At 58.5% G+C, this 56,570-nt stretch carries 54 protein-coding genes and 1 tRNA gene (1 of these 55 running past the window's edge); 38 read left to right on the top strand and 17 right to left on the bottom strand.

Translation table 11 applies throughout. The features are described from left to right. Positions 1-41 precede the first annotated feature (41 nt). The gene (locus BM069_RS00005) at positions 42-1,568 is read right to left on the bottom strand and encodes an arylsulfatase (protein ID WP_244503536.1); all 1,527 of its coding nucleotides are present in this window, start codon (positions 1,566-1,568) and stop codon (positions 42-44) included. A 628-nt stretch (positions 1,569-2,196) separates the two neighbouring features. Continuing rightward, positions 2,197-3,054, bottom strand: coding sequence for a helix-turn-helix domain-containing protein (locus BM069_RS00015; RefSeq protein ID WP_093318707.1), 858 nt, complete (start codon positions 3,052-3,054; stop codon positions 2,197-2,199). Positions 3,055-3,169: 115 nt separating this feature from the next. Here BM069_RS00015 and BM069_RS00020 point away from each other — a divergent pair, with 115 nt between their 5' ends. Genes BM069_RS00020 through BM069_RS00030 form a run of 3 tightly spaced genes read left to right on the top strand, consistent with a single transcriptional unit; the run spans position 3,170 to position 5,255 of the window. Next, positions 3,170-3,376, top strand: a complete 207-nt coding sequence (locus BM069_RS00020; RefSeq protein WP_093318710.1) for a DUF2061 domain-containing protein — start codon at positions 3,170-3,172, stop codon at positions 3,374-3,376. Further along, positions 3,369-4,274, top strand: coding sequence for a fatty acid desaturase (locus BM069_RS00025; RefSeq protein ID WP_093318712.1), 906 nt, complete (start codon positions 3,369-3,371; stop codon positions 4,272-4,274). The genes BM069_RS00020 and BM069_RS00025 overlap by 8 nt, the downstream gene beginning before the upstream one ends. 42 nt (positions 4,275-4,316) lie before the next feature. Further along, positions 4,317-5,255 carry a DMT family transporter gene (locus BM069_RS00030; protein ID WP_342028827.1) on the top strand — a complete coding sequence of 313 codons (939 nt, stop codon included), beginning with the start codon at positions 4,317-4,319 and terminating at the stop codon, positions 5,253-5,255. Here BM069_RS00030 and BM069_RS00035 read toward each other — a convergent pair. Together BM069_RS00035 and BM069_RS00040 are read right to left on the bottom strand one after the other, a co-directional pair. Continuing rightward, positions 5,252-5,968, bottom strand: a complete 717-nt coding sequence (locus tag BM069_RS00035; protein WP_093318716.1) for an NUDIX hydrolase — start codon at positions 5,966-5,968, stop codon at positions 5,252-5,254. The two genes, BM069_RS00030 and BM069_RS00035, sit on opposite strands and share 4 nt — an antisense overlap. A 39-nt stretch (positions 5,969-6,007) precedes the next feature. Next, the gene (locus BM069_RS00040; RefSeq protein WP_093318717.1) at positions 6,008-6,403 is read right to left on the bottom strand and encodes a DUF983 domain-containing protein; all 396 of its coding nucleotides are present in this window, start codon (positions 6,401-6,403) and stop codon (positions 6,008-6,010) included. A gap of 223 nt (positions 6,404-6,626) precedes the next feature. Between BM069_RS00040 and BM069_RS00045 the strand changes: the two genes are divergently transcribed. The 4 genes from BM069_RS00045 (at position 6,627) to BM069_RS00060 (ending at position 8,822) form a co-directional block, all read left to right on the top strand. Then, positions 6,627-7,196, top strand: coding sequence for an EF-hand domain-containing protein (locus BM069_RS00045; protein WP_170846633.1), 570 nt, complete (start codon positions 6,627-6,629; stop codon positions 7,194-7,196). A gap of 99 nt (positions 7,197-7,295) precedes the next feature. Continuing rightward, positions 7,296-7,880 carry an RNA polymerase sigma factor gene (locus tag BM069_RS00050; protein WP_093318721.1) on the top strand — a complete coding sequence of 195 codons (585 nt, stop codon included), beginning with the start codon at positions 7,296-7,298 and terminating at the stop codon, positions 7,878-7,880. Next, entirely contained in the window at positions 7,873-8,271 is a 399-nt protein-coding gene (locus BM069_RS00055; RefSeq protein WP_093318725.1) for a hypothetical protein, read from the top strand. The genes BM069_RS00050 and BM069_RS00055 overlap by 8 nt, the downstream gene beginning before the upstream one ends. A gap of 35 nt (positions 8,272-8,306) precedes the next feature. Further along, complete coding sequence (locus tag BM069_RS00060) at positions 8,307-8,822, top strand: periplasmic heavy metal sensor (RefSeq protein WP_093318728.1); 516 nt, start codon at positions 8,307-8,309, stop codon at positions 8,820-8,822. Positions 8,823-8,849: 27 nt separating this feature from the next. Here BM069_RS00060 and BM069_RS00065 read toward each other — a convergent pair whose 3' ends face one another. Beyond that, positions 8,850-10,253 (bottom strand): diguanylate cyclase, encoded by a 1,404-nt coding sequence (locus BM069_RS00065; protein WP_093318731.1) that lies wholly within the window; start codon positions 10,251-10,253, stop codon positions 8,850-8,852. A gap of 82 nt (positions 10,254-10,335) precedes the next feature. On the opposite strand from BM069_RS00065, the gene BM069_RS00070 reads away from it, so the two are divergent. The 6 genes from BM069_RS00070 (at position 10,336) to BM069_RS00095 (ending at position 16,676) form a co-directional block, all read left to right on the top strand. Next, positions 10,336-10,620: a DUF3572 domain-containing protein gene (locus BM069_RS00070; RefSeq protein WP_093318738.1), complete on the top strand. Its 285-nt coding sequence runs from the start codon at positions 10,336-10,338 to the stop codon at positions 10,618-10,620. Between the two features lie 87 nt (positions 10,621-10,707). Further along, a complete protein-coding gene (locus tag BM069_RS00075) occupies positions 10,708-11,397 on the top strand; it encodes an HAD family hydrolase (RefSeq protein WP_170846634.1) in 690 nt (229 codons plus the stop codon). Between the two features lie 247 nt (positions 11,398-11,644). Further along, positions 11,645-13,207 carry a trimethylamine methyltransferase family protein gene (locus BM069_RS00080; RefSeq protein WP_093318743.1) on the top strand — a complete coding sequence of 521 codons (1,563 nt, stop codon included), beginning with the start codon at positions 11,645-11,647 and terminating at the stop codon, positions 13,205-13,207. Positions 13,208-13,279: 72 nt separating this feature from the next. Further along, a complete protein-coding gene (locus tag BM069_RS00085; protein WP_093318745.1) occupies positions 13,280-15,004 on the top strand; it encodes a DUF4153 domain-containing protein in 1,725 nt (574 codons plus the stop codon). A gap of 64 nt (positions 15,005-15,068) precedes the next feature. Further along, entirely contained in the window at positions 15,069-15,656 is a 588-nt protein-coding gene (locus BM069_RS00090; protein WP_093318747.1) for a heme NO-binding domain-containing protein, read from the top strand. A gap of 15 nt (positions 15,657-15,671) precedes the next feature. Beyond that, complete coding sequence (locus BM069_RS00095; protein ID WP_093318750.1) at positions 15,672-16,676, top strand: GGDEF domain-containing protein; 1,005 nt, start codon at positions 15,672-15,674, stop codon at positions 16,674-16,676. On the opposite strand, the gene BM069_RS00100 is transcribed toward BM069_RS00095, so the two are convergent. Then, positions 16,673-17,575, bottom strand: coding sequence for a LysR family transcriptional regulator (locus tag BM069_RS00100; protein WP_093318752.1), 903 nt, complete (start codon positions 17,573-17,575; stop codon positions 16,673-16,675). The genes BM069_RS00095 and BM069_RS00100 overlap by 4 nt on opposite strands. A 196-nt stretch (positions 17,576-17,771) precedes the next feature. Between BM069_RS00100 and xdhA the strand changes: the two genes are divergently transcribed. The 3 genes from xdhA to xdhC are packed head-to-tail and all read left to right on the top strand — an operon-like array spanning position 17,772 to position 22,368. Beyond that, positions 17,772-19,241 (top strand): xanthine dehydrogenase small subunit, encoded by a 1,470-nt coding sequence (xdhA, locus tag BM069_RS00105; RefSeq protein WP_093321119.1) that lies wholly within the window; start codon positions 17,772-17,774, stop codon positions 19,239-19,241. Beyond that, positions 19,241-21,553 (top strand): xanthine dehydrogenase molybdopterin binding subunit, encoded by a 2,313-nt coding sequence (gene xdhB / locus BM069_RS00110; RefSeq protein WP_093318755.1) that lies wholly within the window; start codon positions 19,241-19,243, stop codon positions 21,551-21,553. The genes xdhA and xdhB overlap by 1 nt, the downstream gene beginning before the upstream one ends. Continuing rightward, positions 21,550-22,368 (top strand): xanthine dehydrogenase accessory protein XdhC, encoded by an 819-nt coding sequence (gene xdhC, locus BM069_RS00115; RefSeq protein WP_093318757.1) that lies wholly within the window; start codon positions 21,550-21,552, stop codon positions 22,366-22,368. The genes xdhB and xdhC overlap by 4 nt, the downstream gene beginning before the upstream one ends. A 120-nt stretch (positions 22,369-22,488) precedes the next feature. Here the strand turns inward: xdhC and BM069_RS00120 are convergent, their stop codons facing one another. Further along, entirely contained in the window at positions 22,489-23,571 is a 1,083-nt protein-coding gene (locus BM069_RS00120; protein ID WP_244503484.1) for an alcohol dehydrogenase family protein, read from the bottom strand. 251 nt (positions 23,572-23,822) lie between these two features. On the opposite strand from BM069_RS00120, the gene BM069_RS00125 reads away from it, so the two are divergent. From BM069_RS00125 to selD, 3 genes are all read left to right on the top strand, one after another. Beyond that, positions 23,823-25,616, top strand: a complete 1,794-nt coding sequence (locus BM069_RS00125) for a DMT family transporter (protein ID WP_139216105.1) — start codon at positions 23,823-23,825, stop codon at positions 25,614-25,616. A gap of 174 nt (positions 25,617-25,790) precedes the next feature. Continuing rightward, positions 25,791-26,177 (top strand): carboxymuconolactone decarboxylase family protein, encoded by a 387-nt coding sequence (locus BM069_RS00130; RefSeq protein WP_093318761.1) that lies wholly within the window; start codon positions 25,791-25,793, stop codon positions 26,175-26,177. A 115-nt stretch (positions 26,178-26,292) separates the two neighbouring features. After that, a complete protein-coding gene (selD, locus tag BM069_RS00135) occupies positions 26,293-28,470 on the top strand; it encodes a selenide, water dikinase SelD (protein WP_093318763.1) in 2,178 nt (725 codons plus the stop codon). Here selD and mnmH read toward each other — a convergent pair. Continuing rightward, positions 28,451-29,494, bottom strand: a complete 1,044-nt coding sequence (mnmH, locus tag BM069_RS00140) for a tRNA 2-selenouridine(34) synthase MnmH (RefSeq protein ID WP_093318766.1) — start codon at positions 29,492-29,494, stop codon at positions 28,451-28,453. The genes selD and mnmH overlap by 20 nt on opposite strands. A gap of 140 nt (positions 29,495-29,634) precedes the next feature. Further along, positions 29,635-31,665: a phenylacetic acid degradation bifunctional protein PaaZ gene (paaZ, locus tag BM069_RS00145; protein ID WP_093318777.1), complete on the bottom strand. Its 2,031-nt coding sequence runs from the start codon at positions 31,663-31,665 to the stop codon at positions 29,635-29,637. Between the two features lie 106 nt (positions 31,666-31,771). Between paaZ and paaI the strand changes: the two genes are divergently transcribed. The 3 genes from paaI to BM069_RS00160 are packed head-to-tail and all read left to right on the top strand — an operon-like array spanning position 31,772 to position 34,151. After that, a complete protein-coding gene (gene paaI / locus BM069_RS00150) occupies positions 31,772-32,197 on the top strand; it encodes a hydroxyphenylacetyl-CoA thioesterase PaaI (RefSeq protein WP_093321124.1) in 426 nt (141 codons plus the stop codon). A gap of 28 nt (positions 32,198-32,225) precedes the next feature. Then, a complete protein-coding gene (paaK, locus tag BM069_RS00155) occupies positions 32,226-33,539 on the top strand; it encodes a phenylacetate--CoA ligase PaaK (RefSeq protein WP_093318779.1) in 1,314 nt (437 codons plus the stop codon). 15 nt (positions 33,540-33,554) lie between these two features. After that, the gene (locus tag BM069_RS00160) at positions 33,555-34,151 is read left to right on the top strand and encodes a TetR/AcrR family transcriptional regulator (protein WP_093318782.1); all 597 of its coding nucleotides are present in this window, start codon (positions 33,555-33,557) and stop codon (positions 34,149-34,151) included. 42 nt (positions 34,152-34,193) lie between these two features. On the opposite strand, the gene BM069_RS00165 is transcribed toward BM069_RS00160, so the two are convergent. Continuing rightward, positions 34,194-34,616, bottom strand: a complete 423-nt coding sequence (locus tag BM069_RS00165; RefSeq protein ID WP_093318785.1) for a PACE efflux transporter — start codon at positions 34,614-34,616, stop codon at positions 34,194-34,196. Between the two features lie 208 nt (positions 34,617-34,824). Here BM069_RS00165 and BM069_RS00170 point away from each other — a divergent pair, with 208 nt between their 5' ends. Continuing rightward, a complete protein-coding gene (locus tag BM069_RS00170) occupies positions 34,825-35,205 on the top strand; it encodes a hypothetical protein (RefSeq protein WP_139216106.1) in 381 nt (126 codons plus the stop codon). A gap of 7 nt (positions 35,206-35,212) precedes the next feature. Here the strand turns inward: BM069_RS00170 and BM069_RS00175 are convergent, their stop codons facing one another. From BM069_RS00175 to pcaF, 6 genes are all read right to left on the bottom strand, one after another. Then, positions 35,213-36,292: a 2Fe-2S iron-sulfur cluster-binding protein gene (locus tag BM069_RS00175; RefSeq protein WP_093318790.1), complete on the bottom strand. Its 1,080-nt coding sequence runs from the start codon at positions 36,290-36,292 to the stop codon at positions 35,213-35,215. Between the two features lie 12 nt (positions 36,293-36,304). Then, the gene (paaD, locus tag BM069_RS00180; protein WP_093318792.1) at positions 36,305-36,766 is read right to left on the bottom strand and encodes a 1,2-phenylacetyl-CoA epoxidase subunit PaaD; all 462 of its coding nucleotides are present in this window, start codon (positions 36,764-36,766) and stop codon (positions 36,305-36,307) included. 120 nt (positions 36,767-36,886) lie between these two features. Continuing rightward, a complete protein-coding gene (gene paaC, locus BM069_RS00185) occupies positions 36,887-37,651 on the bottom strand; it encodes a 1,2-phenylacetyl-CoA epoxidase subunit PaaC (RefSeq protein WP_093318796.1) in 765 nt (254 codons plus the stop codon). Further along, complete coding sequence (gene paaB, locus BM069_RS00190) at positions 37,651-37,935, bottom strand: 1,2-phenylacetyl-CoA epoxidase subunit PaaB (protein WP_093318798.1); 285 nt, start codon at positions 37,933-37,935, stop codon at positions 37,651-37,653. The genes paaC and paaB overlap by 1 nt, the downstream gene beginning before the upstream one ends. 11 nt (positions 37,936-37,946) lie before the next feature. Continuing rightward, a complete protein-coding gene (gene paaA / locus BM069_RS00195; RefSeq protein ID WP_093318800.1) occupies positions 37,947-38,924 on the bottom strand; it encodes a 1,2-phenylacetyl-CoA epoxidase subunit PaaA in 978 nt (325 codons plus the stop codon). A gap of 28 nt (positions 38,925-38,952) precedes the next feature. After that, positions 38,953-40,158: a 3-oxoadipyl-CoA thiolase gene (gene pcaF, locus BM069_RS00200; protein WP_093318802.1), complete on the bottom strand. Its 1,206-nt coding sequence runs from the start codon at positions 40,156-40,158 to the stop codon at positions 38,953-38,955. 476 nt (positions 40,159-40,634) lie between these two features. On the opposite strand from pcaF, the gene napF reads away from it, so the two are divergent. The 15 genes from napF (at position 40,635) to BM069_RS00275 (ending at position 56,210) form a co-directional block, all read left to right on the top strand. After that, complete coding sequence (gene napF / locus BM069_RS00205; protein ID WP_280137027.1) at positions 40,635-41,216, top strand: ferredoxin-type protein NapF; 582 nt, start codon at positions 40,635-40,637, stop codon at positions 41,214-41,216. Positions 41,217-41,229: 13 nt separating this feature from the next. Then, the gene (locus tag BM069_RS00210; RefSeq protein ID WP_244503485.1) at positions 41,230-41,439 is read left to right on the top strand and encodes a chaperone NapD; all 210 of its coding nucleotides are present in this window, start codon (positions 41,230-41,232) and stop codon (positions 41,437-41,439) included. 14 nt (positions 41,440-41,453) lie between these two features. Continuing rightward, positions 41,454-43,943 carry a nitrate reductase catalytic subunit NapA gene (gene napA, locus BM069_RS00215; protein WP_093318808.1) on the top strand — a complete coding sequence of 830 codons (2,490 nt, stop codon included), beginning with the start codon at positions 41,454-41,456 and terminating at the stop codon, positions 43,941-43,943. Between the two features lie 38 nt (positions 43,944-43,981). Next, complete coding sequence (gene napG, locus BM069_RS00220; protein ID WP_093318811.1) at positions 43,982-44,818, top strand: ferredoxin-type protein NapG; 837 nt, start codon at positions 43,982-43,984, stop codon at positions 44,816-44,818. Then, positions 44,815-45,735 (top strand): quinol dehydrogenase ferredoxin subunit NapH, encoded by a 921-nt coding sequence (napH, locus tag BM069_RS00225; RefSeq protein ID WP_093318815.1) that lies wholly within the window; start codon positions 44,815-44,817, stop codon positions 45,733-45,735. The genes napG and napH overlap by 4 nt, the downstream gene beginning before the upstream one ends. 18 nt (positions 45,736-45,753) lie before the next feature. After that, positions 45,754-46,191: a nitrate reductase cytochrome c-type subunit gene (locus BM069_RS00230; RefSeq protein ID WP_093318819.1), complete on the top strand. Its 438-nt coding sequence runs from the start codon at positions 45,754-45,756 to the stop codon at positions 46,189-46,191. 23 nt (positions 46,192-46,214) lie between these two features. After that, on the top strand, positions 46,215-46,928 hold the full coding sequence (locus tag BM069_RS00235; protein ID WP_093318822.1) for a NapC/NirT family cytochrome c: 714 nt from the start codon (positions 46,215-46,217) through the stop codon (positions 46,926-46,928). A gap of 143 nt (positions 46,929-47,071) precedes the next feature. After that, complete coding sequence (locus BM069_RS00240; protein WP_093318824.1) at positions 47,072-47,593, top strand: MarR family winged helix-turn-helix transcriptional regulator; 522 nt, start codon at positions 47,072-47,074, stop codon at positions 47,591-47,593. Further along, a complete protein-coding gene (locus BM069_RS00245) occupies positions 47,580-48,413 on the top strand; it encodes a tryptophan 2,3-dioxygenase (protein ID WP_425288654.1) in 834 nt (277 codons plus the stop codon). Before BM069_RS00240 ends, BM069_RS00245 begins: the two co-directional genes overlap by 14 nt. Positions 48,414-48,415: 2 nt before the next feature. Continuing rightward, the gene (gene kynU, locus BM069_RS00250) at positions 48,416-49,609 is read left to right on the top strand and encodes a kynureninase (RefSeq protein ID WP_093318827.1); all 1,194 of its coding nucleotides are present in this window, start codon (positions 48,416-48,418) and stop codon (positions 49,607-49,609) included. A gap of 209 nt (positions 49,610-49,818) precedes the next feature. Next, positions 49,819-49,892: transfer RNA gene (locus tag BM069_RS00255), tRNA-Gly, on the top strand. A 254-nt stretch (positions 49,893-50,146) separates the two neighbouring features. After that, a complete protein-coding gene (locus BM069_RS00260) occupies positions 50,147-51,940 on the top strand; it encodes an ABC transporter transmembrane domain-containing protein (RefSeq protein WP_093318829.1) in 1,794 nt (597 codons plus the stop codon). A 189-nt stretch (positions 51,941-52,129) separates the two neighbouring features. Next, a complete protein-coding gene (locus BM069_RS00265; protein WP_093321129.1) occupies positions 52,130-54,034 on the top strand; it encodes an acyl-CoA synthetase in 1,905 nt (634 codons plus the stop codon). 142 nt (positions 54,035-54,176) lie between these two features. Beyond that, entirely contained in the window at positions 54,177-55,667 is a 1,491-nt protein-coding gene (gene glpK / locus BM069_RS00270; protein WP_093318831.1) for a glycerol kinase GlpK, read from the top strand. A 27-nt stretch (positions 55,668-55,694) separates the two neighbouring features. Further along, positions 55,695-56,210, top strand: a complete 516-nt coding sequence (locus BM069_RS00275; protein ID WP_093318833.1) for an alkylphosphonate utilization protein — start codon at positions 55,695-55,697, stop codon at positions 56,208-56,210. Positions 56,211-56,243: 33 nt separating this feature from the next. Here BM069_RS00275 and dtd read toward each other — a convergent pair whose 3' ends face one another. Beyond that, positions 56,244-56,570: the 3' portion of a D-aminoacyl-tRNA deacylase gene (gene dtd / locus BM069_RS00280; RefSeq protein WP_093318835.1), read on the bottom strand. 111 nt of this gene lie beyond the right edge of the window; 327 of the gene's 438 nt are visible here — the last part of the coding sequence; the start codon falls outside the window, past its right edge; its stop codon occupies positions 56,244-56,246.

Genomic DNA, 56,570 nt, shown 5'->3' on the forward strand with positions numbered 1-56,570 from the left:
TCGCGACCCCTTTTTTGGGGTCGCGAAGTTTTTTGCAGGTATCAGTCGCCCACGGTGTTGGTCATTTTGTCCATGACCTGCTCGAGGGAGAAGCTTGCAGCTTTTTGGCGCGGCGGGAATTCCTGGAATGTTGCCAGGAAGTTGCCGACATAGGCCTGAGCCGGAACCAGGAAGAAGACGCGGTCGATCAGCCAGTCGTAGTAGGTGTTGGATGTCCGATACGCACGCTCATAGGGGTCGCGACGCAGGTTGAAGATCAGCGGCACGCGCAGCGGTGTGAAGGGTTCGATCCACGCCCGCAGAGTTGTGTACTCTTTCTGCTCCATGAAGATGAATTTCCAGTCCTGGAAACGCAGGGCCGTCAGATCACCGTCATCAGAGAAGTAGAACACTTCGTTGCGCGGGCCGGTTTCTTCTTCGCCGGTCAGGTGCGGCAGGAAGTTGTAGCCGTCAAGGTGAACCTTGTATTCACGACCGATGGCCTGAACGCCGCCTTCTTTCAGCTCTTCTTTGATGTTGGGGTTGCCGGCAGCCGCGAGATATGTCGGCAGCCAATCCATGTGGTGCATGATCTCGTTGGAGACAGAGCCCGCTTCGATCTGACCGGGCCAACGCACCATGGACGGCACACGCCAGCCACCTTCCCAGTTGGTGTTCTTTTCACCAAAGAAGGGCGAGGACGCCGCATCCGGCCATGTGTTCATGTGCGGGCCGTTGTCGGTGGAATAGTGCACGATGGTGTTGTCGGCGATGCCGAGTTCATCAAGCAGATCAAGCAGTTGACCGACATGCATGTCGTGCTCGATCATGCCCGCCGTATAGGCGTCCACAACTTTGCCGACGGTTTCGTTCGCCATTTGCTGACGCTCGTCAGACATGTGGGTGCGGAAGTGCATCCGGGTGCCGTTCCACCAAACATAGAAAGGCTGGTCCTGCTCGTGGGCACGTTTGATGAAGTCGATCGCCGCAACGACGGTCTCGTCATCAACCGTTTCCATGCGCTTTTTGGTCAGCGGGCCGGTGTCTTCGATTTCACCATCGGCCGAAGACTTGATGACGCCGCGCGGACCAAAGGTTTCACGGAAGGTGCGGCCGTCAGGCATGATCGCCTCGCCGGGGTAGTCGGCGTTTTCCGGCTCTTCCTCGGCGTTCAGGTGATAGAGGTTGCCGAAGAACTCGTCAAAACCGTGGTTGGTCGGCAGGTGCTCGTCGCGGTCGCCAAGGTGGTTTTTACCAAACTGGCCGGTGACATAGCCCTCTGCTTTCAGAAGGCCCGCAATGGTGGGGTCTTCTTCGCGCATGCCAAGCTCTGCGCCGGGCAGGCCGACTTTGGACAGACCGGTGCGGAACACCGACTGACCCATCACATAAGAAGAACGGCCCGCGGTGCAGGATTGTTCGCCATAATAGTCAGTGAAAATCATCCCTTCGTTGGCAACGCGGTCGATGTTGGGCGTCTGATAGCCCATCATCCCACGGGTATATGCAGAGATGTTGGACTGGCCGATGTCGTCACCCCAAATCACCAAAATATTGGGCTTGTCTTGAGCGATCAGCCCCGAAGCCATCGAGGTGAAAATTAGCGCGGCAACTCCAAGTTTTCTTTTAAAAACTGGACGCAGTGTCATTTAGGTCTCCAATTCTTGGCAGTACGTCGTCCCGGTCGTTTTTTGGTGTGTTTTGCGCGGCTTGGTCGAAGAAAACGCCTGCTTTGCAATCCAGTCCACGAGGCGGGTCTGATGCTCGTGGGGTCGCATACAGCGTGTTTCAATTCAAACGATTTTTTGAATTCTGTGCGAGAGGCAGAGTGGCTTCCTCGGAGAAAAATGAAAACGCGCTTGCGAAGCGGATTTTGCAAATGGGTAAAATTATTCATCTGATATTAATGCTTTATTTGGCATTTCAGGCGTGTTTTGCATTTGAGCTTTTGTCCGCAAAAAAAGTCGTTTGGCGGGTTGGAGCAAGGATGTGGAAGATTGGCGAAAGCGATTTTTTGCCCACGTAGCGACGTGGGTTTTGCGACAGGCGTGTCAAATGGGCGCGCACGGAAATATTGGAAATTCGCCTTTCAAAAAAGCGACCATTTTGACGACGCAAAAGGAATCAAAGTGACACCAAGGTGCCTCATGTTTTGGACCGCATTTGCACGCTGATGACGCCACAGCCGGCCACAACTGCGGTGCCGGCACAGAAGGGTCAAATTTGTGATTTCATTTTGATGATGTGGTCTGGGATCTGGCGGGCGGTGATGTCGGCCTGACGTACGAGGCTGTCAAAATGTTCGGTGAAGCTTGTGACGCGCTCGGTGTCGCGAAAGGCGAGGTAGTTGCGCCCCAGATACAACACAGCGAGGAGCGGGCCGAAGACGGTGATCGGGCTGGAATAAAGGCGATGGGCATCAAAAAGATACAGACGCAGGCGCGGATAAAGTTGCGAGGTGAGATCGGCAAAGTGATCAAGCTGGTTTTGTCGGATCTCGGCAGGCAGGCCCGCGTAATACCCCGTGCCCTGCGTGAAGGCGTCGAGTTCGTGGCGGGGCAGGGCGATTTCATAGTCCGATTGGGAACTGCGCATCCAATCGAGGCGATCGCGGGAAGCGTTGATGGCCTGTTCGGTGGTGCGGCCCAGATGTGGTTCGTATTCCCACGTCAGCATTTCACCGGTTTTGAGCATGTCAGGCAGCCCAGCCGGGACGTGACGGATCTTGTAGCCGACTGCCTCCTGATGCCAGTTGAAAATCTGCTCATCCACCAACGCGCGCGGGGCCTCGGTAACGCTCATGGCGTTGGCGAGAATGTCGGCGGTGTTTTCCGGACGGTCCGTCAACGAAAGCAACCAGTCCGCTGACACCCCAAGCGCTGCGGCACATTCTCCGACAACCTGAGCGTTGGGCAGCCGCGCGCCCTTGTCCTTGAGAAGTTGCGAGATGGTCGACCGGTCCACGCCGATGCGGCGCGCCAGTTCGGACTGTGTCACCGATTTGGTTTTCATCGCCGCGCCCAGGCGGTGTCTGAAGCGGGCGGCGCGCAGGCGTTTGTCGATAATTTCGCTCATATGGTGATTTATATCATCATTGAAGAATTTTGTTAATCACATTCAGAATTCCGAACGGATGGGCGCGCGCGGTAACACATTGATGAGGGAAAGCTTCTGAACAATTGGAGAAGGTATGGAAACGCGGCGACGCTCGGTGCTGAAGGCTGTGATCTGGAATGTGATCGGTTTGGTCACGATGGGGATCGTGGGGTTGATTGCGACGGGATCGCTGGCCTTGGGTGGCAAGCTTGCGCTGGTCAATACGGTGCTGGGGCTGACGATGTACGTGATTTACGAACGTGTCTGGGCCGGTATCCGGTGGGGGCGCGCCCATGGGTGAGGCGCGAAAGACTCCTGTTGTCGAATGGCCGACGGTGGCGTTGCTTGTGCTATGTTATGCCCTCTATGTGATTGGGACTGTCTGGGCGGCGGCGTGGTTTTTGCCATTGGGGATGGCGCTGACCATACTGGCGCTGGCGTTGCATTCTTCGCTGAGCCATGAGGTGCTGCACGGTCATCCGTTTCCTGCGCGGCTGGCAAATGAGGTTTTGGTTTTTCCCGCATTGGGATTGTTCATTCCTTATATGCGGTTCCGAGACACGCATCTGGCCCATCACAAAGACAGCCTGCTGACCGATCCCTATGATGATCCGGAAACTAATTTTCTTGATCCGAAGCGTTGGAAGGACATGCCGACAGGTCTCAGGGGTGTGCATGAATTCAATAACACCTTGCTGGGCCGTCTTTTGGTCGGGCCGCTTCTGGGACAGGTGGCGTTTATGCGCTCTGACATGCGCGAGATTGGGCGGGGCAATACCGCGGTGCTGCTTGGCTGGCTTGTGCATGTGCCTGCGGTTGCGCTGGTGGTGTGGTGGTTGCTTGCTGTGGGCGAGATGCCAATTTGGGCCTATCTGGCCAGCGCCTACGGAGCCCTGTCGGTGCTGAAAATCCGCACGTTTTTGGAACATCAGGCCCATGAAAAGGCGCGAGGCCGTACAGTGATCATTGATGATCGCGGGCCGCTGTCGTGGATTTTTCTCAACAACAACCTGCATGTGGTGCATCACATGCATCCACGGGTGCCGTGGTACAGGCTCCCGGTGTTGTTTCGCGAAAACCGCGGGCGATACCTTATGCGCAATGACGGGTACTATTTCCGAAGCTATGGCGAGGTTTTCCGGCGCTATTTTCTACGGCGCAAGGATCCGGTCCCGCATCCTTTGTGGGGCGACGACTAAAGCCGCGCAGGGCTGGGCGGCGGATGATGGGGCGAAAACCCCGTGACAAGGTCGCCGCTTGGCGGCATCTATGCCGGCATGGAATTCTGGATCATCGCGTCTGTGGCTGCGGCTGCGTTTCAAACCGTGCGCTTTATGTTGCAAAAACATCTTGCAGCGGTGTCGTTGTCGGCGGCTGGCGCGACTTTCGCGCGGTTTCTGTATTCCGCGCCGGTGGCCTGCCTCATTCTTGCGGTGTGTGTCGCGGCGGGGTGGATTGATCTCCCGCCGTTAGGCGCAGAGTTTTGGATGTTTGGCGCGTTGGGTGGTGCGGCGCAGATCACGGCGACCGTTTGCACTGTGATGTTGTTCGGTCGGCGCAATCTTGCGGTTGGCATGGCCTTTATCAAAAGCGAAGTTTTTTTCACCGTGCTGATCGGGATCGTGCTTTTGGCGGAGACCGTGTCGGGGATCGGATTTGCTGCCATTGCGGTAGGTGTTGCGGGCGTTCTTGTTCTTTCGGGGCCGATCGAGAGCACGGGCGTGGGGTGGCGCCGGTTTCTCAGCCCCTCGGCGGCTCTTGGGCTGACGGCAGGGGCATTGTTCGGTATTTCGGCCGTCGCCTATCGCGGGGCGTCCCTCGCGGTGGGGCTGGAGGCGCCGATGGCGCGGGCTTTGGTGACGCTGGCGGCGGTTACTGCAATGCAAATGATGGCTATGTGGATCTGGTTGCGCCTGCGTGAGCCTGGCGAAGTGGGGCGCGTCATTGCGTCCTATCGCACCGCGGGCTATATCGGCCTGACCAGCATGGCAGGCACCTTTTGCTGGTTTACAGCCTTCACGCTTCAGAATGCGGCCTATGTGAAGGCCGTGGGGCAGATTGAGCTGGTGTTTGGTATTGTCGGCACCGTGCTCTTTTTCAAAGAGAAAATCAGCGGGCGGGAGTTTGTAGGGATGGGGCTGCTGGCAGCCTCCATCCTCGGATTGATCCTCTATGCCTAGTCGCGGTCCCAGTCCGGCGCGTGCCCGCGTAAGCGTAGGAAGTGGCTGGCTTCGTCATCGTTCTTGAAGAATGGTACGTTTTCGGGCGGCTCGGGACTGTCGAGGCGCCCCTCAACTTCGGCAAGCACAACCTCGGTGATGAAAGGCAGATCAAATTCGCGTGCCTTTTTGAGCGGAATCCATTGCAGATGCGAAAGCTCGTCGCATGCGGCGGAGAAATCATCGAGATCGGTGGCGATTTCGGCCGCATCGAGCATGAAAAACCGTGCATCAAAACGGCGTGGACGGCCCGGCGGGGTGATTGCGCGGAAGACAAATTGCAGGGCATCCGCTCGGGGCAGGTGCCCTGTGGCGGCGTAGGTTTTCCAATCCGCGGGCGGGGTGTCGGCCCATGTGCCTTGGGTGCCAAGGATCAGGCCAGTTTCTTCCCAAAGCTCGCGCACAGCGGCAACGGCCAGCGGATGCGCCAGCTCTGACACAGATTGTTCGCCCAGACGGGCCTCGCAGACTTTGGGCAGCGGGCGCGCAAGCGGGATGTCGGCATCGGCTGCGTCCACGGCACCGCCAGGAAAGACAAACTTATTGGGCATAAAGGCCGCCTTGGCGCCGCGTTGCCCCATCAGAATATGTGGGTCAGACGTACGGTCACGCAGCACGATCACAGTGGCGGCGTTGCGAATGGCGGTCTTGTCGATGATTGGCGTCTCGTTCATTGGGTCCCCTCAGTGCTCGAGGCTTTTATAGAACGGATATCAAAATCCGTGCATCCTTCGTGCCCATTGGAACGCAACGACACAGCCCTTCAGTCTGGGCAGAAGGTAGAGCGAGAGCGCGACGCAGCCAACCGCAAAAACTGTAAAGAGGATCAGCGGGTCGGGACGCCAATGCACAAAGGCGATGTGCAGAAGTGGAGCCAGAAGGTGGCCGACGATCAGGATCGTCAGATAGGCCGGGCCGTCATCTGCACGCTGGTGTGTGAGGTCCTGTTTGCAGACCGAACAATGGTCCCGCACTTTGAGATAGCCATTAAACAAAGGGCCACTGCCACAGTTGGGGCACTTACGTTTCCATCCCCGCTTTAGCGCGGATTTGGTGTCGCGGTCTTCTTCAACGCCGGAATTTGCAGCGGGTTCGATCACGGAAGTCATACTCAAAACACTTTTTCTCTGTTCGCGCTATCAATGTGGCGTCCGCACGTAAAAGTTAAAAGAGGCCAAATCGCCTTGCGGCGCCATGTCGCAAAGCCTCTTTCCAAAATTGGAAAAAAAGTTCCAGCTGCGCGACGGAAATGTGGATGCCGACCGTTTCATAGTCACGAAACAGGCAGAGAGCCGATGCGCGATGCGCATTATCCTGAAGGAGACTGAAGAGATGAAAACGAGTTATTTTGTTGGTGGTGTGATCGTAGCAGCCCTGAGTGTGACAGCTGTGGCTGCGTCGGCGAAAGACCGTGGCGAAGGTCACAAAATGCACGGACCTCAGGCGACGTTTGAGCAGCTTGATGCAAACGGCGACGGCTTTGTCACCGTAGAAGAGATGCAGGCCCATGCCGAAAGCCGCTTTATGGCGATGGACACGGATGGTGACGGAGGGGTGTCTCTGGACGAGATGAAGGCACGTTTTGACAAGGGTGAAGGCGACAACTGGAAAGGTGAGCGTCGCGCGAAACGGATGGAGAAAATGTTCTCCAAGAAAGATGCAAATGGCGATGGTAAACTCACACCGGATGAAATGAAGCCCGATGGCAACCGTCAGGCGAAAATGATTGACCGTATGGACGCCGACAAAGACGGCAAGATCAGCAAGGCCGAATTTGACGCCCACAAATCCGAACGCGAAGCAAAACATGCCGCACGCAAAGCGGAGATGTTCAAGAAGCTGGACACAAACGGCGATGGCGTGATTTCGGAAGAAGAATTCAATGCAGGCAAGCGCGGCTGAGGTGTCGCCTGCGAATGACCGGATTTTGGGCGGTGGTCTGCCGCCCCTAATCACCGCAATGATTGCAAGACGCAGGGACACAGGCTAGCCATCGGGATCATGACAATGCCCTATGACCAGCAAAACGACATCCCGGATGAGGCGCTTTTGGTGCTTTATGCCAACGGGGATGCGGGGGCGGCGCGGACGCTGACCTTGCGGTTGACGCCGCGGGTGTTTGGACATGCCTATCGCATGTTGGGCAATCAGGCGGATGCGGAAGACGTGGCGCAAGAGGCGTTGATCCGTCTTTGGAAGGTGGCGCCGGACTGGCGTCAGGGTGAGGCAAAGGTCACAACCTGGCTTTATCGTGTGGTGGCCAATCTGGCGACCGATCGTCTGCGCCGTGCGCGCGGCGTGGCGCTTGATGCGGTTGCCGAGCCTCAGGACGATGCAATGTCCGCGGCAGACAGGATGCAGGACCGGGCGCGTCAGGATGCGTTGCAAAACGCGTTGGCCACGTTGCCGGACCGCCAGAGACAAGCGGTGGTTTTGCGTCACATCGAAGGACTGGGCAATCCGGAGATTGCCGAAGTCATGGACATAAGCGTCGAGGCTGTGGAAAGTCTGACGGCGCGGGGAAAACGGACGCTGGCAAAGGCCTTGGCCGGACAGCGCGAAGCTTTGGGGTATACCGATGGCTGACAAAGACAGAGATATCGCTCCGTTGACGACGGAAGAGGACGCCCTGTTGGACGGGCTGTTTGCGGCCGCAAAGGATGATCCGGCGATGGCCCCGACGGCGGACTTTATGGCGCGGGTTCTGGCTGATGCCGAAGCGGCGATGCCGGAACCGGCTGTGATCGCGGCGCCGGTGAAGGCCGCGCCTGTGCCGTGGATGGCCAAGCTTGTCGCCCTGTTGGGCGGCTGGCAATCGGTTTCGGGGTTGGCTGCCGCCACCGTTGCCGGCGTATGGATCGGAGTTGCGGCGGGGCCGGCGATGTTGCAAAGCGACATTGGGACCAGCCTGATTGTATCAAGTGATGAAACCTATCTCTCGGCGTTGGACGCAAGCTTTGCCTATCTTGGCAACTGACGGGACCGCCGGGTGAGAGACGGAAAGGCGTAGGGATGACGCAAACCAAAGAGAAGAAACAGCGCCGGCCGTTTCGTGGCCTGCTGGTGGCATCGCTGGCCCTGAACCTTTTGATTGTCGGTGTAGTGGGCGGCGCAATCGTGTCGCACGGCGGCGGTCACGACGGTGGCAAACCGTCAGCCAAGGACCGTTTCGTCACCCCCTACGTACAGGCGCTGTCGCGTCAGGACCGCATGGCCGTTGGCCGCGCAATCCGCCAAAGCTATCAGTCGGGGGATCACGCCCTGATGGGGGAGCGGTCGCTGTATTTTGACACCGTAGATGTGCTGCGCGCCGAAGTGTTTGATGCGCAGGCCTTAAACAACACCCTACTTGAGATTGATGTCTCGGCGGAAGGGCGGCGCGATGTGGCCCGCAGGCATTTTGTTGAGCGGATCTCACAGATGACGCCAGAGGAACGTTTGATATATGCGGATCGGCTTGAGGAAATCCTAGATCGCCGGGACAAGCACAAATCCGACAAGCCAAGAAAAGACAAGAAAGACCGCTAGGGACCACCGGCCGTCTGACCAAGGTGACTATGCGGCTGGACGGGTGATCGTCACGCTGTCGCGCCCGCAGGCCTTTGCATTGTAGAGGGCTTTGTCAGCCTGATCTATCAGGCCCACGGCGTCCGCCTCTGTCATCGGAGGGGGCCCGTCAGGTGCCATATCGGCCCCTAGACTGACACCGATGCTGATCGTCACCGGTATACGGACATCGCGCGCGCGCAGATACACTGGGGATTTGCGCACCGCCTCACAAAGCTGATGGGCGCGTTCGGACGCGGCTTGAGCGGAGGTCTGGGGCAGGACGATCAGAAATTCTTCACCTCCGATGCGGGCAATCAATTCTCCGCCCTTAAGTTCGCTGCGCAGACGGCGGGCGACTTCTGCCAGCACCACGTCCCCCGCGGCGTGGCCATATTGATCATTCACACGCTTAAAATAGTCGAGATCCGCTACCATGACCGCATAGTCGTGATCAGAGGCATGAGCGTGACGGGCAATGCGCGCCAGTTGCGGCAGGGCGTATCGGCGGTTGTACAGTCCGGTCAACGGATCCGTCACCGCCGCGTTCAATCCGCGCTCAAGCGAGCGGGACAGCCTGTCGGTGAGCTTTTTGCGTTTCAGAATGGTCGCAAGCCGCAATGTGGCCTCTTCCGGATCAAACGGTGCCGGCATGACATCGTTTGCTCCCAAATCCAGAGCGTTCACACGGGCAATGTCGTCCTCCCGGTTCAGCACCACAAGAATGGCCGCATGTCGCGTTGTGGCGCGCGCGCGAATTTCCGCAAGAAACCGTAGGCCTTCCTCGGGGCTGTCAGTGTTGACGCCGATCACAAAGGCATCTGGGACGGCAAACAGAGACATCGATCGCACCGCATCTCCGATGGGTAGGGCACGCATCCGATAGGGAACGAGGGGTTTGAGTGCTGCGCTCCAGCCGGTGGCTTCGGCGCCTTGCGAGCTCGTGACAACCAGCGAGGCAGGCACATCAAAGGGGGTGTCGTCTTCGGCCAGTCCGGGAATCTGTGCGGCGGTTTCCTGAAGTTTGATGCCCTCGATCGTGGCCCGCGCCCGCAACAGGCACCGGATGCGCGCCAAAAATGGCGCCTCGGCAATCGGTGTGTTCAGAGCATCATCCGCGCCCGCCCGCATGGCCGTCAGCCGCTCCTCGCGGCTTAAGCCGGTGCCATAGACGACCAAAGGCACAGCGGCCATGTCGGGGGCTTTGGCGCAGTGGCGCAAGAAGTGGTCTGCGGACATATCTGTCAGGTCCCCGCCAAGGATCACAAGATCGGGCGGCTCCGCGCGGATCATGTCCAAGGCTTCGCGCCCGGTCTCCGCCTGCCGGACTTCAAGAAAGCTGGCGGCGAGCTTGGCTCTGAGAACACATCGGTTTGTGGCAATGCTATCGACGATTAATATATGGCCTGTCATAACGACACTCGGAAAATGGTTAACTTCATATTTGAAGAGTGCCGCTCCAATGGTTAAGAAAAGCTTTCGAAAGTGAAGAAAAATGTCCCTATCTCGTGAGGCGGCAGAGACTTTGGCGCTGGATGCCCTGGCTTGGCTGGTGACAAATGATGAGGTTTTACCAGTATTTATGGGCGCAACGGGCGCGTCATTGGACGATTTGCGGGCGCGTGCCGGAGAGGCGGACTTCTTGGGGTCAGTGCTTGAATTCTTAACAATGGATGACTCTTGGGTTGTTGCGTTCTGTGACACCAAAGGGGTGTCTTACGACCTTCCCCTGACCGCGGCGCATGTGCTTTTGGGCTCCGCCCGCACCCATTGGACCTGAGCGTCGCGCCAAGGTGAAAAACACTTGTCGGTGCTGGGGCGCTAGGGCACAGTCCGCCCGAGTCAGGCGGACAGTGGGGGGCAGATCATGCGCGCGGATGGACTTCTTTTTGACAAGGACGGCACCCTGTTTGATTTTGCCGCGACCTGGAACACCTGGGCCTTCAATGCCATTCACGGATTTGCGGGTGGTGATGCCGACCTTGCTGAGCGCATCGCGGATGCGCTGGCTTTTGATTTGGGGGGCAAGTGTTTCCGTCCGGACAGCTTTGTGATTGCCGGCACCAATCGGGAGGCCGCAGAGGCGGTGGCATCGGTGGTGCCGGGGGCGGATGTGGATGCTATTGAGCTCAAGATGGCCCGGGATGCGGCCGAGGCTCCTCTGGCGCCGGCGGTTCCCTTGAAGCCCTATCTGAGCGACTTGCGGACCAAAGGGCTGAAACTTGGCGTGATGACCAACGACAGCGAATATTCGGCGCAGGCACAATTGCAGGGCGTCGGTGTCAGCGGTCTGTTTGACTTTATTGCAGGATTTGACAGCGGCTATGGCGCGAAGCCCGATCCCGATCCGCTTTTGGCGTTTGCCGATCAGCAGGGGCTTGCGCCTGAGCGTGTGGTGATGGTGGGAGACAGCACCCATGACCTGATCGCTGGGCGACGGGCCGGCATGCAAACGGTGGCGGTTTTGACTGGCGTCGCGCTGACGGATGAACTCGCCCCATATGCGGACATTGTGCTGCCGGACATCGGGCACATCACCGATTGGCTGAGCATCTAGCACCGCCATTTTCACAGCTTCTTTCCGACCAAAACACCCAAGGCGGCGTGAGCCGCCCGAACCCGCGTGTCTCCCGCAAGCGCCCTCGATGAGTCGCGCGCGCTTGGACCTGTGACCAAGTGGGACGGCCGTATCGCGACATGGTCCTAAGTCGCGGGGCGAGAAAACGACAACTTCTGTCGCATTCACGCAGACTCCGTGCCCATTCGACGGTTTTCTGGACACAACAAGGCGACAGGAGGTTTTCATGGCAGACACCAGCGGACGCAAGCGGCGGGGCGGCGGTCGGGCAGGCAATGCTGCACGGCGGGTCAAAGCGGGCATCATTGACCAGATGCCATGGCGGTTGCCGGTCAACATGGACAGGCCGACCGAACCTTTGACGGAGGAAGGTGTTCTTGCCATCCACGACGGCGCGATGCGTATTCTCGAAGAGATCGGCATCGAATTTTACAACACCGAAGCGCGCGATATTCTCAAAGAAGCCGGCTGCAGCGTTGAGGGCGATACCGTGCGCATGGGGCGGGACTTCGTCATGGAGATGGTCGGCAAGGCCCCGTCGAGCTGGACACTGACACCGCGCAATCCAGCCCGCCAGATCACCTTGGGCGAAAACCACATTCTGTTTGGCAATGTCTCAAGCCCGCCAAATTACTGGGACATGTCGTTGGGGCGCAAAGTGCCTGGCACACGGGAGATGTGTGCCAATCTTCTCAAGCTAAGCCAGTATTTCAACTGCATCCATTTTGTCGGCGGCTATCCGGTTGAACCGCAAGACATTCACGCCTCGGTCCGGCATCTTGATGTGCTTTATGACAAGCTCACGCTGACCGATAAGGTCGCGCACACCTATTCGCTGGGCAAGGAGCGGGTCGAGGACGCGATGGAAATGGTGCGCATTTCCGGCGGTTGGAGCCATGAGGAGTTCGAGGCGAGCCCGAAGCTCTATACCAATATCAACTCCACCTCACCGCTTAAGCATGATGAGCCGATGATGGACGGATGGATGCGCATGGCGCGACGCAATCAGGGGCTGGTGGTCACGCCATTCACTCTTGCGGGGGCGATGGCACCGGTGACGATGTCGGGCGCCGTGGCGCAGTCTTTGGCCGAGGCGCTTTGCGCTGTGGCGCTTGCGCAATACATCCGGCCCGGCGCCGCCTGTGCGATCGGCACCTTTACCTCGAACGTGGATATGAAATCCGGTGCGCCCGCCTTTGGCACGCCTGAATACATGCGCGCCACTCAAATGACCGGTCAGATGGCGCGGTTTTATGATTTGCCGATGCGCGCGAGCGGCGTTTGTGCGGCCAATGTTCCGGACGGGCAGGCGATGTGGGAAACATCCAACAGCCTCTGGAGCGCGGTACAGTCCGGCGCGCATATGGTCTATCACGCCGCCGGCTGGCTTGAGGGCGGTTTGATTGCGAGCCCCGAAAAATTCATCATGGACTGCGAGATACTGCAGATGATCCAGCGTTATATGGAGCCGGAAGTCTGGGCGACGGGGCCGGATGAGATCGCGATTGATGCGATCAAGGATGTGGGAAGCGACGGCCATTTCTTTGGCATCCAGCACACGCAGGACCGCTATACCACAGCATTTTATCAGCCCTTTGCCAGCGACTGGCGCAATTTTGAGGCATGGGAGGCGGCAGGTGGTGTATGGACACCGGAACGGGCGCACCAAATCTATCAGGACATCATCGCCAATTTTGAAGCGCCCCCCATGGATGAGGCCATCCGAGAGGAGCTCGCGGCCTTTGTGGCCAGACGCAAGCAGGAAGGTGGCGCGCCAACCGACTTCTGAGCGAATACACCGCGTTGTTATCATTTGCAGTTTCGCGCTAAACTCGCGCGGAACCAGCGGGGGAGTCGGCGGATGTATAGCGAAGACGGACGCACTATGGCCGGACGTGCCGAGATGGCGATTATCGGCGCGGCAGCGGGCCTGACGGTCTGGGCATTGGGTGAGAAAGCCCCTGACATCATCACCAATCCTCACGCCTATCTGGCGGTTGTCGCTTTCGGTGCGGGATTTTTCGCGGTTTTGCTGGGTCTCAGTGGTCCGCATCGCGTGGCACGGGCGGCTGTTCCGGCGTTTGTGCTTGGCCTTGCGGGGGCGGGTCTGTTGACACTCAGCAGCCTGCGGTTTGTCTCCCTTGATGGGCTCTTGGACGCGGGCCACCCGATATTTGCATGGTTTGTTTTCATGAGCGTTGCGACGCCCTTTGCCGCTGTGAAAATGGTTCAAAAAGAGAGTCTTACGGACTATGGGCGCCTGTTTGACACCAGTTGGAGTCTGCTGGTGCGCTATTCTGCGGGATGGCTTTTCACGGGCGTGTTGTTTGCGGTTGCTTTCCTGTCCAATGCCCTGCTGGAAATCGTCGGCATCACGGTCATCGAAGACCTGTTGCGCAATGATCCGTTCCGCTGGGCGTTTCTCGGATTTGCATTGGGGCTTGGCCTGTCGGTGGTGCATGAGCTGCGGCAATACCTTTCGCCCTATCTGCTGTTGCGGATGCTGCGAATGTTGGTGCCTGTCGTGCTGGTTGTTGTCGCGATTTTTGCGGTTGCGGCGATGTTGCAGGGGCCGGATCAGCTTTTTGGCAGCCTGAGCCGCGCAGCGACGCTTTTGACTGTGGCGATTGTGATGGTTTCGTTGGTCTCGATTGCGCTTGATCGTGGGGATGCTGACGCGATCGGAGTGCGCTGGATGCAGATTGCCACCGCAGCTTTGGCGGTGTTGTTGCCGGTGATTGCAGGGCTTGCGGCCTATGCGATCTGGCTCAGGGTGTCGCAATATGGCTGGACCCCGCCGCGCATGGTGGCGGCCGGTATAGCCTTTGTTGTGTTGCTTTATGCGGTCGCCTATCCCATTGCCGTTGTGACCGGTGGGGGCTGGATGGCGCGGGTGCGCACGGCCAATGTCTGGATCGCGTTGGCAACTCTGTTCCTGAGCGGGCTCTGGATGACCCCGGTACTGAACGCGGAGCGCATTTCCACAGACGCGCAGGTCGCGCGGGCGCAAGCCGGTGAATTGCGGCTGGATCAAGTGCCCTTGTGGGAAATGTATCATGAATGGGGTCGGGCAGGCCGGGCCGGTCTGTCTGCTTTGGCTCAGGCATCAGACCGCGCTCTGGCGGATGCCGCGCAAGCGCAACTTTCGGGGCAAAGTCTGGATAAGGCGAGCAAACGCGCGGGGCAAATCGCGGCGCTTCTGGATGTTCTTGTGGTCCTGCCGGAGGGCGAAACTGTCTCGGCGGAGGATTTGCAAAACCTCACCGACTGGGAACTTGGGTCCATGAACGCCTGTGGCGAGGCTCTGGTTCAGCGATGTGTCTGGGTTGCGGGTCAGTTTGACGGTGCAAAGCAAGGCAGGCAGGCGTTTTTGTTCAAGCCCGCAAACGCGGGCACCCTTTGGCGGGGGTGGCTGGTTACAGAGCAGAACGGCGGTTTGGAATTTGACACGCTTTATTTGGGCGGAGGGGATCAGACGGTGTCCCAGATGCACATCGAGCGCTTGATATCAGGTGATTACCGTATCGCGCCGTCGCGCCTGAATTCATTGTGGATCGGTGACGACGAAATCCTGCCGATTGATTAAAGACATTCGGCATTTGTTAATGTCCCTGTGGCTTACTCAGGCCTGAACGGTTTGAGGTACGCGAATGCATGGTCTGATTAACAGAGCCATTCAGTGTTTTGTGCGCGACAGCTATGGTCAGCGTCGGTGGGTGGACGTGACCCGTATGGCGGGTGTGGAGGTCATCGATTTCGAGGCCATGCTGCACTACGATGACAGCACCACCAGTGCGCTGATCAACGCCATTTCCAATTCCCTTCGCGTGCCCCAAGAGGCCGTTTTGGAAGACCTTGGCACCTATCTGGTGTCGCATCCCAACGTCGAAGCGCTGCGCCGACTTCTGAGGTTTGGCGGCGTGAATTTTGTCGAGTTTCTGCATTCATTGGATGACCTGCCCGAAAGAGCTCGGCTGGCTGTAAACGACCTGTCGATTCCGGAGCTAGAGCTTGAAGAACACTGTCCGGAGAAATTCAGTCTGCGTTGCACTTATGACTACAATGGTTTTGGGCATGTGATCATCGGGGTTCTCAGAACCATGGCCGATGATTATGGTGCGCTCGTGTTTCTTGAGCATAGTGGCGTCGAGGACGGGGTGGAGGTGATCGACATTACGTTGATCGAAACCGCCTTTGCCAGCGGCCGTGATTTCGATTTGGGCGCGCGAGCTGAGTAATGGGTGAGGCTGGGTATGACTTTGACAACTGACATGCTGCATATGTTGGATGTGTTGTGTCCGATGCATGTTCAGCTTGACGACGCGGGGCGCATCGCCCATGCCGGCTCAACACTGCAAAAGCTGTACCCGGATATTTCGCTAGTCGGCGAGTGCTTTCTTGAAGTGTTCAAGCTGGCACGTCCCAAGCGTGTGACAACGATGGACGACTTGATTGCCACTGCCGGTCAGAAACTGCATCTGAAGAAAACAACCGATCCGCAAACCGGACTGAAGGGGGTTTTGGTGCCTTTGCCCAATGAGGGCGGAGCGATCGTCAATCTTGGATTTGGCATCTCGATTCTGGACGCTGTAAGCGATTACGACCTGAACGCTGCCGATTTTGCGGCGACCGACCTGACCATCGAAATGCTTTATCTGGTTGAGGCAAAATCGGCGGCGATGGAAGCGTCCCGTAAACTGAACCTCCGGCTTCAAGGGGCGATGATCGCCGCTGAAGAACAGGCCTTTACCGACACGCTGACGGGTTTGAAAAATCGCCGCGCGCTTGAGCATATTCTGCCGCGCATGGTGAATGAATGTACGCAGTTTGGCCTGATGCAGGTGGATCTCGATTTCTTCAAAGAGGTCAACGACACACGCGGACATGCTGCCGGGGATGCGGTGCTACAGCATGTTGCGCGGGTGTTGGTGGAATCCAGCCGTGATGACGATTGCGTGGCGCGGGTGGGCGGTGATGAGTTCGTGTTGGTATTCCATGGGATAGTGGACCTTGAAATCCTTGGCCGCATCGCCAACCGGATCATCGCCGAGGTCGAACGTCCCGTGCCATTTCAAGACGCGACCTGCAAGGTCTCGGCCAGTGTTGGCATTTCCGTCTATGATGGCAATGGCGACACCGACATGGATCAGCTTCTGGCGCAGGCGGACACTGCGCTTTATGCTTCAAAACATGCGGGGCGGGCGACTTACACGGTCTACGATCCCAAGATGCGCGAAAGTGGCCCCCTGGCGGGTTAAGAGGCGATGCGCTGTCGCGCCTCGGCGCTCATATAATCCACAAATAGGCGGATTTTTGGATCCTGAAATTTGCGGTGCGGATATAGACAGCCAAAGGCGGCAGGCAGCGGTGGTGTTTCGGGCAAGACCTCGACCAATGCGCCGCTCTCAAGATGGTGGCCCACATCAAACCGCACCTTGTTGGCGATGCCCGCCCCTTCAAGCGCCCATTGTGTCAGGACATCCCCGTCATCAGCATCAAAGCGCCCTTTGGCCTCGATCTTGCGCGTTCCTTTGTCGGTTTGCAGGGTCCAGTAGTACTCCGGCGACCGTGGAAAGCGCAGCAGGAGGCAGTTGTGGCCTTTTAGCAAATCATCTGGCGCTTGTGGTGTGCCCTTGGCGGCAAGGTAGCTCGGCGCTGCCACCAACACCCGATCGCAATCGGAAATCTTGCGCAGTTTGAAATTGCTGTCTTTCAGTTCGCCCAGAACAAAGGCCACGTCCAGCCCGTCCTCCAACAGGTCGACGTTGCGATCCGACAAGCGTAGGCGCACGTCCACATCGGGATACATTTCCGAAAACGCCGGAATAAGTGGCGCAATGATACGCCGCCCGACCCCCAGCGGCGCCGTCACTCGAATGGATCCGCGCGGGTGGTCCGAGAAATCGGCAACCACGGCCTCGGCTTCCTCCAGTGCGACAATCACCTTGCGGGCGTGATCATAGAACACTTTGCCGACTTCGGTGGGCGACAGATTGCGGGTTGTGCGATTGAACAAACGCACGCCCAGGCGGCTCTCCAGTTCTTTGATCCGGTTGGAGGCCACAGCCGGCGTCAGCCGCAAATCGCGGCCACCAGACGTGATGGAGCCCAATTCGACGACGCGCACAAATACACGCAGACTTTCCAGATATGGCATGATCGGCCTCCTTGATTGTTTTGCAGTTTGCCTCAATTTCACGCATTCTAGCAATGAAACAGGTGGCGATTTTCAATCAAATATTGAAATAGATTTGCAAAATGCCACGTATCCTCGCCCCTTGAGGGCGCTTTAGACTATGATCAAAGGCGCGATGTGCGCCAATGCACGCCAGCCAATTTACAGGGATAAGCCAATGACGCAGGCCGCACGGATCCGCAATGAGATCCATTTCTACCTCAACAATCGCGAGATCCGGTTGAGCGATGTTGGCGCTGATGACACACTTCTTGATTTTTTGCGCCTGGATCAACGGCTTACCGGGACCAAGGAAGGTTGCGCCGAGGGCGACTGCGGGGCCTGTACGGTCTTGGTCGGACGGCTGACGCCAGCCGGCTTGCGCTATGAAACGGTGAATGCCTGCATTCGGTTTCTGGCTTCTTTGGATGGCTGCCACGTGGTATCGATTGAGTATCTGGGCGGGCCGCAAGGGCGGCTGTCGCCGGTGCAGCAGGCCATGGTTGAACATCACGGGAGCCAGTGCGGTTTTTGCACTCCGGGCATCGTGATGTCCCTTTATGCCCTGTGGATGGAGCATGAACGCCCAACAACCAAACAGGTTGAAACCGCGCTGCAGGGCAATCTTTGCCGCTGTACGGGCTATGCTCCGATCATTCGCGCGGCGCAGGCCGTGACGGACTACGGCACCCCCTCTGCCGAACATCTTGCCACAGAGCGTGACGCCGTTGTCGCGCGTCTGAACGCGTTGCAGGACGGCGCGCGGGTTGAGGTTTCCAAGGACAACAGCCGCGCAATTTTGCCGGCGGATGTGGATGATCTGGCCGCGGTTTTGGCCGCAGAGCCCGAGGCGACGATTGTCGCCGGCAGCACCGATGTCGGCCTTTGGGTCACAAAGTTTCTCAAACGGCTTTCACCCGCGGTATTTGTCGGGCACTTGCAGGGTTTGAAGCAGATCGAAGTTGGTGACACCGCCATCACGCTGGGTGCGGGTGTGACCTATACCGAAGCGCAGGACGTGATTGCGCGATACTACCCCCACCTCAGCGCCTATTGGGACCGCATCGCCGGTTGGCAGGTGCGTAACATGGGCACGATTGGCGGTAATATCGCAAACGGCTCGCCTATCGGGGATACCCCGCCGGTGTTGATCGCCTTAGGCGCGTCAATCACCCTTCGCAAGGGGGATACGCGGCGAGTATTGCCGCTGGAAGAATTTTTCATCGCCTATGGCAAGCAGGATCGCGAGGTAGGCGAGTTTGTCGAAAGCATTTCCGTGCCGCGCATTTCCGATGGGCATCATGCGGCCTATAAGATTTCCAAACGGCGTGAAGAGGACATTTCCTCGGTGGCGGTCGGGATGTCAGTTCAGGTCACAGACGGCATAGTTTCCAAGGCCGTTCTGGCGTTTGGTGGTATGGCGGCGACCCCGAAGCGGGCGAGCAGCGCCGAAAGTGCGCTTGTGGGACAGCCATGGTCCGAGGCTGCGATGCTGGCAGCGGCAGAGAAGTTGCCGGAGGATTTTCAGCCACTTAGCGATATGCGCGCAACATCGGAATACCGCATGAAAGTGGCGCAAAACCTGTTCCGCCGGTTCTGGTTGGAGCAATCCGGTGCTGAGGCACGACTGTCGGCGGAGGGTGTGTGATGAAAGAATTGTCCAGCATCAAGGGCGGCGTTCACCGCGATCTGATCCACGATAGTGCCGCGAAACATGTGATCGGGGCGGCGGATTATACGGATGATATCGCGGAGCCTGTTGGCACTTTGCACGCCTATTTCGGCACCTCGGATGTGGCGCATGCGCGGATTGCATCGATCGACCTGAGCGCGGTCAAGGCCGCACCTGGCGTTGTGGAGGTTTTGACCGCGGCCGACGTGCCCGGTGTCAATGACGTCAGCCCGACCGGCAAACACGATGAACCTCTTTTTGCCAAAGATACCATAGAGTTCTGGGGGCAGGTGATCTTTGCTGTTGTGGCGGAAACCCGCGATCAGGCGCGGCGTGCCGCGGCATTGGCGCAGATTGATTACGAGGCTCTGGATCACGTGGTTGAGGCCGATGAGGCCATTTCCAAGGGGTATCCGAATGTGACAGATCCGATGACTTTGCAGCGCGGGGACGTGGCGCTGGGTCAGGCTGACGCGACACATCGCATTCAGGGTCAAATGCGGATCGGCGGACAGGATCACATGTATCTTGAAGGCCATATCGCTTTCGCTCTGCCTGGCGAAGACGACGAGGTGATTGTGCATTGTTCCACCCAGCACCCGAGCGAGGCGCAGCATATGGTGGCGCATGTTTTGGGCGTTCCAAACAACGCGGTTGTGGTGAATGTGCGGCGTATGGGCGGCGGGTTTGGTGGCAAGGAAAGCCAGATGAACCAGTTTGCCGCTGTTGCGGCGATGGCTGCCAAGCGGCTGAAAAGGCCGGTGAAAATCCGACCCGATCGGGATCAGGATATGGAAAGCACCGGCAAGCGCCATGATTTCGTGGTGGACTACGACGTCGCTTTTGATGGCGACGGTCGGATCAATGCTGTGGATGCGCAGTTTGCAGCCCGTTGTGGCTGGACCTCGGATTTGTCGGGGCCGGTCACGGATCGGGCGCTTTTCCATGCGGACAACACGTATTTTTACCCGCATGTACGGCTGCAAAGTCGGCCGATGAAAACCAATACCGTGTCCAACACGGCCTTTCGCGGGTTCGGTGGGCCGCAAGGCGTTGTGGGGGCCGAACGGATGATCGAAGAGATCGCCTATGCACTTAGCAAGGATCCGCTGGAGGTGCGCAAGGCGAACTTTTATGGCCAGATGGATCGCAATATTACGCCTTACCATCAAGAGGTTGAGGATAATGTGATCGACCGTCTGGTGGATGAGTTGGAGAGTAATTCCGACTATCAGGCGCGGCGTCAGGCGGTGCTGGAACACAATGCGAAGGGCGGTATCATCCGCAAGGGGATCTCTCTGACACCGGTCAAATTCGGGATCAGCTTTACCGCGACATGGTACAATCAGGCGGGCGCCTTAGTGCATGTCTATAACGACGGCTCGATCATGCTCAATCACGGCGGGACCGAGATGGGGCAGGGGCTGAACACCAAGGTCGCACAGATTGTGGCCGACGCGTTTCAAGTGGATATCGACCGGATCAAGATCACCAAAACCACCACGGAAAAAGTGCCGAACACCTCGGCAACAGCGGCCTCTTCGGGCACGGATTTGAACGGGATGGCGGCCTTGAATGCCTGTGACCAGATCAAGGAACGGCTGGTGGCATGGGCCGCGGCCAAATGGTCTGTGGCTGAAGATGCGGTTAATTTCGCTGGTAACTCGGTGCGTGTTGGTGGCGAAGAGGTTCCGTTTAACGACTTTATTTCAGCGGCTTACATGGATCGCGTGCAGCTGTCGGCGGCTGGATTTTATAAAACGCCCAAGATCCATTGGGACCGTGCCAAAGGGCAGGGGCGGCCGTTTTATTACTTTGCCTATGGGGCGGCTGTGGCGGAAGTGTCTGTTGATACCCTGACTGGCGAATATCAGGTAGATCGCGCGGATGTGTTGCACGATGTGGGCAAGTCGCTGAACCCTGTATTGGACAAAGGGCAGGTCGAGGGCGCCTTTGTTCAGGGCATGGGGTGGCTGACTTCGGAGGAGCTTTTCTGGGATGACGCCGGACGGCTAAGGACCCATGCGCCAAGCACCTACAAGATACCGTTGGCGGGGGATATCCCTCGGGAATTTAACGTAAATCTGGCAGATTGGTCGGAGAACAGAGAGCTGACGATCAAGCGCTCCAAGGCGGTCGGAGAACCTCCGTTCATGTTGCCGATCTGTGTTTTTGAGGCACTCGGCATGGCGGTTGCGTCGGTCGCGGACTATCGCGAATGTCCGCGCCTTGATGCGCCCGCGACACCGGAGCGCGTTCTGATGGCGGTGGAGCGCTTGCGGGGATGAACGTGTCTGAAATCATAGCGTTTTTGGGCGGAGAGGCGCCTTTGGTTCAGGTGGAGATCACCGGAATACAAGGATCTTCCCCGCGCGAAATTGGCGCTGTGATGTTTGTGTCCGCCGCACATATGGCGGGCACGATCGGCGGCGGGCAGCTTGAGTATATGGCGCTTGATGAGGCGCGTAAGCTTTTGAAAAGCAGAAACCTTTCGTCAGTAATGGATGTGCCTTTGGGGCCGGAGATCGGACAGTGCTGCGGCGGGCGAGTAGAAGTCACACTGACCGTGATGGATGACCAAGCGCGTACCGCAGCAAAGGCGCGGGCTGCGCAGGACGCCGCGAACTGGCCCGAGGTTTATGTGTTGGGCGCGGGGCATGTCGGACGGGCATTGGCCGCGCAATTTCAGCATTTGCCGGTGGTGTGTCATCTTGTGGACAGCCGTGCGGAGGAGTTGGATCTGTCGCAGGCGGATGTTGCCAAGTGTCTGACGCCGCTCCCTGAATCCGTGGTCAGAGCGGCCCCGAAAGGCAGCGCTTTTGTGGTTTTGACCCACGATCATGCTTTGGATTTCCTTTTGGCATCTGAGGCTCTGGCCCGTGGCGATGCGGCTTATGTGGGCATGATCGGTTCGGCGACAAAACGGACGAAATTTGCCAGTTTTGCCAAAACCCAAGAGACTGTGCGTGCGCAAGATCTGGTGTGCCCGATTGGCGGCGCATCCGCGGGCGACAAGCGGCCCGAAGTGATCGCGGCCTTTGTTGTGGCCGAGGTTTTGGCGGCTTTGGCGGTGACGACGCGAGAAACCGCATTAACCCTCTGAATTTCTGAAATAATCCCTAGCCTGTAAATCGTCGGTATTGTGTCGGTATTACGTCGGTGCGCCGCCCGGGGTCATCTGATGTTATCCGGGCGCGCGTTGCTTTGTGTGGGCGGACCGTCTTTATGGCAGGACCACAATATTGCCGGTGTGCTTTTTGGCGATGAAGGCAGATTGGGCGTCCTTGAGATCGGCCAGAGGATAGGTCGCGGCAAGGCTTGGACGGATGTCTCCGGCTTCGATATAGCGGATCAGATTTGGCATGACCGCAAGATCGATGACGGTGGAGCCGGTGAACGTCAGGTCGCGCAGATAAAGCGTGCGAAGATCCAGATCGACCATGGGGCCGGCGATGGCTCCGGAAGTGGTCAGGCGCCCACCGCGTTCAAGCACATCCACAAGCGTCGACCAAAAGGGTCCGCCAACGACATCCGCAAGCACGGTGATGGTTTCTTTTTTGAGATCAGCGCTCAGATTGTCAGGCGTGCGTGGCAGCACTCGATCCGCGCCAAGGGCCGAAACCTCTGCGTGTTTGGCGGGGCTTGCGAGCGCGATCACGCGCGCGCCGCGGTGCTTGGCAAGCTGCACCAGAGCGCCGCCGACACCACCGGACGCGCCAGGCACAAGAACGGTGTCGCTGGCGGTGACTTGTGCGCGCTCGAGCATGCCCTCGGCGGTGGAGTAAGAGCAGGAGAACGTCGCAAGTTCGGCGTCTGACAGATCGGAGTGAACCGCCAACGCGTTGCGTGACGGGAGCACCGTGTATTGCGCATAGCCCCCGTCAAGCTCGGAGCCATAATAGCCGGTCTTGTTTTTGTTTTGCAGATCGTCGGAATCGCGCAGCCAGTTGTCGGTGATGATGCGCTCGCCGATGCGTGCGGGATCAACTTTGGCGCCAACAGCGACGATTTCACCGCAGACGTCCGCGCCTTGAATGCGGGGGAAGGTGATCGGCGCACCGCCCCATGCCGGATCGTCGCCGTCGGGTGTTTCTTCGGTGGCCGTGTCCGTAGCGCCCGTGACGGCCTTGGAATACCAGCCCGCGCGGGTGTTCACGTCGGTGTTGTTCATGCCGCAGGCGCCCACTTTGACCAGCACCTGATCCGCCGCAGGCGTGGGCACGGGCCAATCTGTGCGCCATTCGTATTTGTCCAGATCGCCGTGTCCGGTCAGAATCATCGCATTCATTTTGCTTGGGATGGTCATCCGAGTTGTCCTTTGTCGCAGGTGCGTCGGGTTTTGAGGTGTCGTGAGCGCAAAGTGTGACACTGTCCGCCGGTTTTCTTCAAGGGGAGACGTGGGGACGGCCGTACTTTGTGGCGGGCATCAAAGCTAGACAGGAAAATTCTCAGTGGCGATGTGATACCACTTTCGAACGGCAACGGAGAGCATTAGGCTAAGAACTGTTTGCTTGATACCGCCGTTGGTGGGTCGGGTCAAAATTGGAGACTTGGGATTTGAAGGCAAGGGCAATTTCAGCCGCAGTGCTTTGGGGGCTTTCCGGACCTGTTGCGGTTTTGGGGATTGGCGCGGACAATCTGTTTGGTGTTTTGGCCTGTCTATTTGGTGGAGCGCTCTTTTCATGGTTGGTCTTGGGGCAACTTCAGATAAAGACACTTTTTCAAGACGTTTCGCGGCTTCGCGGCCGGTCTCTGATTATGTTGCTGATCTTTTCTCTGCTGTTTATCTTGTACTATTTTGTATGGTTTTACGGCATTTATCATTACAGGCCGGTTGAGGCTTTGGTCATAAACTATTTGTGGCCCATGATATTGTATCTGACTCACACCAAGTTTTTTGGTGATAGAGGCGCAAACTACTTTGTTGACATTCCGGTACTGGCGGTGGCCTTTCTGGGGGTGTCTTTCATTGTTTTTTCTGGCAGGGATGTGAGCGCAGACACGGATGAATCCGAGTTTGCGTTGTCCTTTGTCGCCGCCGTATTGCCTGCGATCTATTTTGGCATTTTGCGGTACTCGGAAGAGAAAACGTATTTCTCTAAGTCTGCTGCCCTGAAACTGTCTTCCATTATTGGCTTTGTTTTGTGTTCGGCAGGGGCTATTGCGACGCTGTCGATTGAGCCACTTGCGGAGGCAAAAGACTATTTTCCCGCGTTTATCATGGGCATTCTGTCGATTTCAATTGCCAACAAGTTGTTTGCCGAAGCGGCCGACGGGACAAATACTGCGTTTCTTTCCAGTGTGTCGTATTTTAGTCCGGTCATTGCTGTTGTTTTGATGAGTTTCTTTATTGATGGTCGTATTCCGGGCGGGGCATGGTTTGGTATTGTCTTGGTGATTGTGTCCAACGTTCTTACCAGTCGTTTACTTGTTTCGCATGTTCAGTTGCTGGTGGTTGCGGTTTGCGCCTTTTACATGTTGTCATGGATATACGTGCGGCAGGCCTTGGATTTGACGATTGATGTATCGATCTATCTGGCATCCATTCCTGCATTTTTTGCCTTATTTGTTGGTATTACCCTTCCAAGATTGATGGATCGCAGATCGAAGATTTCGGAGAAGTTCCATTCAATCGTGTTTTTTGTTTTGTCGCTTCAGGCTGAGATTGATGAGCTGGATGAACCTCGGGCCGGTGCGGTCTCCAGAACTGTCTACAAGGAGTTTTTGGAGTATGTGCATGATGTTGTGCGCAATGGAGCGCGGACCGAAAGCCGCGGGAAGATTTCAATCTTTTCCCAAGAAGCCAAAACGGCCTTGCGATCTTTGAAGGCACCAAAAGTCGATGAGGTTGCGTATCAGGCCGAAAAGGCGGCGGCGGAGTGTGTATACTTGCTTAGGCCGACATTTGGGTTTTTTGAGATTTTCGCGTTGGTGCTGTCGGCAGGTGCAACCGCATTGGCGGCGATCGGGGCCTCTACTGACCCGACAGTTTTGGCCGTGGTTGCTTTGCTTTCTTTTGTCGTTTTCTCGATCGTTGGTCGGGTCATCCACATCAATTATTTTGGCAACGAAATTGTGTCCAACGAGTTTATACGCAATGTGCAATTGGGAAAATTCCCGTCATTTTTAAATCCGACCAAAAATGCGAGTGAGATCCCAGCAGCCGTCGCTCACAACCTCGCGGCTTTGGATGCTGGACCGAACTCTGACAAGGCGGAAGTCGAGGCGCTGGAGCGAACTTTGGCTTCTCAAAGGCTGGGATGGCGGATCGTTGCGACGTTTCTGAATTTTGCAATTTTCGCGCTGATGTGGCTGTTGGTTATCGAGTTTGTTTCTGACGGGCATTTTTGAGACCGTCGGACGTTGGCACGGGACTAGCCTTTTGTCGACGAGGCTGTGGGCCGGAGGGTCAAAGGTCACGTGTTGTTTGGCGAAATCCCGAAATCGGTCTATGGCGGTGACAAGAGCGCGGGGCGCTTTGGGGATTGTGTGAACAACAATGGCGGTCACGCCGGGAGATGAGACATGAGTTTTGACGAGGATCTTTTTCTGATCGGGTTGGAACAGCGAAAGGCGACTTTGGGCGCTGAATATGTGGAGGCCAATCTGGCGGCGGCGGATGAGTTTTCCAAACCCTTCCAGGAGGCCATGACAACCTGGTGCTGGGGGTTTGGCTGGGGCGATGATGTCATTGATGCCAAGACGCGGTCGATGATGAACCTGAGCATGATCGGGGCGCTTGGCAAAATGGCGGAGTGGGAGCTTCACTTGAAGGGCGCGCTCAACAACGGGGTCAGCGTCGAGGAAATCCGGGCGATTATTCACGTTGTGGCAATCTATTGCGGCGTGCCGCAGGGGGTTGAGTGTTTCCGCGTGGCGCGGCGCGTTCTGGAAGAGCGTGGGCTGATCTAAGCGTATGTAGACGCGCGGGTATGCGCGCCTTACGCAGGTGTGACAGCGCGCGGCCTTTGATTGGCGCGCGCGATCCGGTAAGCCTTAGAGCAGCCTAGTTTTTTGGATGCCCACTATGCACAGCCCTCAGCCGTTGACCCGTGATCTTGTGTTTGTAGGCGGCGGGCATGCTCATGCGCTGGCGTTGCGGATGTGGGGCATGAAGCCGCTTGCGGGCGCACGCTTGACGTTGATCAATCCGGGGCCGACGGCGCCTTATTCCGGTATGTTGCCTGGCCATATTGCAGGTCACTATACGCGGGACGATCTGGAAATCGATTTGGTTAAGCTGGCGCGGTTTGCCGGAGCGCGGCTGATCATGGCACCGGCCACGGCGATTGACCCGCAGGCCCGCACAATCACCGTTCAAGGGCGAGGCGAGATCGGCTATGATGTTGCCTCTCTGGATGTTGGCATTCACGGCGAATTGCCCAATATCAAAGGGTTTTCCCAACATGGGGTCGGGGCCAAACCTCTGGATCGCTATGCGGCGCAATGGGCGTCGTTTCTGAACCGCGTTGAGGGCGCTCTCACACCAGAAGTGGTGGTGATCGGGGGCGGCATCGCTGGAGTAGAACTTGCCTTGGCAATGGCGCATGCGCTGAAGGCCAAAGGGGCGGTTCCCAAGGTCACGGTGCTTGAGGCCTCAGACGAAATCGCGCGCGAGGCGGCGGGGGCGGATGTGGCTTTGCGCAAGGCGATGGTGAAGCATGGGGTGAAAGTTGAGACAGGCGCGACCGTGGTCGAGGTGGCCGCGGATGGTGTGACCCTGTCGGACGGGCGGCGTGTGGCGAGCCAATTCACGGTGGCTGCCGCCGGCGGGTTTGCCCATCCGTGGCTGGCGCGCGCGCCCTTGCCGCTGACGGATCAGGGGTTCGTGCGGGTTGATGACCACCTGCGGGCCGAAGGATTTGACGATCTGTTTGCCGTTGGGGATTGCGCGGATATGGTCGGCAATCCACGTCCAAAGGCGGGGGTTTTCGCGGTGCGGGCTGCGCCGGTTCTGGCCCATAATTTGCGGGCGGCACTGACCGGCAAAAAATCGAAACCGTTCAAGCCGCAGGAGGACTATCTCAAGCTGATTTCCTTGGGAGGGAAGAAGGCGTTGGCGGCGAAGTTCGGACGCAGTTTCGCAGGCACTGGTGTCAAGGCACCGTTGTGGCGTTGGAAGGACCGGATCGACCGCAAGTTTATGCGCCAGTTTGACCGTTTTCCGGTGATGAAGGCCGCAGTCCCGCGCGAAGTAGCACTTGGGCAGCGGCTGGAGCAGCCTTTGTGCGGTGGCTGCGGCTCCAAGGTGGGGGCCGGGACATTGGCCAGTGCCTTGCAAGACGTGCCCCGTGTTGGTCGGGCGGATGTTCTCACGGGGCCGGGTGATGATGCGGCGGTGTTGCGGGTTGGCGGCGCAATCCAGGTGATGACCACCGACCATTTGCGCGCCTTTATCGACGATGCCGGCCTGATGGCGCGGATCACAGCCGTTCATGCGCTGGGAGACATCTGGTCCATGGGCGCCGCGCCACAGGCCGCGCTTTTGTCGATCACTTTGCCGCGGATGGCAGAGTCGCTTCAGGCCCGCACGATGGCGGAGATTTTGCGTGAGGCAGGGGATGTTCTGTCCGGCAGCGGGGCCGAGATTGTCGGCGGGCACTCCACGATGGGGGCGGAGCTGACCATGGGTCTCACGCTGACCGGATTGCTGGATGGCGCGGCCATTTCCAACGCAGGCGCAAGGGCGGGGGATGCGCTGGTTCTGACGCGGCCGATCGGGTCGGGCACGGTTTTGGCGGCGGATATGCAGGCCCGCGCAGGCGGGCGCGATGTGGCGGCGATGTTGGCGACAATGGCCACACCTCAGGGGGACGCGGCAGCGGTTTTGCAGGATGCGCATGCGATGACGGATGTGACCGGTTTCGGATTGGCAGGGCACTTGATGGCAATCTGCCGTGCATCAGAGGTGGCCGCGGAAATCGATCTGGATGCGGTGCCGGTTTACGCAGGGGCCGAGGCGTTGGCCGCAGGCGGTCATCGCAGCACGATTTATCAGAGCAACGCCGATGCCGCACCGGTATTTGGAAATCACAGCGCCAAGGCCGCGTTGCTGCATGATCCGCAAACGGCAGGCGGTCTGTTGGCAGCGGTTGCGGCAACAGAGGCCGAAGCGCTGGTCACGCAGCTGCGCGCGCTTGGCCATGAGGCAGCAGTGATCGGGCGGTTCAGCGGCGGGCCGGCGTCTATTGCTCTGAAGCAATGATCCGCGCGGCGGTCTCAGTGAGGGTGGTCTCTGAAAGGTCAGGCAAATCCATCGGCTCCGCATCCGGCGCATGGGCGCGGGAAATGCGGGTGTAGCGCGGGTCGTAGTGGGTTTTGATGAGCTGCTCGGCAAGAGTTTCGAAGGTGCCCGCCGCGGCGAGTGCGCGCCAGTCGGCAACCTGCTCGTGGCCGTGGTAGCGGGCGAGTTGCTCCAGAACCGCATCCAGTTTATCCGCGTCATCCAGCATGTCGGGATAGGCCGTCAGCAAGTGGTTTGTGCGCGCAGCAAGCGGCGCGGTAAGGCGTAGGTTAGGGGCCTGTATCATAGCCTGCCAAAGGGTAGGCGGAATGATCAGGCGGCCGATTTTGGAACTTTCGGCCTCCACATAGACTGGGCGGGTGGGGTCAAGACGAGCCATACCCATAGCAAGACGGCTTTCAAAAGCTTTCTGGCTGGGCTGGCGGTCGCCCACGGACCCAAAGAGTGATCCGCGATGCTCTGCCATACCTTCGAGATCCAGCACCTGCGCACCCTGTTGTGCGAGGTGATGCAGCAGGCGGGTTTTGGCGGTGCCGGTGCCGCCGTCAATCACCACAACGGGGCAGGGCATGTCGGAGCTGTATAGTGCGCGGGAGACAAGGCGGCGGTAGGCCTGATAGCCGCCCTCGACCGTGTCGGCACGCCAACCGATTTGTTTGAGGATGATGGCGACGGAGCCGGATCGTTGACCGCCGCGCCAGCAATAGACCAGCGGCTTCCAAGCGCCCTCTCGGTCTGCGAGCGGGCCTTCGAGATGGTGCGCCATGTTGCGAGAAACGATGGCGGCACCGATTTTGCGGGCTTTGAACGGGTCTTCCTGAACGTAGATCGTGCCGACGCGCGCGCGTTCGTCGTTGCTCATGGCGGGAAGATTGATGGCGCCGGGAATGTGGTCTTCGGCGAACTCGGCAGGGGAGCGCACATCGATGATCTCGTCAAAAGGCAGCTTTGCCAGATCGGCAAGTTTGGTCAGCGCGAAGGGCATCAGCAGGCGTCCGGTTGGAAACGTTGGCCTTGGTATAGTGGATTGCGGCGGAAGGGGAAGGGGCGGAGGCTTTCTCTGTTGCGCCGGCTTCTTGCATGGGCTGCGCCTGATCCCCCTTTAGGGAAGGCGCAGCCTTTGATTTAGAACGCGTTCATGGTCAGAAGTTCGTATTCCGCGACCTGTTCGTCGTCCTGATTTGTCAGGGTAACGTGCCAGCGGACCTCGCCGTATTCGTCGTTGCGCTTGGTCTTTTTCTTCACCGTCAGGCGGACCTTGATGGCGTCGCCGGCTGAGACCGGTTTCATAAAGCGCAGGCCGTCCAGGCCGGTGTTGGCCAGAACCGGCCCTTCGTTGGGCTCCACAAAGAGACCCGCGGCAAAGGACAGCAGCAGATAGCCGTGCGCGACGCGGCCCGGGAAGAAGGGGTTCCGCTTGGCAGCAGCGTCGTCCATGTGGGCATAGAACGTGTCGCCGGTGAAATTGGCGAAATGTTCGATGTCCTCTAGCGTCACTGTGCGCGACGCGGTGTGGAGCGTTTCCCCCACGGCCAGCTCGCCGAATTTGCGGGTGAAGGGATGTTCGCCTGCGTCGATCTCGGTCGCTCCCGCCACCCATTGGCCAGTGACGCCGGTCAGGATGTCGGGGCTGCCTTGGATGGCTGTGCGCTGCATGAAGTGTTTCACCGCGCGGATACCGCCGAGTTCCTCGCCGCCGCCAGCGCGCCCGGGGCCGCCATGCACCATATGGGGCAGGGGGGAGCCGTGACCGGTGCTTTCTTTCATGCTGTCGCGGTTGTTGAAATAGATCCGCCCGTGGAAGGCGCCTGCGCCCAAGGCGACCTCGCGGGCGACCTCGGTGTCGTGCGTGATGACGGAGGCCACAAGCGAGCCCATACCGCGATTGGCCAGTGCAATAGCGTGATCAACGTCGCGATAGCTCATGACGGTGCTGACAGGGCCGAACGCCTCGGTGTCGTGCACGGCGGAGGCGGTGTCGGGGCTGTCGCAGTAAAACAGCATCGGCGGGACAAAGGCGCCTTTTTCAGGATCAGCGCCCTCGACCGCGAAATCGTCAGGATCGCCAAAGACGCGCGTGGCCTCGGTCGCGAGGTGGGCGGCTTTTTCAAGCACGTCGCGTTTTTGGCCGGCGGAAACCAGAGCCCCCATGCGTGTGGTTTCAAGGCGGGGATCGCCGATGGCGGTTTTCGCAAGGCGGGCGGAGAGCGCGTCAATCACGGCCTCGGTGACGGAGGCTGGTGTGATGATGCGGCGAATGGCGGTGCATTTCTGGCCCGCTTTGGTTGTCATCTCGCGGCTGACTTCTTTGATAAAGAGTTCAAATTCCGGCGTATCCGGCGTTGCGTCTGGGCCGAGGATGGAGCAGTTGAGGCTGTCGGCCTCGGCCGTAAAACGCACGGAGTTGCCGAGGATTTTTGGATTAGAGCGCAGTTTCAGCGCGGTGTCGGCAGAGCCTGTGAAAGCCACGGCATCCTGACAGGTCAGATGATCGAGCATGTCGCCAAGCCCGCCTGAGACAAGTTGCAATGCGCCGTCTGGCAGGATGTTGCTCTCGACCATGATTTTCACTGCGAGTTCTGTGACATAGCACGATGACGTCGCCGGTTTGACAATGGCCGGAACACCCGCAAGCAACGTGGGAGCGAGTTTTTCCAACATGCCCCAGACCGGAAAGTTGAAGGCGTTGATGTGTACCGCGACGCCTTGCAGGGGGGTGCAGATGTGCTGGCCCAAGAAGGTGCCGTTGCGCGAGAGGTGCTCGATTTCGCCGTCCACAAAGACTTGGCTGTCGGGCATCTCCTTGCGGCCTTTAGAGGCAAAAACCAGCATGGTGCCGATGCCGCCATCGATGTCGATCGCGTGATCTGCCTGTGTCGCACCGGTATTAAAGGAAAGCTCGTAGAGCGCGTCGCGGTGTTCGCGCAGGTGCAGCGCCAGTGCTTTGAGCATGCGGGCGCGGTCGTGGAAGGTCATGCGGCGCAAGGCTGGCCCGCCCACGTCACGCGCATAGGCCAGCATGCCTTGCACATCGAGCGCATCGTTGCCTGCGCTGGCGATCACATCGCCGGTGATGGCCGAGGCGATGTTGCGCGCCCCTGCGCCCGGGGCGACCCATGCGCCCTTGGCAAAACTGGAAACATTTTGAATGGTCATGACGTGCTCTCCCCTTGACGACTCGGCCGTGTTGCGCATTTATTGACCAACCGGTCGGTCAATGCAAGTGGACGGACGGTGGTGATTGGAGGATAGCATGGCAGAGATGACGGCGCAGGAACGGGCGGAGAAATCTGCCGAGGCGATGTGGGGTCCGGATCAAGCAAGCCAGTTTCTGGGCATGCAGATTGCCGAGATCGGCGAAGGCACGGCAACCCTGACGATGACCGTGCGGCCTGAGTTTTGCAACGGGCACGGCATCTGTCACGGCGGGCTGACGTTCACGCTGGCAGACAGCGCGTTTGCCTTTGCCTGCAACAGCCGCAACCAAGCCACCGTGGCGCAGCACAACCAGATCAGCTATCTCGCACCCGGGCGCGAAGGCGATGTTCTGACAGCTCATGCTCGTGAAGTGAGCCTAAGCGGCAGAAGCGGGCTTTATGATGTGACGGTGACCAATCAGGATGCTGTTGTGATTGCGGAATTCCGCGGCGCGAGCCGCGCGATCCGTGGTCATTTGTTTGAAGAATAAGACGCAGAACTGGGGGAGGAGTGCGCCAATGAAAGATCTTACACCACGGCGCGAGGAGCTGGATCCGATCGAGATCGCCTCGGTGGACGAAATTCGCGGACTTCAGCTTGAGCGGCTGAAATGGTCTCTGCGTCATGCCTATGACAACGTGCCCATGTACAAACAGCGGTTTGACGAGGCAGGGGTGCATCCCGATGACCTCACTTCGCTGGCTGATCTCGCGAAATTCCCATTTACCTACAAAGATGATTTGCGGGCGAATTATCCGTTTGGGCTGTTTGCTGTGCCGCGCGAGAAAATCATGCGCCTGCATGCGTCCTCCGGCACCACCGGCAAGCCGACGGTTGTGGGGTATACGGCGAAGGACATCGATAACTGGGCCGATCTGGTGGCGCGCAGCCTGCGTGCGAGCGGCCTGCGGGCCGGTGACATTGTTCACAACGCCTATGGGTATGGTCTGTTTACGGGTGGGCTTGGCGCGCACTACGGGATTGAACGCCTTGGTGCGACCGTTGTGCCGATGTCGGGTGGGCAAACCGAGAAACAGGTGGGCCTGATCACGGATTTCCAGCCTGACGGGATCATGGTGACGCCGTCCTATATGCTCAATATTCTGGAAGCCTTTCACAAGGCTGGTATCGATCCGCGTGAAACCTCATTGTCGGTGGGTGTCTTTGGGGCCGAACCGTGGACCGACAGTATGCGCCGCGAGGTTGAGGCGGCTTTTGACATGCATGCGGTGGATATTTACGGCCTGAGCGAGATCATGGGGCCAGGGGTGGCGAACGAATGCGTTGAAACCAAGGACGGGCCGGTGATCTGGGAAGACCATTTCTATCCCGAGATCATTGATCCGGTGACTGGGGAGGTTGTGGAAGACGGGCAGGAAGGGGAATTGGTGTTCACCACCCTGACCAAAGAAGGCCTGCCAATGATCCGCTATCGCACGCGCGACCTAACCAAACTGTTGCCTGGAACGGCGCGGTCGATGCGGCGGATGGCCAAAATCACAGGGCGGTCTGACGATATGATCATCCTGCGCGGAGTGAACGTTTTTCCCAGTCAGGTGGAGGAACAGGTTCTGGCGACAGGGGGGCTTGCGCCGTACTATCAGATCGAGCTTTTCAAGTCCGGACACATGGATGCGATGCGGATTCATGTGGAAGCCATGCCAGATGCGATGGATAATCTGTCAAAAACCGCAGCAGCGCGGATGTTAAGCAAACGCATTAAAGATATCGTAGGTATTTCCACCGAAATCATCGTGGGAGACTCGGGTGATGTCGAACGCAGTCAGGGCAAGGCCCGGCGAGTCGTCGACAACCGGGATGTCGAACAGTGAAATAAGGAGCGAATTGTGGCGCGGACTATTGCAAAAGACCACGATCAAAAGCGCAGCCATATTCTGGACACTGCGGCCAAACTGTTTGCGACTGAAGGGTACGATCGTGTTTCGATGGTCAAGCTGGCTGAGGCCTGTGGGATCTCGAAGGCGAACATCTATCATTACTATGGCAGCAAGGAAGCGATCCTGTTTGACGCGCTTGAGACATACCTCGTCGGGCTCAGGGATCGCATCTGCGCGCTGGAGCTGTCTGAATTGGCGCCTGAAGAAGCGCTCTATCATGTGGTGCGGGAAATTCTGTTGGCCTATGAGGGCTCAGATGAAATTCACAGGGTTCAGACCAATAATCTTAGCAGCCTTAGCATCGAGCAGCAGGGTCTTCTGAAGTCGGTGCAGCGCGATCTTGTAGCCTTTGTCAACGACGTGGTGGAACGCAACGGCCAGAATGTCTTGGTGCATGATCAGGTCAAGCTGCGGGGCATCACGATGTCGATTTTCGGTATGCTCAATACCTATTACCTTTGGCAGCAGGGCGCGTCGCGCAAAGACCGCGAGGGCTATGCGCTTTTGGTCACGGATCTGGTTTTGCGGGGCATTCGCGGACTGTAACGGGCCTGAGGCGTGCAGGACGTGTGACCGCCACGATCAGCTTCAGGCGCGCGCGTGGGGCGGTGGAAAAACCGTGTCGTAGGTCCAATTGAAGATATAGGCGTAGATCACAAAGAAGATCGACAGGCCGACGTCGAGCACGAAAGCGTGCCACAGCGAAATCTCGAGCCACCAGACCGCCAGCAGGGTGCCTGCGATCAGCAGACCGACCTCAAACAAGATGGCATGCGCAACGCGTAGCAACGGTGTACGCGGTGCGAAATTGCGAACACGCCTGTCCCAAAGGTCAAAAAGCCAGTTGTAAATCAGGTTCCACAACATCGCCAAGAGGCTCATCATGAGACCAAAGGCGCCGAACATTTTCACGTCGAATTCGGAAAACAGCGTCGCGCCCGCAACCAGCAGGAACAGCGCGATGCCTTCAAACAGGACCATATGACGGATGCGATCTGCAAAGGTGCGCATGTGACGGGACTTTCGTTGAGCTTGCCGGAGGGCACGGGCGTGGAGTGCGCCCTAAATTGAGCGGGATCAGACGAAAGGCAAGCCTGTCGCGCAGGATTTTCTTCCTTGCGGAGCGGCAGGTGGGGAAAATCGCCTTTGCCAGAAAGGCTTTGCAGCGTTATTTTGCGCTATTGATACAATTTATGGTGTTATTATGGTTTTTAGGAACATGGCAGTATTTGCTGTCGCGCTGGGCTGTTTGAGCCCCGCTGTGGCCAAAGCGGACCCGTCATTCGGGTTTGGTATCAGCTATACTTTTGATGGTGACGTGGCATTTGGCGTGAGGGTGTTTTCCGATGATCGCGCGGAGCGTGGTGCACTGTCTCTTGGGCTTGATTACAAATTCCGCAGCAAAGGTTGGCGGCCAAACGTCGGCGCCGCTTATCTGGATGAAGATTTCTTTGTGGATCTCAGTCTGGGTTATGACTTCAATACGCAGGGGCTGGATTTTGGCGCGGGTCTTGGATTGACCAGCAACGTCAACGCACCAGGTACCGCAGGTGCAACCGTGGTGCCAAGCCCGGGGCCTGGCACCGACGCGGGTTTCTAGGGCGCGGTTATTGGTCGTAGTCTACCACCACATTGTCGGTGAGTGGGTAGGACTGGCAGCTTAGAATGTAGCCTTTTTCGACCTCATAGTCCTCAAGCGCGTGGTTGGTTTCCATTTCCACTTCGCCCTCGATGATGCGGCATCGGCAGGTGGAACACACCCCCGCCTTGCAGGCAAAGGGGGCATCCAGATTGTGCGCGCGTGCGGCATCAAGGATCGATGTGTCGCGATCCATTTCCACCGTTTGCGTCGCGCCATCAAGCGTGATTTTGGCTGTGACCGCTTTGGCGTCGGCCGAAAGGCTGGCGGCGCGGCGTTTGGCGCGGCCGGGTTGGCCGGAGGCGAAGAGTTCGAATTTGATCTGCTCTTCCGCGAGGCCATGGTCCTTCAGCGCCTTGGCAATGCCGAGCATCATCGGCTCAGGTCCACAGATAAAGGCAGTGTCGATTGCGGTGATGTCGATCCAGCCTGTCTTGAACAGCTGCGCGCATTTCTCCTCGGTCACGAGGCCAGTGAAGAGGTCGATCTCTTGTGCGTCGCTTTCGAGCACATGGATCACGTTGAAGCGGCCCATGTAGATGTTCTTGAGGTCTTCGAGCTCGTCGCGGAACATGATCGTGTGTACGCCTTTGTTGGCGTAGATCAGGGTGAAGGAACTTTGCGGCTCACCTTTCAGCGTGGTCTTGATCAGGGACAGAACCGGCGTGATGCCGGAGCCGCCGGCAAAGCCGAGGTAGTGTCTTTCGCTCGCTTCATCGAGCTCGGTGAAAAAGCCGCCCATCGGTGGCATGGCTTGTACGGTGTCGCCGACCTGAAGTTCGGTGTTGGCCCAAGTGGAAAACGCCCCGCCGTCAACGCGCTTGATGCCGACTTGCAGGATGCCGTCATCTTTACCGGCGCAGATCGAATAGGAGCGGCGCAGCTCTTCGCCGTCAAAATCGCGTTTGAAGGTCAGGTATTGGCCTTGGGTGAAGTCGAAATGCTCGGCGGCACCATTGACGGGGGCCAGCGTGACGACGACGGCGTCGCGGATGGTTTTGTGAATGTCGGTGACCTTGAGGTCATGAAAGCGCGGGGATTGGGCCATCGGGGTCTCTCCTCAGATGCACTTGAAATAGTCAAAGGGTTCTAGGCAGGCGGTGCAGCGCCATTGGGCCTTGCAGGGGGTGGAGCCGAATTGGCTCATTTTCTCAACGTGTTGGCTGCCGCATTGCGGGCACTTGTCGGGGCCGCCAGCGGGTTGCGGCGGGGCGATGCCGTAAGCTTCCAGCTTGTCGCGACCGGATTGGGTCATCCAGTCGGTGGTCCATGCGGGGCTGAGTTGGCGGCGCAGCTCAAGATTTTCGACACCGTGGCCGCGCAGGGCGGTTTCGATGTCCAGGTTGATGATGCTGGTCGCAGGGCAGCCCGAGTAAGTTGGCGTGACCGTGACCACGAGTGTCTCGCCCTCGTAGGCCACGTCGCGGATGATGCCGAGGTCGGTGAGGGAAATCACCGGAATCTCGGGATCAGGCACGGCGTGTAGCCAGTCCCAAACGGTGTCGGTGGAGGGGCGGGGCATCATTGATCTCCCGACCGGCGGAACGCCGGGCAGCGCCCAACCGCCCCCATGGGCGGGCGCTTCGCTTCCGCCCGCGGTCGGGCGCCGCCCTTTATGGTTGCTCGCGACGGCAGCATCGACTTACCAGCTGGCCCCCGGATAGGCCCGCTGCAGCCATTGCATCTGTGTCAGCAAATGGCCGAGGTGTTCGGTGTGGGTGGCCCCCGTGCGTCCGCCGAGATGGGCGAAGTCACCCTCGGGGATGGTCAGCGTGGCCTCTGCCATCACGTTGCCCACAAGCGCGTCATATTCCGCGCGCAAAGAGGCGGGATCGGGCGCGATGCCTGAGGCGGCCATCGCGGCGTCCACCGCATCACTGGCGAAGATTTCGCCCACATAGGGCCAGAGTTTGTTGAGTGCCGTTTGCATCCGCGCGTGGCTTTCCTCAGTGCCGTCACCAAGGCCAACCACCGTGTCAGCGGAGCGTTCCACGTGATAAGCCGCTTCTTTGCTGGCCTTCTCGGCAATCTCGGCAACGCGCGGGTCGCTGGATTTTGCAAGGCGGGGAAGCAGGATCGATTGATAGGCGTCATACAGGAACTGGCGCATCAGGGTCTGGCCGAAATCGCCGTTGGGCAGTTCCACCAGCAGGATGTTGCGGAAGTCCCAGACATCGCGCAGGAAGGCCAGATCGTCGGCGGTCTTGTCGCCAATCACCTCGGCGGCATAGCCAAGCCAGAGTTGCGTTTGCCCGATCAGGTCAAGCGCCGTGTTGGCGAGCGCGATGTCTTCTTCAAGCACCGGCGCGTGGCCGCACCATTCGCTGACGCGATGGCCCAGAATGAGGCTGTTGTCGCCCATGCGCAGCAGGAACTGCGCGAGCATTTCCTTGTCTACGTTTGCCATCACATGTGCCCCACTTCGTCAGGAATGTCGAAGAAGGTCGGGTGGCGGTAGACTTTGGATTCAGACGGCTCATAGAGCGGGCCTTTTTCCGACGGCGACGACGCGGAAATGTTGTTGGCTTCCACCACCCAGATCGAAACACCTTCGTTGCGGCGGGTGTAGACGTCGCGGGCGTTCTTGATCGCCATTTCGGCATCTGGCGCGTGCAAGCTACCGACGTGACGGTGGCTCAGGCCGTGCTGGCCGCGAATGAAGATTTCCCAGAGGGGCCATTCTTTAGACATGAGGTGTCTCCTTATTCTGCGGCGGTTTTGGCGGCGCGTTTTTTCTCGGCATGGGCCATCAACCCGTCGCGCACCCATGCGCCGTCGTCCCAAGCCTTGTTGCGGGCCTCGAGGCGGTCGGTGTTGCAAGGGCCGTTGCCCTTGAGCACGTTGAAGAACTCGGTCCAGTCCGGGTCGGAATAGTCGTAGCCGCCCTTGTCCTCGTTCCACTTCAGGTTCTCGTCGGGGATGGTCAGGCCAAGGTATTCGGCCTGTGGCACTGTCTGATCCACAAACTTCTGGCGCAGCTCGTCGTTGGTGTTCATCTTGATTTTCCACGCCATGTTTTGTGTGGAATGCACGGATTCCGCATCCGAGGGGCCGAACATCATCAAGGACGGATACCAGAGGCGGTTGAGCGCATCCTGTGCCATTTTCTTTTGCGCCTCGGTGCCCTGCGCCATCTTCATCATGATGTCGTAGCCTTGACGCTGGTGGAAGCTCTCTTCCTTGCAGATGCGGATCATCGCGCGGGAATAGGGGCCGTAGGAAGTGCGTTGCAGCGGCACTTGGTTCATGATTGCCGCTCCGTCAACCAGCCAGCCGACGGCGCCGATGTCGGCCCAGTTGAGTGTCGGGTAGTTGAAGATGGAGGAGTATTTCATCCGACCGTCCAGCAGCATTTCGGTCAGCTCATCGCGGCTCACGCCCAGCGTTTCGGCGGCGGCGTAAAGGTAGAGGCCGTGGCCCGCCTCGTCCTGCACCTTGGCGAGAAGGATCATCTTGCGCTCCAGCGTGGGGGCGCGGGTGATCCAGTTGCCTTCCGGAAGCTGGCCGACGATTTCGGAATGCGCGTGCTGGCCGATCTGGCGGATCAGGGTCTTGCGATAGCCCTCGGGCATCCAATCGCGCGGCTCGACCTTGATGTCGGCGTCGATTTTCGCCTGAAACTCGGCGAGCTTCTCGGGGTCGTCCTTGGACGCCTCGGACTTGATCATCTGTGCGTACATTTGGGTCTCCTCCTACTGGGGGACGGGCTTACACCCGCTCCAAAATCAGGGCTGCGCCTTGGCCGACGCCGACGCACATGGTGCAGAGCGCATAACGCCCGCCGGTGCGTTTGAGTTGGTAAGCTGCCGCCATCACCAGACGCGCGCCGGACATGCCAAGCGGGTGGCCAAGAGCAATCGCGCCGCCGTTGGGGTTCACGTGGGCCGCGTCGTCCGCGACGCCAAGTTCGCGCAGGGACGCGAGACCCTGAGCGGCGAAGGCTTCGTTCAATTCTATCACATCCATCTGCTCGATGGTGAGGCCCGCACGATCCAGCGCCTTGCGGGTGGCTGGCACGGGGCCGATGCCCATGATGCGTGGCTCGACACCGGCGGAGGCCATGCCGACGATACGCGCCATCGGGGTCAGGCCATTTTTCGCGGCGGCGGCTTCGCTGGTGATCAGAAGTGCTGCGGCGCCGTCGTTCACGCCGGAGGCATTGCCCGCGGTCACGGTCAGGTCTGGCCCGTTCACGCCGCGCAGTTTTGCCAGTTTGTCGGCACCTGTGCCCGGACGCGGGTGTTCGTCGGTGTCCACCACCAGATCGTCGCCTTTGCGCTGCGGGATGGTCACGGGGGTGATTTCGTCGGCAAAGACGCCAGCCTCATGCGCGGCGGCCCAGCGGGCTTGGGAGCGGGCGGCGAAGGCGTCTTGATCGGCGCGGTTGATGTTGTAATCCGCTGCAACGTTGTCAGCGGTCTGCGGCATCGAGTCGACGCCGTATTGCGCCTTCATCTTTTTGTTGATGAAGCGCCAGCCGATGGTGGTGTCAAAGACTTCGGCCGCACGCGAAAAAGCTGTGGTGGCCTTTCCCATCACAAAGGGCGCGCGGCTCATGCTTTCTACGCCGCCCGCGATCAGCATGTCCTGATCACCCGCGCGGATCGCACGCGACGCCATGCCAACCGCATCAAGGCCGGAGGCGCAGAGACGGTTGATGGTGGCACCTGGCACGTCGGTCGGTAGGCCCGCCAGAAGCGCGGCCATGCGGGCCACGTTACGGTTGTCTTCGCCCGCCTGATTGGCGGAGCCGTAAATCACGTCATCCAAGCTGGCCCAGTTGACCTGCGGGTTGCGCGCCATCAATGCGGCGATCGGCAGGGCGGCCAGATCATCCGTGCGCACCGAAGACAGCGCGCCGCCGTAGCGACCGATCGGAGTTCGGGTCGCATCGCAGATGAAAGCTTGGGTCATGTTTCCTCCTCAGGGTCGTTCTGCGGTCCTGTTCGCTGTGAGACCGTTTTTCGGGGGTACTTGGCCACGCGATTCGATGCAAGAATTAAGTTACATCTGACGCACCTATTTCAAAAATATGTAACGCAATGGGGGATTCACCCTGAATTCTCGCGTTTATTTTGTGGCCAAGGGTTTGATGGTTTTGAGGGGCTGCCACTGCGGCAAGGCACGTGTTTGGCCCCTTGTCACAAAGGTATATTCCAGCGGCATAATTTAGGATCAACGTAGGTTGGATTATGGCGGGATCACGGACAAAGAGTTAAATGTATTTGCTTTTTTGAATGTGACTGAAAGACCACCTTTGAGCACCGACTCAGAAAGTCCTTCGCGCCTGCTCAATTATCCGGCATGATCTGAATCAAGTTTTAGGACCGAAATTTACTTTACGACCAGTTCAGGCTTTGGACTAAAAATTTATGTAAGGTCTCAATGACGTGAGGGCAGCAAGTCCGCATTCACCGCAAAGGCGGTCGTTCCTTAAGGGACAGTTTGAACGCAGCACAGTCATGCGTCCCTTTGGTGCGATCACTTCTGGCGAGTTTGCCGATACCTGTACCCGATGCGGCGATTGCGCCGCTGTGTGCCCCCAAGCCATCATCACTGCCGACGACGAAGGGTTTCCCATTGTGGATCTGACCCGCCGCGAATGTACGTTCTGCGGAGAGTGTGCCACCGCTTGTGAGGCGGGAGCGATCGTGCCCGCGACGGGCTGGGAATGGCGCGCGAAGGTGGGCGAGACCTGCTTGTCCCTTCAAGCCGTCGCCTGTCGGACCTGTGAAGACCACTGCGACGAACGCGCGATCCGCTTTCAGTTGCAGACCGGCGGGCGCAGCCAGCCGATCATCGACATCGAAAGCTGTACGGGCTGTGGCGCCTGTTCAGCATCCTGCCCGTCCGGGGCCATCAGCTTTGAGATGCTCCAAGGGGCAGAGCAGAGTGATTTCAACGCCAGCAACAATCAGCCAGCGAGTATTAAGAATGAACATATGCGGATGTCTGGTCCACGCGACGCCTAAGAAGGTCGACGCAGTGAAGGCCGCCATTGAAGCCACCGAGGGTGGCGAAGTCCATGCCGAAGAAAACGGTCGCCTTGTTGTGACCGTTGAAGATGTCGAGGGCAAACGGGCCTCCGAACAGATCATGGACATGCACAACATTCCAGGCGTGCTTTCGGTCACGCTTACTTATCACCACTTCGAACCCAGCGGCGCGGATGCGACCGCATCGCAACCGCTCTAAAGGAGGACTAGCTCATGACTTTGCCAACGTCTCGCCGTACTTTTCTAAAGGCCACCGCCGCCGCCGCGACGGCGTCTGCTGCCGGCATCACCATGCCGCAGGACGCCAAGGCGCAAGCCGGCACGCCTGATATTCGCTGGGACAAAGCACCCTGCCGTTTCTGCGGCACCGGCTGTTCTGTTCTGGTTGGCACCAAGGAAGGCCGCGTTGTGGCCACACAGGGCGATCCCAAAGCGCCCGTGAACCGTGGCCTGAACTGTATCAAGGGCTATTTCCTGTCCAAGATCATGTACGGCGAAGACCGCCTGACGACGCCGCTGCTGCGCAAGTCCAACGGCGTTTATGACAAAGAGGGCGAGTTCACACCGGTGAGCTGGGATGAAGCCTTTCAGGTGATGTCCGAGAAATTCAAGGCTGCTCTCAAGGAGAAAGGTCCGACAGGCATCGGCATGTTCGGGTCCGGTCAGTGGACCGTCTGGGAAGGCTATGCCGCCGCCAAGCTGATGAAGGCGGGTTTCCTGTCCAACAACATCGACCCTAACGCGCGTCACTGTATGGCCTCCGCTGTGGTCGGCTTTATGCGCGCCTTTGGCATTGACGAGCCGATGGGCTGCTATGACGACCTTGAGCATGCAGATACGTTTGTGCTCTGGGGCTCCAACATGGCCGAGATGCACCCGATCCTGTGGTCGCGTCTGACCGACACCCGCCTGACCAAGCCGGGGTCTGAGGTGCATGTGCTGTCGACCTATGAGCACCGCTCGTTTGAATTGGCCGACAACGGCATGATCTTTGCGCCGCAGACCGATTTGGCGATTCTGAACTACATCGCCAACTACATCATCGAAAACGATGCGGTGAACTGGGACTTCGTGAACAAGCATGTGAACTTCACGAAGACTGCCACCGACATCGGCTATGGTCTGCGTGACGAACATGCGCTGCAACTTGCGGCTGCGAACCCCAACAGCGGCAAACTCGAGCCTCTCGATTTTGACGCCTACAAGGAATACGTCAGCGAATACACGCTGGAGAAAACCGAAGAACTCTCCGGTGTTCCGGCAGCCAAGCTGCTGCGTCTGGCGCAGCAGTATGCGGATCCGAACCGCAAGATCATGTCGCTCTGGACCATGGGCTTTAACCAGCACACCCGCGGCAGCTGGGTGAACGGTCTGATGTACAACGTCCACCTGCTGACCGGCAAAATCTCCGAGCCGGGCAACTCGCCCTTCTCGCTGACGGGCCAGCCGTCTGCCTGTGGCACCGCACGTGAGGTGGGCACCTTTGCCCACCGTCTGCCGGCCGACATGGTTGTTGGCAATGATGAGCACCGCGCGATTTCCGAGAAGAAGTGGAAGCTGCCGTCGGGTATCCTGAATGCCAAAGTGGGCTCGCACGCTGTGAAGCAGAACCGCGACCTCAAGGACGGCAAAATCAACGCCTATTGGGTCCAGTGCAACAACAACATGCAAGCTGCGCCCAACATGAACGAGGAAGGCTATCCGGGGTATCGTAATCCAGACAACTTCATCGTGGTGTCCGATCCCTATCCGACCGTGACCACGCTGGCTGCTGACCTGATCCTGCCGACTGCGATGTGGGTGGAAAAAGAAGGCGCCTATGGCAACGCCGAGCGCCGCACCCAGTTCTGGCGTCAGCAAGTGGATGCGCCCGGTGAGGCGAAATCCGACGTGTGGCAGCTGATCGAGTTCTCCAAGTACTTCACCACTGACGAGGTTTGGCCGGCGGACATTCTGGATGCCAATCCGGAATACAAAGGCAAAACACTCTACGAAGTGCTTTATGCCAACGGTCAGGTGGACAAGTTCCCGCTCAGCGAGACTGCCGAAGGGTTCAACAACTCGGAATCCAAGGACTTTGGCTTCTATGTGCAGAAAGGCCTGTTTGAGGAATACGCATCCTTTGGTCGTGGCAAAGCGCACGATCTGGCGGACTTTGATGTCTATCACAACGCCCGCGGTCTGCGCTGGCCCGTGGTTGACGGCAAAGAGACCCTCTATCGTTTCCGCGAAGGCTATGACCCCTATGTGCCGGAAGGCGAAGGCGTGCGGTTCTATGGCAAGCCCGATGGTAAGGCGAACATCATTTTCGCCCCCTATGAACCAGCCGCTGAAAGCCCTGATGAAGACTATCCGTTGTGGCTTGTCACCGGCCGTGTGCTTGAACACTGGCACTCCGGTTCGATGACCCGTCGTGTGCCTGAACTGCACCGTTCCTTCCCTTATGCGGTGGTCTATATGCACCCCGATGACGCCAAGGCAAAAGGCCTGCGCCGTGGCCAGGAGATCGTGATCTCCACCCGTCGTGGCGAGATGCACAGCCGCGTGGAAACCCGTGGTCGTAACAAGATGCCAAAAGGTCTGGTGTTTGTGCCGTGGTTTGATGAGGGCCAGCTGATCAACAAGCTGACGCTTGATGCGACTTGCCCGCTCTCCAAAGAAACGGACTTCAAGAAATGTGCCTGTAAGGTTGAGCGCGTTTAAGCGCTCTTCCCCCTAGGCTCAGCCAGAAAGCCAAGCCAATGTCCGCCAAACCAGCGCAGAAAATGGACCCGGCCCGCCGACGCTTCCTTCAGGATGCGGCGCGCGGGACCGCGGGCTGTGCTGTGGCGGGCATGGGACTTATGTGGATGGTGCAGGACGCGCGTGCGCTGCCGGAACGCGCCATTCGCCCGCCCGGCGCCTTGCCGGAAGAAGATTTTCTTGCAAGCTGCATCCGCTGCGGGCTTTGCGTGCGCGATTGCCCTTATGACACGCTGGTTCTTGCGGAACTGGGCGTGGATGGTGCGGCCACCGGCACACCCTATTTCACCGCCCGCGATATTCCCTGTGAGATGTGTGACGACATTCCCTGCGTTGCCGCCTGCCCGACCGGGGCGCTCGACAAAGACCTGACTGACATTGACGACAGCCGCATGGGGCTGGCTGTCTTGATTGATCAGGAAACCTGCCTCAATGCGCTGGGCTTGCGGTGTGATGTTTGCTACCGCGTTTGCCCGCTGATTGACGAGGCGATCACGCTTGAGCGGCGTCACAACGAGCGCTCGGGCCACCATGCGATTTTCATGCCCACCGTGCATTCTGACAAATGCACCGGATGTGGCAAATGCGAGAAATCCTGCGTCCTGCCCGGAGAAGCCGCCATCAAAGTGCTGCCAATCCGCACCGCGCGTGCGCCAAGCTCGGAGCACTACAAACTGGGATGGGAAGAGAACAACCCGCTGGTAGATGAGTTGATTGACCTGCCGGACCGTTTGCCGGGCACAGGCACCGACAACCTTGCCGCTCCGGGTGGTTTTGAGGCTGAAGGGGCCTTTCAGCCGACCATGAAGCTGCCAACAGCGGGGGCGGACGGATGAGTGCGAACACCCACCTGCCGGTTGGACATGAGGCGATCCGTGACAAGGGCCTGATCCGTGCTCACAAATACCTGATCCTTCGCCGCCTGAGCCAAGCGTTCTTTCTTGGTCTGTTCATGCTGGGGCCGTGGTTTGGCATCTGGTGGGTCAAAGGCAACCTGAGTGGGTCGTTGACGCTTGACATCCTGCCGCTGACCGACCCGTTCATCGCCGTGCAGGGGATTGTGGCGGGGCATTGGCCGGAGCTTACGGCGATTTTTGGTGCGGTGATTGTGGCTGCGGTCTATGCGCTGATTGGCGGGCGGATGTATTGCAGCTGGGTTTGTCCGGTGAATGCTGTGACAGACACCGCAGCCTGGGCGCACCGCCGAATGGATTTACCAAAAGGTTGGCAACCCAAGAAAAACACACGCTTTTATGTGCTTGGCATGGTGCTGATTGTGTCGGCGGTCTCCGGCACGATCGCATGGGAGTTCGTGAACCCGATTTCCATGTTGCACCGCGGTCTGATTTTCGGAATGGGGTTTGCCTGGACTTTTGTGGTCGCGGTCTTCCTTTTTGATTTGTTTGTGTCGCGGCGCGGCTGGTGCAGTCACATCTGTCCGGTCGGGGCCTTTTACGGTCTGCTCGGCACCAAGAGTTTGATGCGGGTGAGCGCGCAAGAACGCGCGGCCTGCGACGATTGCATGGATTGTTTCGCGGTCTGCCCCGAAATGCATGTGATTTCACCGGCGCTGCGCGGCAAGGATGAGGACACCCCTCTGATCCTGTCGCCCGATTGCACCAATTGCGGCCGTTGCATCGATGTATGCGCGGTTGATGTGTTCCAGTTTACCACCCGTTTCGACGACACGCCCGCGCCGGGGCGTGTGCGGGAGAAACCCAAAACAACAAGAAAGATCGGCAAAGCCGCCTAGCCAGAATCGGAGAGAGATATGTTCAAACAGAAATTCATCAGCCTGTTGGCCGCCTTTGTGGTCGTGCTCAGCGGCACATTTGTTGCCGCGCAACAAAGTGGTGTCGCGTCACTGCGCGATCAGGCCATCGACGAAGTCAACTATATCGACGAAGTCCAGAAGCAGGACACCTCGGGTCGTTTCAGCCGCAACTACCGTCAGCAACCCCCGCTGATCCCGCATTCGGTGGCGCAATATCAGATCGACCTGAACGCCAACCAGTGTCTGCAGTGCCATGACTGGACCAATGCGGGTGATCGCGGCGCGCCGACACTGTCGATGACGCACTATATGGACCGCGAAGGCAACCAGCTTGACGCGGTGGCCGGCACCCGTTGGTTCTGCAACCAGTGCCATGTTCCACAGGCCAATGCGCCCGCGCTGGTCGACAATAAATTCGAACCGTCGTCCAACTGATAGCCGCAAGGAGGGTTTGACCTATGTCTGATCAAGACAACAACACCGGCAAAAAGCCGGGCATCATCCGGCGGATTTGGCGTGTACTTTGGTCGCCAACCTCCGCGTGGTCTTTGGGCACGCTTCTGGTAGGCGGCTTTGTGGCCGGCATCCTGTTCTGGGGGGGCTTTCACTGGGCGCTGGAGCTGACCAACACAGAGAAATTCTGTATTTCCTGTCACTCGATGGAGCGCAATTTCACCGAGTATCAGGACACGGTCCATTACAACAACCACTCAGGTGTCCGCGCGACGTGTCCTGATTGTCACGTTCCCAAGGAATGGCAGCACAAGATCAAGGCCAAGATCATGGCGTCCAAAGACGTCTATCACCACCTCGCCGGTACAATTAACACGGAAGAAAAGTATCAGGCACACCGGTTGCAAATGGCCTCTATGAGTTGGAAGAAAATGAAGCAGAGTGACAGCCGCGAATGCCGGAACTGCCACAAATTCGAATATATGGACTTCACAATTCAGGAAAATCGCGCCGCCGCGCAGCACCAGATTGCCATTGATGAAGGCAAAACCTGCATCGATTGCCATCAGGGCATCGCACACCGTCTGCCCGAAGGGTATTTGGACAAATACCGCGAGGTTGTGGACGATCTGGCAGCCAACGGCGATATTCCGATGCCTCCGGGCAAGGATGTGGCCAAGGCCAAAACCGAGTTGCGTGATCATCTGAGCACCAACTGATCCCGTTTCTCTTTCTGGCGAAAGGCGTTCCGGTTGTTCCGGAGCGCCTTTTTTCATGGCGGATGGGATGGTATTTCAGGCTTGAAGTTTTAGGCTTGAAGGAAATTGGTCTGGCCGCTACGCATTGAGGCAGGGAGAGAGCGATGGATTCGTCAGACGAGGCCACCTTGCACCAAGACGCTGCGCTGTCGCGCACGCGCCTTGTGCTTTGGCAAAAACTACAAAAATCGGCGTCGGTGATTGAGGACGAGCTTCGGCGGCGTCTGCGTCGGGATTGCGACAGCACCTTGCCGCGGTTTGATGTGATGGCGGTTCTGGACGCGACGCCGGACGGGTTGCGTATGAGGGAAATTTCCGACCGCTTGCGGGTGTCAGCGGGCAATGTGACAGGCATTGTCGACAAGCTGGCGCAAGAGGGGCTGGCCAAACGTGTGGCGGTTCCTGACGACCGGCGCGCGTCCCGCGTGGTTCTGACCGAAAAGGGGCAGGGGGCTTTTGCGGTTTTGGCGCGTATCCGCGAGAGCTGGATCAATGAGATGCTTGGCAATCTGAACCTTGATGACGTGGACGGGATGATCCTGCGTCTGGATCGATTGATCGACGCGTTGGACACCGATGAATTTGGCGCTTTGGCGCAGAAGGGGACTGAGAATGGCGGCATATGATCCGGCCACGGATGGGGCGAAGATGTCTTACAAGGATGCAATGTCCTATGGGGATTATTTGAAACTGGACGGCATTTTGGGCCAGCAAAATCCGCAATCGACAGCGCATGACGAGATGCTGTTTATCATTCAACATCAGACCAGCGAATTGTGGATGAAGCTGGCCTTGCATGAACTCGCTGCGGCGCGCGAGGCGCTGATTGCGGATGATTTGACGCATATGTTCAAGATGTTGGCGCGGGTCAGCCGGATCTTTGAGCAGCTTAATTCGGCGTGGGATGTTTTGCGGACGATGACCCCCGCGGACTACACCACCTTTCGGGAAGCGCTTGGCCCTTCATCAGGGTTTCAAAGTCATCAATACCGGCTGATTGAATATGTGCTCGGAAACCGCAATCCCAATATGCTGAAGCCACACGCGCACCGCCCAGAGATGGTGGCAGCGCTTGAAGCGGAACTGGCGCGACCGAGTTTTTATGACGAGGTGATCCGCTATCTTTTTGTCACGCTGGACGGCGACGACCGCAATCTGCCTGCACCGCGAATGAACAGCCCGCACGGCGCGGTCCCCGAGGTTCAGTCACGGTGGAAGCAAGTGTATGAAGATGTGGACACCCACTGGCGTTTGTATGAACTTGGCGAAAAGCTGGTGGACCTTGAGGACTATTTCCGCCGCTGGCGATTCAACCATGTCACCACAGTGGAACGGGTGATCGGTTTTAAACGGGGCACCGGCGGCACGTCGGGCGTTCAGTATCTGCGCAGGATGCTGGATATGGAGCTTTTCCCCGAACTTTGGCATCTGCGCGGAGACTTGTGAGCATGGGCGTATCGCTTCCCCGAAAAGAGCTTTTTGATGTGCCTGAGGGCATGATCTATCTGGATGGCAATTCGCTTGGCGTATTGCCCAAAGGGGCCGCCGAACGGGCGCAACGCACCATCACCGAGGAATGGGGCGGACAGTTGATCAAGGCGTGGAACACCGCCGGCTGGATGGCTTTGCCGCAGGTGGTTGGCGACACGCTGGCTGGTTTTCTGGGGGCGCCCGCGGGATCGGTGGCCACGGGCGATACCCTGTCGATCAAGGTCTATCAGGCGTTGGCGGCGGCATTGAAAATGCGCCCCGATCGCCGTGTGATCCTGTCAGACAACGGCAATTTCCCGTCAGATCTCTATATGGCCGAAGGCCTGATCAAGACGTTGGATCAAGGGTATGAGTTGCGCACACCTGCGCCCGAAGATGTGGCCGACGCGATCACAGAAGAGGTCGCAGTGGTGATGTTGACACAGGTGGATTACCGCACCGGCCGGATGCACGATATGGCGGCCATCACGGAAAAAGCGCACGCGGTGGGCGCAGTGATGGTCTGGGATCTGGCCCATTCCGCAGGGGCGCTTCCGGTGGAATTGACCGCGAGCAATGCGGAATTTGCGGTGGGCTGTACCTATAAATACCTCAATGGCGGCCCAGGCGCGCCGGCTTTTATCTATGTGCGCCCTGACATCGTGGACGACATCGAACCGGCGCTTTCGGGGTGGCTTGGTCACGATGCGCCCTTTGCGATGGAGCTGAACTATCGTCCCGCCACAGCAACCGAGCGGATGCGCGTCGGCACGCCGCCGATCCTGCAACTGGCGGTTTTGCAGGAGGCGCTCAGGGCTTGGGAAGGTGTCGACATGGCAGATCTGCGCGCTGCGTCACAGCGCCTGTCCAACCTCTTTATCGCCGAAGTTGAAGCGCGCTGTCCGATGCTGACGCTGGCCAGCCCACGAGATGCGGAGGTGCGCGGCTCGCAGGTCAGTTTCTCGTTTGAACAGGGCTATCCTGCGATGCAGGCGGTGATTGACAGCGGTGTGATTGGTGATTTCCGTGCGCCCGACATTATGCGGTTTGGTTTTACGCCGCTGTATCTGGATGAGGCCGACATCATCGAGGCTGCCAAGCGCATCGAAAACGTGATGACCAATGAGCTTTGGCGCGAGCCGAAGTATCAGGTCAAAAGCCGCGTCACTTGATACCCGTCGCGTAACGGCAATTCGCAGACATCTCAGCCAAGACCGAAGGCGGCCCCAATTCGGGGCCGTCCCTACGCCCATGGGATGCGACGTGCCTCTGCGTGGATGAGGCGGAGTTGGATTGCCGGCGAAATCGGCTCTAGGGCGGAATTTCCCACGTTCTCCACTTGACCTCTCAGGCGGGCTGAAATACATCAACCAGACCGTGAGCGGGTATGGTGAAATGGTATCATAAGAGCCTTCCAAGCTTAAGGTGCGGGTTCGATTCCCGCTACCCGCTCCAAGGTTAACCTTCTGAAAAATAGTCCGAGTTTTGATTTGGCATCGCCACGCCTTGTGACAAGCGGTTGGACTGGCCACTTGGGTAACAAGTCGCACGGCTTGGTTCTGTTTCCTGTTCCCACAAGGCACGCGACTTTGCAGGCACACTCAGTTTTTGCCAATTTTCTTCTGTGGGCCACAATCTGCGGCAACTGGTTGCTTGACCCTGCCGCAATGCATTGCCACTAACGAAAGACCAAAGGCAGGGGACTCTGAATGGCACGGCAACCGCAGCCAGCACACGGTGAACAGGAACGCGAGAAAAGCAAAAATATGGGCGCTTTGCGTGGCTTGGCGCCATTTATGCGGCCCTATCGGGTGCAGATTATTCTGGCGCTTCTGGCTTTGACCCTGACGGCGACCGTGTCCCTGATGCTGCCGATGGCGGTGCGTCGCGTGGTCGACAATTTCGGCACGGAATCAGATGCCCTGTTGGACAAGTATTTCCTTGCCGCTCTTGGCTTTGCGGCGCTTCTCGCAGTCGGCACTGCGCTGCGCTATCTTTTGGTGACACGCCTTGGTGAACTGGTTGTCGCGGACATCCGAAAGGCTGTTTTTGACCGCATGATCGGCATGAGCCCGACGTTCTTTGAAAACCTGATGACGGGCGAAGTTCTGAGCCGGATCACCACCGATACCACGGTGATTCAATCAGTGATTGGCTCTTCTGTCTCAATTGCACTGCGCAACCTGCTGATTTTCCTTGGCGGTTTGGTGCTGATGCTGCTGACCTCGACCAAACTGACGCTGATGGTGCTTCTGGTGGTGCCGCTTGTGATTGTGCCGATTGCGGTGCTTGGGCGGCGCTTGCGTGTTCTAAGCCGCGAGAATCAGGATTGGATTGCGGAAAGCTCTGGCAACGCGTCGGAGGCGCTGTTGTCGGTGCAGACCGTGCAGGCGTTTACCCATGAAACCCAGTCACGCGGCACATTTGCCCGCGTCACAGACTTGAGCCTGCGGGCCGCGATGCGGCGGGTTAACACCCGCGCGTTGCTGACGATGATCGTGATCTTCCTGATTTTCACTGGCGTTGTTGTGGTGCTCTGGATGGGCGCGCGCGACGTGCGGGCAGGGGGCATGAGCGTCGGGGTGCTGGTGCAGTTCGTGATCTATTCGGTCATGGTTGCGGGCGCCGTTGGCGCGCTCAGCGAGATCTGGAGCGAACTACAACGTGCCGCGGGCGCTACCGAGCGGCTTGTGGAGTTGTTGAACGCGGAGGACCGCGTCAACGATCCCGCGAGCCCCAAGGTGCTTGCAACACCGGTGCGCGGTGAAATCACATTTGATGATGTTGGGTTCCACTATCCCTCGCGTCCGAACCAATCCGCGCTGGATCTATTCAGTCTGACCATTCAGCCCGGTGAAACCGTGGCGTTGGTCGGCCCGTCGGGGGCGGGAAAAACCACCGTTATCCAATTGATCCAGAGGTTTTATGACCCGGTTTCCGGCGCTGTGAAGCTTGACGGGCAGCCGCTTGACGGATTGGCCCGCGAGGATTTCCGCAAGCATCTCGCGCTGGTACCTCAGGACCCGGTGATTTTTGCCAACAGCGCACGGGAAAATATCCGCTTTGGGCGCCCCGAGGCCAGCGACGCAGATGTCGAAGCTGCCGCCAAAGCCGCCGCGGCGCATGAGTTTATTACCAAGCTGCCCGAAGGCTATGACAGCCCCTTGGGCGAGCGCGGAGTGATGCTTTCTGGTGGGCAAAAACAGCGCATCGCTATTGCCCGCGCCATCCTGCGGGATGCGCCGGTTCTGTTGCTGGACGAAGCCACCTCGGCGCTGGATGCCGAAAGCGAACGTCTGGTGCAGGCAGCGGTGGATGAATTGTCGCAGGACCGCACAACCATCATCGTGGCGCACCGATTGGCGACCGTGAAAAAGGCCGACCGCATCATTGTGATGGAGGACGGGCGCATCGTGGCGCAGGGCAAGCACGACGCGTTGGTGGCCGAAGGTGGGCTTTATGCCAAACTCGCAAAATTGCAGTTTACGGCCGGGACCGTCTGATCTCGCACCATATTACTGGTAAACTTGATACAATCGCGTGGTCCTTTCGCTTTATTTGACGTAACGTTTGGGTCAAGTTGACCTTAGGTCTCGGCTGGCCAAAGGCAGCCGGCATTGTGTTGTTTGCCGCAAACCCAAAGCACCATGGGCCGCGGGCACACCAACGATCAGATGGGGGGAGAGACATCCATGACTTTTGAAACGGCAGCGGACCTGCGCAACCTTGAAGCGCAGATGCCATATGCAGACCGTGATCTGCCAACGACCGTGTTTGAAATGCTGTCGCAAACCGCGGCAAAGTTCCCGAACCGCCCTGCGGCAAGCTATCAGCTTTTGTCCGGCGAAAAGGACAAGGCGGAAACCTTGACGTGGAAGGAATTGCTTGAGCAATCCGTGCAGGCCGCGAACCTGTTCCGCGATCTGGGAGTCAAGGAAGGCGACACAATCGCCTATGTCCTGCCGAACGCGACCGAAACCCTGACCACGCTGATTGGCGGCATGATTGCGGGTATCGCAAACCCGATCAACCCGCTTCTGGAGCCAGAGCAGATCGGCGCCATTCTGCGCGAAACGGACGCCAAAGTCGTTGTGACGCTCAAGCCGTTCCCAAAGACCGACATCGCCCAGAAAGTCGCAGAAGCCGTGCGCCACGCGCCGCATGTTCACACGGTTCTCGAGGTTGATCTGAACCGCTATCTGACTGCGCCGAAATCGTGGATCGTGCCCTTGATCCGGCCCAAGGTCGACGGCCCGGTTCATGCGGACTACAAGGATTTCACCAAGGAAACCCGCAAGCAGAACAAGACACTGGATTTTGCCGACAGCGGCAAAGACCGCGTGGCGGCCTATTTCCACACCGGTGGCACCACGGGCATGCCCAAGGTGGCGCAGCACCTGTATTCCGGTATGATCTACAACGGCTGGCTTGGGCATGAGCTGCTCTTCTCCGAAGAAGACAACATCATGTGTCCGCTGCCTTTGTTCCACGTGTTTGCCGTTCACGTCATCATGCAGGCCGCGATCAAATCCGGCGCGCATGTTGTGTTCCCGACACCGCAGGGCTATCGCGGCGACGGCGTGTTCGACAATTTCTGGAAACTGATCGAGCGCTGGAAGATCTCTTTCATCATCACCGTGCCGACCGCCGTGTCGGCCTTGATGCAGCGTCCGGTGGATGCGGATATTTCGACAGTGAAAACAGCCTTTTCCGGCTCGGCTCCGATGCCGATGGAGCTGTTCAAGCGCTTTGAAAGCACCTGTGGTGTGGACATCGTCGAAGGTTACGGCCTGACCGAGGCCACCTGCCTTGTGTCCTGTAACCCACCAACGGGGAACAAAAAAGTCGGCTCCGTCGGCATTCCGTTCCCCTATACCGATGTGCGTATCTTTAACAACACGCTCGAAGGTCCGGTGGAATGCGCAACCGATGAAGTGGGTGAGATCTGCATCTCCAACCCCGGTGTTTTTGCGGGCAACACCTATACCGAAGCCGACAAGAACGTGGACCTTTATCATCACGATAAATACCTGCGCACTGGGGATCTGGGCCGCATTGACGACGAGGGCTACCTCTGGATCACCGGCCGTGCCAAAGACCTGATCATTCGTGGCGGTCACAACATCGACCCAGCCGAAATCGAAGAGGCGCTTCTGGCGCATCACGACGTGGCCTTTGCCGGTGCAATCGGTCAGCCTGACGCCCATGCGGGTGAGGTGCCCTGTGCCTACGTCGAGCTGGTCGAAGGGGCCTCTGTGACGCAGGCGGAATTGATGAACCACGCCAAGGTTCATGTTCACGAGCGGGCCGCGCATCCCAAATTTATCGAGATCCTGCCGGAGCTTCCGAAAACGGCCGTGGGCAAGATCTTCAAACCGGATCTGCGTAAGTCGGCGATCACACGGATTTACAACGCGGCGCTAGAAAAAGAAGGCGTGCCGGTGCGTGTCACCTCGGTTCTGGACGACAAGAAGCGCGGCCTCGTGGCGCAGTTGACCAACAATGGCGACGCGACAGACGAAGAAGTCAGCAAGGTTCTGGGCAGCTTTGTACGTCCATGGGAATGGGCGGAAGAGACGGCAAAAGAGAACGCCTAAATCTTCGCTGCGACGAAAATCGCACATATCCGAAAATAATCGAAGGGCGTGGCAGATTGCTGCGCCCTTCTTTGTTGTTCTCCGAAAGGCGCGCGCCTACTGTGCGGAGCAAGCAGTTTTGATGGTTCGTAGGGAGGACACCGTGACCCATATTCTCGCGATTGATCAGGGGACAACCTCTAGCCGCGCCATTGTTTTTGATGGTGATATCCGCCCTGTCGCCAGCGCACAGCTTGAGTTTGAACAGCATTTTCCACGCTCGGGCTGGGTCGAACATGACCCCGCTGATATTTGGGTCACAACAGTGGAAACCTGCTCGGGTGCGCTTGCACGAGCGGGTTTGGCCGCGCGCGATATTTCAGCGATCGGCATAACGAACCAACGCGAAACCACACTGGTCTGGGACAAGACCACAGGCGAGCCGGTGTATAACGCCATTGTCTGGCAAGACCGCCGCACGGCCGAGATTTGCGAAGACTTGAAGGCAGCAGGTCATGCCGAGCTTGTGCAATCCACCACCGGATTGCTGCTTGATCCCTATTTCTCGGGTACAAAGATCAAATGGATTTTGGACAATGTTGACGGCGCGCGCGCGCGCGCAGACGCCGGCGAGCTGTTGTTTGGCACGGTTGACAGCTTCCTGATCTGGAAGCTCACAGGTGGGAAGGTGCATGCCACCGACGCCACAAACGCCGCGCGCACGTTGATCTATGACATTCACACCGGCGCATGGAGCCGTGACATCTGCGATCTGTTGGGCATCCCGATGACGATGTTGCCTGAGGTCAAAGACTGTGCGGCTGACTTCGGCGAAACGGATGCGGACCTGTTTGGGGTGGCTATTCCGATCCGCGGAGTTGCGGGCGATCAACAGGCTGCGACCATCGGGCAGGCCTGTTTTCAGCCCGGTATGCTGAAGTCCACCTATGGCACTGGCTGCTTTGCGCTGTTGAACACAGGGACGAGCCCTGTGACTTCGCAAAACCGCCTTCTGACGACCATCGCCTATCAACTGGACGGTCAGCCGACCTATGCGCTTGAGGGCGCGATTTTTATTGCAGGTGCCGTGGTGCAATGGTTGCGTGACGGGCTTGGCATCATTCGGGATGCGGCGGAAACGGAACCTTTGGCAGAAAAGGCCGACGACGGACAGGACCTGATCCTTGTGCCGGCGTTCACCGGCCTTGGGGCGCCGTACTGGAATCCCAATGCACGCGGCGCGGTTTTTGGCCTGTCGCGCAACTCCGGCCCTGCAGAGATGTCCAAAGCGGCGCTTGAAAGCGTTGGCTTCCAGACCCGCGATCTGCTGGAAGCAATGCACGCCGACTTTGACTTTAGCGGCGACACGGTGTTGCGCGTGGATGGCGGCATGACCGCCTCTGGCTGGGCAATGCAGTTTCTTTCCGATATTCTGGGCGCGCCGGTGGATCGGCCGGTCGTGGCTGAAAGCACCGCAAAAGGCGCGGCGTGGCTTGCAGGTATGCAGATCGGCGTCTATCCGGATATGGAAACATTCGCCGCAAGCTGGGAGAAGGACACCCAGTTTGTGCCTGCGCGCGACGAAAGCTGGCGTGAGGCGCGGTATGAGAGCTGGAAGAAAGCCATTGCGGCAACATTGTCGATGACAGACTAGGGCGGAAACGCCCGGAAAGAGGGCGAAATGAGCACCTGTGTGATTTGTGGCGCGGCGTCGGTGGAAACGGTGGCCGTGGCCCCGCGCGACGATGTGGTGACGCTCTGCGCGACCTGTGCAGCGGCTGCGAGCGAGGGGCCGATAGACGGGCCGCATTGGCAGGTTCTGCACGAGGCGATCTGGTCCACTGAGCCTGCGGTGCAAGTGCTGGCGTGGCGGTTTTTGCAAGGGCTGACCGAGTCCCCTTGGGCGCGGGATTTGCTTGAAATTGCCTATCTTGAGCCGGAGGTTTTGGCATGGGCTGAGTCTGGCCTGCCGGATGTGGACGCAGTTGAGCATCGCGATAGCCACGGGGCGCTGCTGTCGGCGGGTGACACGGTTGTTTTGATCAAGGATCTGCCGGTCAAGGGCGCGGGCTTTACCGCCAAGCGCGGCACGGCGGTGCGGGGGATTTCGCTGGTGGCGGACAACGCCGAGCACATCGAGGGCCGCGTGGACGGTCAGCGGATTGTGATCCTCACGAAGTTTGTGAAGAAGAGCTGATCAAGGTGTTCGCAGCGGCAAATTTCGCTGCGTTCAGACGTCCATCCAGATCGTGATCGGTCCGTCATTCACCAACGCCACCTTCATGTCTGCCCCAAACCGGCCGGTTTCCACAGGAAGGCCCTGCGTGGCAAGCTGTTTGGCGAAGTACTGATAAAGATGCTGGCCCTCTGCGGGTGGGGCGGCTGTGGAAAAACCGGGGCGGTTGCCGGAGCGCGTGTCGGCTGCCAGCGTGAACTGACTGACCACCAACGCGCTGCCGCCGATGTCGAGAACAGAGCGGTTCATCTTGCCCGCGTCATCTTCGAAAATCCGGCACTTTGCGACCTTGGCCGCAAGCTTGTCGGCGTTGGCTTCTGT

The organism is Shimia haliotis (assembly GCF_900114415.1).
GTDB lineage: Bacteria > Pseudomonadota > Alphaproteobacteria > Rhodobacterales > Rhodobacteraceae > Shimia > Shimia haliotis.

Excerpts from the sequence above, each read along its gene's own strand:
- BM069_RS00080 (WP_093318743.1), top strand. The coding sequence starts at position 11,645 with ATGGCAGACACCAGCGGACGCAAGCGGCGGGGCGGCGGTCGGGCAGGC.
- paaK (WP_093318779.1), top strand. The coding sequence starts at position 32,226 with ATGAAAGATCTTACACCACGGCGCGAGGAGCTGGATCCGATCGAGATC.
- BM069_RS00085 (WP_093318745.1), top strand. The coding sequence starts at position 13,280 with ATGTATAGCGAAGACGGACGCACTATGGCCGGACGTGCCGAGATGGCG.
- BM069_RS00090 (WP_093318747.1), top strand. The coding sequence starts at position 15,069 with ATGCATGGTCTGATTAACAGAGCCATTCAGTGTTTTGTGCGCGACAGC.
- BM069_RS00060 (WP_093318728.1), top strand. The coding sequence starts at position 8,307 with ATGACGCAAACCAAAGAGAAGAAACAGCGCCGGCCGTTTCGTGGCCTG.
- BM069_RS00100 (WP_093318752.1), bottom strand. The coding sequence starts at position 17,575 with ATGCCATATCTGGAAAGTCTGCGTGTATTTGTGCGCGTCGTCGAATTG.
- paaB (WP_093318798.1), bottom strand. The coding sequence starts at position 37,935 with ATGTCTAAAGAATGGCCCCTCTGGGAAATCTTCATTCGCGGCCAGCAC.
- BM069_RS00260 (WP_093318829.1), top strand. The coding sequence starts at position 50,147 with ATGGCACGGCAACCGCAGCCAGCACACGGTGAACAGGAACGCGAGAAA.
- BM069_RS00025 (WP_093318712.1), top strand. The coding sequence starts at position 3,369 with ATGGGTGAGGCGCGAAAGACTCCTGTTGTCGAATGGCCGACGGTGGCG.
- BM069_RS00035 (WP_093318716.1), bottom strand. The coding sequence starts at position 5,968 with ATGAACGAGACGCCAATCATCGACAAGACCGCCATTCGCAACGCCGCC.
- BM069_RS00045 (WP_170846633.1), top strand. The coding sequence starts at position 6,627 with ATGAAAACGAGTTATTTTGTTGGTGGTGTGATCGTAGCAGCCCTGAGT.
- mnmH (WP_093318766.1), bottom strand. The coding sequence starts at position 29,494 with ATGCCCTTCGCGCTGACCAAACTTGCCGATCTGGCAAAGCTGCCTTTT.
- BM069_RS00175 (WP_093318790.1), bottom strand. The coding sequence starts at position 36,292 with ATGGCCCAATCCCCGCGCTTTCATGACCTCAAGGTCACCGACATTCAC.
- selD (WP_093318763.1), top strand. The coding sequence starts at position 26,293 with ATGCACAGCCCTCAGCCGTTGACCCGTGATCTTGTGTTTGTAGGCGGC.
- BM069_RS00120 (WP_244503484.1), bottom strand. The coding sequence starts at position 23,571 with ATGACCATCCCAAGCAAAATGAATGCGATGATTCTGACCGGACACGGC.
- kynU (WP_093318827.1), top strand. The coding sequence starts at position 48,416 with ATGGGCGTATCGCTTCCCCGAAAAGAGCTTTTTGATGTGCCTGAGGGC.
- xdhA (WP_093321119.1), top strand. The coding sequence starts at position 17,772 with ATGACGCAGGCCGCACGGATCCGCAATGAGATCCATTTCTACCTCAAC.
- paaZ (WP_093318777.1), bottom strand. The coding sequence starts at position 31,665 with ATGACCATTCAAAATGTTTCCAGTTTTGCCAAGGGCGCATGGGTCGCC.
- BM069_RS00165 (WP_093318785.1), bottom strand. The coding sequence starts at position 34,616 with ATGCGCACCTTTGCAGATCGCATCCGTCATATGGTCCTGTTTGAAGGC.
- BM069_RS00235 (WP_093318822.1), top strand. The coding sequence starts at position 46,215 with ATGTCTGATCAAGACAACAACACCGGCAAAAAGCCGGGCATCATCCGG.
- BM069_RS00275 (WP_093318833.1), top strand. The coding sequence starts at position 55,695 with ATGAGCACCTGTGTGATTTGTGGCGCGGCGTCGGTGGAAACGGTGGCC.
- BM069_RS00095 (WP_093318750.1), top strand. The coding sequence starts at position 15,672 with ATGACTTTGACAACTGACATGCTGCATATGTTGGATGTGTTGTGTCCG.
- BM069_RS00040 (WP_093318717.1), bottom strand. The coding sequence starts at position 6,403 with ATGACTTCCGTGATCGAACCCGCTGCAAATTCCGGCGTTGAAGAAGAC.
- BM069_RS00050 (WP_093318721.1), top strand. The coding sequence starts at position 7,296 with ATGACAATGCCCTATGACCAGCAAAACGACATCCCGGATGAGGCGCTT.
- BM069_RS00055 (WP_093318725.1), top strand. The coding sequence starts at position 7,873 with ATGGCTGACAAAGACAGAGATATCGCTCCGTTGACGACGGAAGAGGAC.
- napG (WP_093318811.1), top strand. The coding sequence starts at position 43,982 with ATGTCCGCCAAACCAGCGCAGAAAATGGACCCGGCCCGCCGACGCTTC.
- napH (WP_093318815.1), top strand. The coding sequence starts at position 44,815 with ATGAGTGCGAACACCCACCTGCCGGTTGGACATGAGGCGATCCGTGAC.
- BM069_RS00075 (WP_170846634.1), top strand. The coding sequence starts at position 10,708 with ATGCGCGCGGATGGACTTCTTTTTGACAAGGACGGCACCCTGTTTGAT.
- paaA (WP_093318800.1), bottom strand. The coding sequence starts at position 38,924 with ATGTACGCACAGATGATCAAGTCCGAGGCGTCCAAGGACGACCCCGAG.
- paaD (WP_093318792.1), bottom strand. The coding sequence starts at position 36,766 with ATGCCCCGCCCCTCCACCGACACCGTTTGGGACTGGCTACACGCCGTG.
- xdhC (WP_093318757.1), top strand. The coding sequence starts at position 21,550 with ATGAACGTGTCTGAAATCATAGCGTTTTTGGGCGGAGAGGCGCCTTTG.
- paaC (WP_093318796.1), bottom strand. The coding sequence starts at position 37,651 with ATGGCAAACGTAGACAAGGAAATGCTCGCGCAGTTCCTGCTGCGCATG.
- BM069_RS00230 (WP_093318819.1), top strand. The coding sequence starts at position 45,754 with ATGTTCAAACAGAAATTCATCAGCCTGTTGGCCGCCTTTGTGGTCGTG.
- pcaF (WP_093318802.1), bottom strand. The coding sequence starts at position 40,158 with ATGACCCAAGCTTTCATCTGCGATGCGACCCGAACTCCGATCGGTCGC.
- BM069_RS00170 (WP_139216106.1), top strand. The coding sequence starts at position 34,825 with ATGGCAGTATTTGCTGTCGCGCTGGGCTGTTTGAGCCCCGCTGTGGCC.
- BM069_RS00245 (WP_425288654.1), top strand. The coding sequence starts at position 47,580 with ATGGCGGCATATGATCCGGCCACGGATGGGGCGAAGATGTCTTACAAG.
- BM069_RS00005 (WP_244503536.1), bottom strand. The coding sequence starts at position 1,568 with ATGGCTTCGGGGCTGATCGCTCAAGACAAGCCCAATATTTTGGTGATT.
- BM069_RS00265 (WP_093321129.1), top strand. The coding sequence starts at position 52,130 with ATGACTTTTGAAACGGCAGCGGACCTGCGCAACCTTGAAGCGCAGATG.
- BM069_RS00130 (WP_093318761.1), top strand. The coding sequence starts at position 25,791 with ATGAGTTTTGACGAGGATCTTTTTCTGATCGGGTTGGAACAGCGAAAG.
- BM069_RS00020 (WP_093318710.1), top strand. The coding sequence starts at position 3,170 with ATGGAAACGCGGCGACGCTCGGTGCTGAAGGCTGTGATCTGGAATGTG.
- napA (WP_093318808.1), top strand. The coding sequence starts at position 41,454 with ATGACTTTGCCAACGTCTCGCCGTACTTTTCTAAAGGCCACCGCCGCC.
- BM069_RS00065 (WP_093318731.1), bottom strand. The coding sequence starts at position 10,253 with ATGACAGGCCATATATTAATCGTCGATAGCATTGCCACAAACCGATGT.
- paaI (WP_093321124.1), top strand. The coding sequence starts at position 31,772 with ATGACGGCGCAGGAACGGGCGGAGAAATCTGCCGAGGCGATGTGGGGT.
- BM069_RS00015 (WP_093318707.1), bottom strand. The coding sequence starts at position 3,054 with ATGAGCGAAATTATCGACAAACGCCTGCGCGCCGCCCGCTTCAGACAC.
- BM069_RS00070 (WP_093318738.1), top strand. The coding sequence starts at position 10,336 with ATGTCCCTATCTCGTGAGGCGGCAGAGACTTTGGCGCTGGATGCCCTG.
- BM069_RS00240 (WP_093318824.1), top strand. The coding sequence starts at position 47,072 with ATGGATTCGTCAGACGAGGCCACCTTGCACCAAGACGCTGCGCTGTCG.
- xdhB (WP_093318755.1), top strand. The coding sequence starts at position 19,241 with ATGAAAGAATTGTCCAGCATCAAGGGCGGCGTTCACCGCGATCTGATC.